We start from the raw sequence: 57,671 nt of genomic DNA on the forward strand, positions 1-57,671 counted from the left end.
GGGCATGCAAGCCTGCCCGTTCGGCTCGTCACTCGCGCAAACTACAACTAAATACGCTCAGGAGAGCCTTCGCGCATAAGTTTCCGTAAATCGTGGATCTCACCTCTGCTAAGGGCGTCCCCCAAATGTCCGCTTAGGGATATATGGCAGGCGCCCCGGCTGTGTGACGGCTGACGCTACGTACCGCGTGTGGCTGCGTGGACTTTTCTGATACATGCCGTGGTAAACGGGACTTCGTATGCGCTTAACCGCGTAATGTGTCGGCCAGACGCATGGTGGTTTTGCATGAGCGGCTTCATGAACTGGCGGCTGTGCAAGACGTCATGGCTCTGTGTACCATCACGTTATTGTATGCAAATGCTGCTTCACCAGTCAGTATCATTAACCGTAGCAGACGGTTCGCGCAAGCCGCATATGCCTGGTGCGTAGAGCGAAACAGTGTAACCATGTTTTACGACATTTGCTGCACACACCGGGAACGCTAACGGGGTTTTCAGCGCGCGCGTTCCGTGCACTGAAAGTCGCCAGCAGTTTTACCACAACCGGAACAGTCCGTGTAGCTGTACAGTCCCGTAACGCCAGCCGTCCGTAGTTTCGCCATAGCCAGAACAGTTCTCACAGCCGTACAGTTCTCACAACGCCAGCCACCGTCCAGCCGGGAAGCCTGCCGCATATCTCTAAGCGGACACTCAGGAGACGTTTTTAGTGGAGGCGAAATCCGACGCTTACGGAGACTTATACGCGAAGGCTCTCCTGAGCGTATTAGTCGGAGTTAGCGGCTAGTTTGCCGCAACGTTGTCTCCGTCCGTGTGGGATATGCGGCAGGCTTCCCGGCGTACGGCGTAAACATGGGAACTTTCGGTTCCGCAGACTTCCGGCGTAAACACAGAACACTATCGGTTCTGTAACTGTCTGGGGTGAGCAGTAAACTCCCCGACAAACCGCAATCTGTGCCCCGCATCTACCCTTTCATCTTGGGCTGGAACACAAGGCTCGCCAGATAACTAAACACCAGCGCCGCGGATATCCCTACTGCGCTTGCAGTAAATCCTCCCATATAGATTCCCATGAAACCGTCTTTATCAATGGCTTCTTTTACACCCTGCCAGAGCACATTCCCAAATCCAAGCAGCGGCACGCTGGCTCCGGCCCCGGCGAACTCTTTGAAGGGTTCATACAGTCCCAGCGCGCCAAGAACCGCTCCGCCGCACACGAGGATCACCATAATTCTCCCCGGCATCAGCTTTGTCTTTTCCATTAAAACCTGCACAAGCGCACAGATTGCACCTCCTACAAGAAACGCATAAATATAATCCATCTTTTTCCTCCTAGCAATGTTCTATCACTACGCCATGAGCGATTCCCGGTACGCTCTGCCCCTCGTTAAAGCTGACCGTAGACAGCAATGCGCCTGTAGGGACAAAAAGCACCCGTTTCCAGCTTCCTTTTTCTATTTTGGGTAATATCATGGATGCCAGCGTTACTGCGGAACATCCGCAGCCGCTCCCTCCGGCATGGGTATCCTGGGTTTCCCGGTCAAAGATTTCGATGCCGCAGTCCATATGGACGCCGCTGATATCAAATCCCTTTTCTTTCAGCAAATCTATGAGTATCCGCTGTCCCACATACCCCAGATCGCCTGTGATGATTTTGTCATAAGCGTCCGGCTGGCGATTGAAATCCATCAGATTCTGGTAAATCGTGTCACAAGCTGCCGGAGCCATACATGCCCCCATGTTCATAGAATCTTTTACTCCATAGTCTACAACTTTTCCCGGAGTGACCCCGGTGATTCTGGCATGTCCGCCTTTTACTGCCAGAACGAACGCCCCGCTCCCTGTGACTGTCCACGTTGCCGCCAGGGGACGCTGATTTCCATAATCCAGAGGAAAACGAAACTGTTTCTCCGCACTGGCAAAATGGCTGGAGGTAACTGCCGCCACATGGTCTGCATATCCGGCATTTACCGCCATAGCCCCAAGCGCCAGGGATTCCCCGCAGGTAGAACACGCCCCGTAAAGCCCGAACATGGGAATGTTTGTATCCATTACTCCAAAAGAAGTGGCGATAAGCTGCCCCAGCAAATCCCCTCCGAACAGATACCGTATTTCCGAAGGCAAAAGTTTCACTTTTCCCAGAGCTGTCTGCAGCGCTTCTTTCTGTAGTGTACTCTCTGCCTTTTCCCACGAATCCTCCCCGAACATAGCGTCCTCACATATCAAATCAAACTTGTGTCCCAGGGGCCCTTCCCCTTCTTTCTTCCCTACCACCGAAGCCGCACTGATGATATGCGGCGCGCGTTCAAACTGTATGCTTTGCTGTCCTGTCATCTGGCTCATTTTCTCCGCACCTTTCTCATTGTGATACTTTTTGTGTAGTATTTCCGTTTTTTTCAAAAAAATACCTCACAGGAAATTGTGAGGTATCTGCCGTTTCCGGCTGGTAACTATTCAAATCTTTTATAAAATGTGCTAATTCAAAGCATTATAAACCATACGTGAAATCTCTGTTATACAGTTGTAAGCCCTGCCCGGATTGTTGGTGTTGCTAAATACACATATGATATATGTTGTCTTTTTTCCATATACGATTGCCACGTCATTTTGGATCGTCCCATCTTCCCCTGTCTTATTTGCTACCTGGATCCCGTATGGAACACCTCGGGGAATTTTCGTCCGTATTGTCTGCCTTTTCAGGTAATTCAGCATTTTCTGCGAAGCAGCTCTGGAAACCATTTTCCCGCGGTATATCTTTTCCAAAAGCATCCCGCAGTCTGCCGCGCTGGTTTTATTTCCTTTTGGCCCGCTTTCGTCCCCCACGCCGCAAGGTCTGTATTGCTGTGTCTTTTTATATCCGTTCGCCTTGCAGAATTTATTAACCGTCCCTTTTCCCAGATATTTATAAAACAAGGTATTAAACGCGTCGTTGCTGCTAACTGTAATCATACTGTTAATCAGGGATTCTATAGATGAGTTCATCGCAAGTTTTCCCTTTTTTGCCTTATCATATGCCGCCGCCATAGCATACAGCTTAATCGTACTGGCAGAGAAAAAGGATTTCTTATTGATAGTGAAGCTCTTCTTCGTTTTTAAATCCTTCACATACACTGACCATGCCGTAGAAGCCTTCTGCCCATTTGCTGAAATCGGGCAGCTGCTCTTTATGTACTTCGACACTTTCTTCTCAAGTCTCTCCATTTTAACCGTGGCACTTGATTTTCTGACTTTTTTCGCCGCCTGGGAAGTCATCGGCGCCTGGAGAGCCAAAATCGCCAGCAGCACAAAAATCAACGTTTTTACTTTCCATTTCATTATCTTCACGCCCCTTTCCTGGTATGATATAGGTTCCAAAGCCATGCTTTTTCATTCAAGCATGAAACGCATGACCTTTGAACCCTGGTATCATGTAAATTATAACATTTTCTATATGATATCTCAATCTTTTTAACAGTTGTCCCTCCCGAAAAATTATGCTATACTTTTTTCATTATTGAATACGAGGAGCTTATCATGTTAGTATCTGTTGTTATCCCCTGCTATAATTCTCAGGATTCCATCCGCAAAGTGGTAGAACTGACCATAGCAGAATTTCAAAAAATGCCGCAGTACACTTATGAATTTATTCTGGTGAATGATTACTCCAAAGACGGCACTTTCATAAAAATTAAAGAGCTTTCCGAACAGTATCCCTGCGTCCGGGGCATCAACCTGGCGCGGAATTTCGGACAGCACAATGCGCTGATGGCAGCGCTGAACTATACAGACGGTGATTTTATTGTGGGAATGGATGACGATCTCCAGACGCACCCTTCCCAGATGTACAAGCTGCTGGACAAAATTCAGGAGGGGTATGACCTTGTTTATGGCAATTATGCCAAACGCAAAAATCCCTTCCTGAAAAATCTTTCCAGCAAGTTCAACAAAGTGACCTCCCGTATCCTGCTGGGACGCCCCAAGAACATCGTATCCAGCAATTACTGGGTAATCACACGTCTGGTGCGGGATGAAGTTGTCAAGTATACCAACTACAATCCTTACATAGACGCTATTTTCTACCGGGTCACCAGCAATATTGCCGATGTAACGATTGAGCATCACCAACGGGAACAAGGTTCTTCCAATTATACATTCCGCAAACTGGTACGGCTCTGGATGGCATACTGGAATTTCTCTGTAATTCCGCTCAGGATTTCTTCTCTGCTTGGCTCTCTTTTTGCATTCGGGGGCTTCATAGGGTTCGTAGCAATCTTAATCCGCCAGCTCATCGCTCCCAGTTCCCAGATGGGATGGGCTTCGATTATGTGCGCCATGCTCTTGTTCTTCGGCTTTGTCCTGCTGGTGCTGGGAATCATCGGCGAATACCTGGGAAAAATTATGCTTTGTATAAACAATACTCCCCAATATATCATACGGGAAACTGTAAATATCACTGATAAAGGCAAGGAGGACACCGATGCGTAAGCTGTTGGTTCTGGGCGCCGGCGTCTACCAGGCTCCCCTGATAAAAAAAGCAAAAGAATTAGGGCTATACACAATTGCCGCCAGCTATGCCGGAAATTACCCGGGACTTGCCCTGGCAGATGAAGTGTGGGCGGTAGATACAACAGATGCGCAGCAACTCACCGCACTGTCCAGAGAAGCGCATATTTCAGGTGTATGTACTTCCGGCACCGACGTGGCAATTATCTCTTTGGGAACCATCTGCGAAGAACTGGGACTCCCAGGCGTTTCTTTAACCTGCGCCCGGACAGTTACGGACAAATCTCTGATGAAACGTACTTTTCTGGACAGCGGGGTTTCTACTCCGGAAGCTTTTCCGGCTGCTTCCCTGGAAGAAGCCCGGGATATTTTCCAAAAGCTTTCTTCACCTGTCGTCGTAAAAGCAGTAGACAGCTCCGGAAGCCGGGGAATTACCCGGGTAAATTCCGAAAAAGAGCTTCCTGCAGCCTGGCAGGCAGCCAAAAATGTTACAAAAAAAGATTATGTGCTGGTAGAGCATTTCATAGAAGCAGAAGAAATTGGCGTAGACGGTTTTATCTCAGACGGAAAAATCCGTTTTTTACTTCCTCATGGGAAATTTACCCACACTGCGGGCGGCGTCACGCTTCCTGAAGGGCACTGCTTCCCTTACTTCTGCACCCCTGAACTGGAATGCGAAATCCTGCTCCAGATGGAACATGCCATTACCGCCGTCGGCATGGATAACTGCGCGGTAAATGCCGATGTCCTGATACGGGACGGACATGCCTATATTCTGGAGGTTGGCGCAAGAGCCGGCGCAACCTGCATCCCGGAATTAATTTCCACTTACTGCGGTTTTGACTATTACAAGCAGATGATTTGCCAGGCTCTTGGCGAACCGCCTGATTTCACCATGAAACGTCCGCGTCCCTGCATGGCAAAACTGCTGTTTTCCCGCTGCGACGGAGTCTTGACAGATATTGATGAATCCCGGCTTGACGAGCTTCGCCGCCGCTGCATCGCGCTCTCCCTTGATTATCCCGTGGGGACGCATGTGGAAAAGGTACAGAATGGAACAAGCCGCATCGGGCATGTCATCTTAGAAACGGCAGATGAACAGGCACTTGACGAAATGATGTCCCACGTACGGCAGACAATAAAAGTGAACGGAGTTGACCTCGAAACCTTATGGAACGAATGAAAAATTACATGCAGCTTCATCTGAATATCCTGCTATTTTCACTGACAGGCATCTTCTCCAAACTTGCCTCCATACAGTACGGCAAATATGGTCTTTCCGGGCGGATGTTTTATCTTTTCCTGTTTCTGATGATAGCAAACTGTGGAGTTTACGCCCTTGCCTGGCAAAAAATCATAAAGAAATTCGAGCTTTCCACAGCATACGCCCACCGCAGCGTATATCTAATCTGGGCGCAGCTCTGGGCCGTGCTGATTTTCAAAGAATCCTTGTCCTGGAATAATCTTTTTGGAATGCTTATAGTTTTAATCGGAGTATTGGTGGTACAGAAAAATGAGTAGAATATTTATGCTATTGATGTTTGTAGGAACCTTCTTTTCCGCATCTTCACAGATTTTACTAAAACAAAGCGCAAACATAGAACATAAAAGTGGAATTTACGAATATCTGAACTGGCGTGTTATCACAGCCTATTTCATCTTTTTTGGAGTGCTGCTTCTGAACACTTATGCCTACACCCAGGTACCGTACAAATACGGCTCCATCATCGACACTTTCACTTACGTGTTCGTACTGCTTCTCTCCCGTTTCCTGTTGGGTGAGAAAATCACGAAGGGAAAACTTGCAGGAAACCTTATTATCATTGCAGGAATCTTAATATACTCCCTGTAATCCCAAACACAGAATACGTGCGTAAAAAGCCCCGCAGAAAACCATGTTCTCCGCGGGACTTTTCTATACCAGAAAATCCTTCAGCCGTTTACTCCTCGAAGGATGCCTCAGTTTTCTCAGGGCTTTCGCCTCTATCTGACGGATACGCTCCCTTGTCACGTTAAACTCTTTCCCCACTTCTTCCAGTGTACGCGCACGCCCATCCTGCAGTCCAAAACGCAGCCGTACCACCTGGCGCTCCCTGTCAGTAAGAGACTCCAGAGCGTTGCCCAGCTCTTCCTTTAACATGGAAAACGCTGCAGAATCTGCCGGTGAAAGCGCAGAATCATCCTCGATGAAATCTCCAAGATGGCTGTCATCTTCCTCACCAATCGGGGTATCCAGAGATACCGGATCCCGGGAAATCTTCAGCACTTCACGCACACGCGATACCGGAACATTTAATCTCGCTGCCACTTCTTCCGGGGTCGGTTCTCTGCCAAGTTCCTGTAAAAGCGTTCTCGTCATACGCAGGGTCTTATTAATCGTTTCCACCATATGTACCGGGACACGGATGGTTCTCCCTGTGTCCGCGATTCCCCTTGTAATCGCCTGGCGAATCCACCAGGTCGCATAGGTGCTGAATTTATAGCCTTTTGTATAGTCGAATTTATCAACCGCTTTCATCAGCCCCATGTTCCCCTCCTGAATCAAATCCAGGAACGGCATACCACGGCCTACATATTTTTTCGCAATACTGACTACAAGGCGCAGATTTGCTTCTGTCAAGGCTTTCTTTGCCTCTTCGCTGCCTTCTTCCACGCGCTTTGCCAAATCTACTTCCTGTTCTGTGGTAAGCAGCGGCACATTTCCTATTTCTTTTAAATACATACGCACAGGGTCTTCGGTACTGACCCCCTCCAGCACATCAACATCATCAATCAGCTCTACTTCTTCTTCCTCTACGAGAAGGACGTCATCATCATTATCAATGAGCAAGTCTTCCCCGCCATTTTCCTTCACGCCATTTTGCATGATATCTATATTGTGCTTTTCCAGAAACTCCAGAATGAGATCCATCTTCTCCTCGTCCAGTTCCATCCCGGCAAAGGCGTCGTTAATCTCACTATACTCCAGTATATTTTTCTTCTGTTTCGCCTTGTCCATTAAGGCCAGCAGTGTTTTAGTAAATTGTTCTTCCTGCATCTGATCCATAAACTTTCTCCTATCAAACCTTCGCTTTCTGCTTCCACACTCTCGGAATTTCACGGTTCTCCGATATGTTACAGTTCAGCTTACCATTTTTGACAAGAGCTGTCAACTTATGTATTCAGAGATTTTTCAAAATACGTCTGGAAAATACAAGAAACGCCCCCAGGAAAATGAAAATGTCCCCAAGATTAAACACGATTCTACGCAATCTTTCATATTTCGCACAAAAACTGAAATAATCCACCACGTAATGACGCTTTATCCTGTCGAATACATTACTTAACGCTCCACCAAGAACAAATGCCAAGGCGGCCTTGTATACATATTCCCCTTTTCTCCTCAGCAGCGCGGCAAATACAACAGCTGTCCCAATCGTAATTCCGACGGAAATCCCAGCCACAAATTGCCGTTTTCCTTCCATAAAGTTCAACATAGCTCCCCGGTTATGGGATTTCTGGAGCAGAATGCGCCCACCCCAGATTTCCTGTCCGTAATCATCCGGTTTCTTCTCTATCCACCATTTTAAAAAGCAATCCGCTGCAAAAATCCCGCCCATGATGAAAAGGTAAATCATCTTATCCCTCCAATGCCGGTACTCCCCGCATTTGAATCCGCGGTGCGCCTTTTCCCTCTATATACTCTTTTGTAATCGTGACGCTCCCTATATTGTCATCCTTTGGAATCTCATACATAATGTCCAGCATAAACTCTTCGATAATCGCCCGTAATGCCCTGGCGCCGGTATCCTTCTCCCGTGCTTTCCTGGCAATTTCTTTTAACGCGCCATCTTCAAAGCTCAATTTCACCTCGTCCAGCTCCAGCAGCTTCTGGTACTGCTTCAAAATGGCATTCCTCGGCTCCCTGAGAATCTTCACCAGCATCTCCTCTGTCAACTCCTGCAGTGTAAAAATAACTGGCAGCCTCCCGATAAACTCCGGAATCATTCCGAACTTCCGAATATCCTCTACAGATACCTTTTCCAAAAGCGCAGGGTCATCGTCATATTTATCTTTCAAATCCGCCTTGAATCCTACGGACGCCTGTTTGTTCAGCCTTTCTTTTATAATATCTTCCAATCCGGGAAATGCTCCGCCGCAGATAAACAATATATTTTTTGTATCCACAGTAGCCATAGGTACCATAGCATTCTTGCTGGCTGCCCCTACAGGCACTTCCACTTCACTTCCCTCCAAAAGCTTCAGCATTCCCTGCTGCACCGACTCGCCGCTCACATCCCTTTGGTTCGCATTTCTTTTCTTTGCAAGCTTATCAATTTCATCAATAAAAATAATTCCCTGCTCTGCTTTCTCCACGTCATTCCCCGCGGCAGCCAGCAATTTGGACACTACGCTCTCAATATCATCGCCAATATACCCGGCCTCCGTCAGAGACGTAGCATCTGCGATCGCCAGTGGCACATCCAAAAGCCGCGCCAGCGTCTTTACCAGATAGGTTTTCCCGCTTCCGGTAGGTCCTATCATCAGCATATTCGACTTCTCAATCTCAATACTGTCCACCGTATCCGTCGCAACTCTTTTATAATGATTGTACACTGCAACAGAAATCACTTTTTTCGCGTGTTCCTGCCCGATGACATAGTCATCCAGGCTTTCTTTAATCCTGTGAGGCGCCGGAATCGCTTTGATATCCAGAACTTTCTTCGGCTCCTCTTCTTCCTTCTTCTTTTTCTTCTTAACCTTCTGCTTTTTGGGAACCTGATTTGCCAAATCCCCTAAATTTATCATGCCAATATTCGGCATATTGGGAATCTTTGACCAGTCAATATTTGCATACGGCGACTGGCCTCCTCCCATAGAATCAAAAGCTTTCTGCATGCATTCCGCACAAATATGAATGTTTTCTGCAATGCGTATCATTCCCCCGGCTCTGCTCTCCGGACGGCGGCACATAAAACAGACGTCCTCGAACTCATCCTGCTCTCCCTCCTCTTCCATATCTGCCACTTCTTCTATAATTTCATCATCTATTTTCTTATCATCCGACATGTCGCTACTCCTTTTCCCCTCTTACGGGCTATGCTCATAAATACAGGATATTCTCTCACTTCATCTTACTATATCCCAGAAGTCCTATTCTATTGGTTCTGCCGGAATAAATATCCGCTCTGCCTCGTGCGGTTCGGGCTTTTTCGCCCGCTCCACTGCCTCCTCGCAGAAGAAATCCTGCGCAGATACCAGCGCTTTTCCCCGCTTATCAATTTTCTCATACCTGCCGTCCGGCTGGAGCACGGAAGCTTTCACATTATCCGCCAGCTGTACATCCAAAATGTGGCGCGCCTCTTTTTTCAGTTTTTCGCACTCTACCGGAAAAAGGATTTCCACGCGCTTGTCCAGATTTCTCGGCATCCAGTCCGCACTTCCCATGTAAATCTCTTCCTGGCCGTCGTTCAGGAAATAAAATATACGGGCATGTTCCAGGAAATTCCCCACAATGGAACGCACGGAAATATTTTCACTGATTCCGGGAATTCCTGTCTTTAAACAACAAATACCGCGTATAATCAACTCAATCTTTACCCCTGCCGCCCCCGCTTCATAAAGCGCCGCAATAATCTCCTTATCGCACAGGGAATTCATCTTCGCAATGATATGCGCCTCTTTTCCCTCCCTGGCATTCTGGGTTTCCCTCTCAATCAGTTTCTGAAAACGCTTCCGCAGCCAGATGGGCGCCACAATCAGCTTATTCCAGCTCTTAGGCTCCGAATATCCCGACAACATGTTAAATACCGCCGTAGCGTCTTCCCCAATCGGCTCTGCACATGTCAGCAGCCCACAGTCTGTATAAAGCTTCGCTGTAGAATCATTGTAGTTTCCCGTTCCCAGGTGAACATAACGGCGTATACCATCCTCTTCCCTCCTGACAACCAGCGTAATCTTGCTGTGTGTTTTCAGCCCTTTCAGCCCGTAAATCACATGACAGCCCGCTTTCTCCAGCATTTTTGCCCAGATAATATTATTTTCTTCGTCAAATCTTGCTTTCAGTTCCACAAGCACCGATACCTGCTTTCCATTTTCAGCCGCTTGTGCCAGAGCTTTAATAATCGGAGAATTCCCGCTGACGCGGTAAAGCGTCTGCTTAATTGCCAGCACATCAGGATCTTTCGCCGACTGTTTCACAAAGTTCACTACCGGGTCAAAAGTCATATACGGATGGTGCAGCAAGATATCTCCTGTACGGATTTGGGTAAAAATGTCATCATCCGTCATCATCGCAGGCACCGGCTGCGGCTGATACTGCGGTGTTTTGTATTTGTCAAATCCCTCCATTCCGTACATTTTCATCAGAAATGTCAAATCCAACGGTCCGTTGATATAGAAAATATCCGGGTCTTTGATGGCAAATTCCTTCTTCAATATTTTTAAAAGGCGTACATCCATTCCCTCTTCTACTTCCAGACGGATCACCTCGCCCCACTGGCGTTTCCTCAACTGCTTCTGGATCTCTTTCAGCAAGTCAGCCGCTTCATCTTCATCAATCGTTAAATCTGCATTCCTCATGATACGGTACGGGTGGGCGCAGATCACATCATAATTCAGGAAAAGCTTCCCGATATTTCTCTCAATAATTTCTTCCAGAAGGATTGCACGGCGCTCTCCCTCCTTGCCCCGGGGCAGCTCTATGATACGCGGCAGCCCGCCCGGCACCTGTACCGTGGCAAAATCATATTCGCCTCCTTCGCCTTTTTCTGAAATCAGCGCTCCGATGTTCAGCGATTTATTTCGGATAAGCGGAAACGGCCGGGAAGAATCCACCGCCATGGGCGTCAGAACCGGATAGATATCTTCCTCAAAATACCTGTCCACAAAAGCTTTTTGCTCCTTTGACAGTTTCTCATGCTCTGTAACTACTTTCATTCCCTGCTGTTTCAGCGCCGGGATCAGCGAACGGTTATATGTGGAATACTGCAGGTTTACCAGTTCATGAGTAGCTGTCAATATAACATCCAGCTGCTCCGATGCAGTCAAACCTGCAATATCTTTTTTTGTATATTTCGCATGAACCATGTCCTTCAGGGAAGCTACACGGATCATGAAAAATTCATCCAGATTAGAGGCAGTGATACTTAAAAATTTCAGCCTCTCAAAAAGTGGGATTGATTTATCCCTGGCCTCATTCAGTACGCGTTCATTAAAACTCAGCCAGCTCAGTTCCCTGTTCCTGTAATGCTCAGATTTCAAAAAATCTGCCTTCTCTAACATAATCCCCTGCCTCCTTATCCTGTTTTTTTCTTCTTAATCACCGGACGTATACTGAACACTTCCCGGAAAAAGTCTGCCTTCTCAGGAAACAGCCCTTGCTCCAGGGAAATATCCTCCGGGGTCTCGACCCGGATAACCAGTTCTTCCTCCCCCAGCACAATCCTGATATTTTTAAGCTTCTGCCGATGGCTCCGATCCAGCGTATTTGCCACCCGCAGGATAGCCGTCAGCTTGGCAATTGTCAAATACTCTTCCTTTGTGATGCCCCCCTCGCCGCACATCTGCTCAAAATCTTCAAATTCCAGCGTGTTGTACCGCACGATATTCGCGATGATTTCCCGCTCTGAGTGGGACAGCCCGATAATTTCCGTCGCCATAATGATACTGTAAGAACACTCTGCCACATTCGCAAGGCTGATATATTTCCCACATCCATGAAGAATTGCCGCAATCTGCAGCAACAGGCGCTTCCTGGCGTCCAGCCCGTGAAGTTTCTTCATTTTATCAAAAATCTCCAGGGAAACTTCCTCCAGCATACGGATATGGTTTTTGTTGCACATATAACGTTTTGCCATATTTCTCGCTGCAGCGATAATGTCCCCTTCAAAGTCATGTCCTGTCTTAATAATCTTATTCTGCGCCGCATACTCATATGCGATACCGTCGCTCAGATGAAATCCCGGCAGCCACACCGTTTCCACGCCGCATTCTTCAATAATCCATTTATGAATAACCAGGGACGGAATCAGCATGTGCACACTCTCTACCGGAACATCCAGCCGTTCTGCCGCCTCGTCAAGCGAATACTCTGTGACGAGTGTATACAGCTCCATAAATGCTTCCCTTGTCATAGACGGTTCCTTTGCCACATCACGCAGGTTGTCCCCCACCACAATCAAGTTCTTAATTTCCCGCTCCTTTAAGTACATTTTCTTAAAGCTCGCCAGGTCACTGTTTACCAGCTCATCAATCACCCGCTCCATGTGCGTGATATTCCTTCCGAATGATTCAACCCGCTCCCGCAGCCGCAGGTTACCGATACGGATATTCTGGGTACTGATCAGCCTGTCTTTATCAAACAGGGAAAACTGAACGCTCCCGCCTCCCACGTCAATAATCGCCGTACCTTTCTGGATAATCTTGTTAAACTCATTTTCACTGGAAGCGATGGATTTGTAGTCCAGGAAGCGCTGTTCCGAGTTGCTGAGCACCTCGATTTTCAGCCCTGTCTTTTTCTCAATATAATCCAGGATAATTACCCGGCCTTTCGTCTCCCTCACCGCACTCGTAGCGCACGCACGATAAGCGTCCGCCTTATATCCTTCCATAATCGTCTTAAAGGACTGGAGCAGGATGCACAGGCTCTCTATTTTCTCCATGCTGATTTTCCCGTCCGCATAGGCTTCCTTTCCCAGCTCCAGAATCTGCCGCACACTGTCAAGTTCCCGCATACCTTTCGATTTCGACAGCTCAAAAATTTTCATCTCTACTTCATACGACCCAATGTTAATCGCCGCAAATATCTTGTACTGCATGAAATCCCTCCTCTTCCTTTTTATTTTTCGCCATCTCCCAGGCATACCGCCCCCATCCGGCTTTCTTCTCCTAACAGATATACGGCTACCGCTGCCCCAGCAAAAAGTCAATAAACTGCTGTGCCGACCTGCCGGAAAGTCCTCCGTGGCTCAGTTCCCAGCGGTTCGCTTCCAGCAGAAGTTCCTCTTCTGGCATAGACACTCCGTGCCTTTCAGCTAATACCTTAACAATATTCTGGTACTCTTTTTTATCCGGCGCGCAGAAGAAAATCTGAACGCCGAACCTTGAAACCAGGGACAGCTTTTCCTGCACCGTATCAGAAGCGTGGAGCAAATCACGCCTTCCTTCTTTATCGGAAAACTCCTCCTTAATCAGATGCCTCCTGTTTGACGTGGCATAAATCAGTATATTTTCCGGCTTTTTCTCCAATCCTCCCTCAATCACTGCTTTCAGGTATTTATATTCTGTTTCAAATTCCTCAAACGACAAATCATCCATGTAAATAATAAAGCGGTAGTTCCTGTTCTTAATCTGGGAAATCACATCATTTAAGTCCCGGAACTGATGCTTGTAGACCTCAATAATCCGGAGTCCCTGTTCATAATATTGATTCAAAATGCCTTTTATGCTGGAAGATTTTCCCGTTCCGGCATCCCCGAACAGCAGACAGTTATTCGCCCGCCTTCCCTGCACAAAAGCCTCAGTATTGGCAATCAGCTTTTCTTTTGCAATCTCGTACCCAACCAAATCGTCCAGATGGACATGGGTGATATTCGTAATCGGCACAATCTCGGCGCCTTCCTCTGTATGGGCAATGCGGAATGCCTTATGCAGCCCCAGTTTCCCTACGCCAAAGTCTTTATAAAAGGACTCAATATACCCCTTAAACTCCCGGATATCTGAAGCCGCCCCCAGCTTCCGGCTCAGCTCACAGATGCGGTCGCGGATTCGGTGGTTGAATACCCTGCTCTCTTCATTGGCATTCTGATAATTGGAAATCACCGGATAAAGCTGAAGTCCAAGCGCATCCTCCAGAGCCGCAAAATCATAGTCATACCATTGCTTAAACAGTTCAAAATCATGCTCAGCCAGTCCATTCACGCTTCCTTCCACCGCGCCCCTGATTTCGCATGCCCTGCTGAATACATTCTCATCATTCACCAGCAAATGGGTAAGGTAAGCATGCCACAGATTTCCATAGAATCCATAGCCGGCCGTGCGCTCAATCAGCTCATAAATGCAGGAACAGTAATCCCCGAGGGCAGTGTTCGTCTCCCAGTAGATCCAGTCATCCTCCTTATTGTACTCGTCATACTGGAGCATTACGCTCTCCATCTTTGCTAAAAGCTTATCTTTTTCCACAGACCTGTACAGGACAAGCTGCTCTCTTTTTGTCATTTTTCTCATATCGACATCATCCTTCGTCTTTCTTAAATAATTGTAACATTTCAAATTCTTTCACCCTCGCTAATAATTCCCCAGGATTTTCATGCTTTTTGCCTCTTCACGAATACCCCGAAGCGCATTCTTCACCGCACTGTCATTGAGATTCCCTTCAAAATCAATGAAAAACCGATATTCCCAGTTCCGCTTCTCTATAGGACGGGATTCTATCTTTGTCATGTTCAGGTTATTATAAATAATGTGCGAAAGCATATTGTAAAGACTTCCGCTCGTGTGGGGCTGCTCGAAGCAGATGCTGATTTTATCCGCATCCTTGCGGAAAATCCTCTGATTTGTGATGATAATAAATCTGGTGGAATTTGCCTCATTCAGATAAATCTTGTCTGCCAGCACCTGCAGGCCGAACTGCTCCCCTGCAAACGCGCTGGCAATAGCCGCCTGGCTCTTGTCCCCTTCCTCTGCCACCCGCTTTGCCGCTACCGCAGTATTTTCCAGCGGAATCTGTTTCCATCCCCTGTGCTCTTCCAGGAACGGCTTGCACTGGGAAAGCCCCTGAGGATGGGAGTAAACCCTTTGAATATCGGAAAGCTGCGCCCCCGGCAGCCCCAGAAGCTTATGCTCGCACCGGATGATCTGCTCTCCGACAATATAATTCTCAAATTCTACCAACAGATCATACATATCGTTGACGCTTCCCGCCGTTGAGTTTTCGATCGGCAAAACCGCAAAATCCGCGGAACCTTCCGCAATCGCCTCCATAGCGTCCCGCCACTGCTCTACATGGAAGGATGTGATATCCTCATTAAAATATTGTTTCATAGCGGCCTGGCTGTAAGCGCCTTCCACGCCCTGGAACACTACCCGCACCTTTGAGCGCTCAATCTCATCTACTGCAATAAAAGGCAGCCGCCCTGCCACGCCGTTTTCCTCCAGAAGCTGGTACTGCAGCTTGCGGCTCATCGCCATAATCTGCTGGAACAGCTCTTCTATCCCATGCCGGTTGAACTCACTGCGGGTCAGCCCTTTCACCGTATCGATTTTCGCCTGCTCCCTCGTCCTGTCAAATACTTTCTTCCCGGTCCGGATTTTATATTCCGCCACTTTCTGGCAAATATCCATACGTTTTTCGAAAAGCTCTACGATTTGCCTGTCAATACTATCTATCTCATCCCGCAATTCCTTTAAATCAACCATGTAATTCTCCTTCCAGCTGTTTTATCGTCTTATTTAAAACCGGATGCCTCATATATGGGGCAATCTGCGCCATCGGTTTCAGCACAAAATCCCGGTTCTGCATATCAATATGAGGAATATGCAGTTCTTCCGTATCCAGCACCAGATTATCGTAAAAAAGAATGTCCAAATCCAGCGTCCGCGGCCCCCAGCGCAGCGTCCGCACCCGCTCCGCTTTCGCTTCAATCTCATGGAGCAGCTCAAGCAGTTCCTCCGGCGTCAGCAGCGTACGCAGTTTAAGCGCGCCATTCAGGAACTCATCCTGCTCCGTAACACCATAGGGCGCCGTTGCGATAAAGTCCGATACTTTCTCCACCCGGCATCCTGCGCTCTCATCCAGTTCCTTCACCGCATTCCGAAGATACGTTTCCTTCTCTCCCATATTCGAACCAAGAGCGATATATGCCGTGTGCCAGCCGCGGGTGATTTCCACAGATACCGTCTCTAAGGGGAGCCCTATCGGAGCCCACGGCTTCTTTACTTCCAGCGTAATTTCTTCTATCTTCTCCCATTTTTGCAGGATTGCTTCCGCCAGATGTTCCAAAACCGCCTCCAGAAGTTTATAGGTATGTTCCTCCATAAACTCCCGGATAAAATGACATAGTTCCCCATAATTCACAGATTTTTCTAAATCATCCGCCTTCCCTGGCGCCCGCGTATCCACAGATAATATGGCAGAAAACAGAAATTTCTGCCCCAGCACATTTTCCTCCGGAAAAACCCCGTGGCGGCAGTACAGTTCTAAATCTTTTATCTTAATCTTGTCCACTCCTGCATCCTCTCTTTCTTCGCGTCCGTCCGTTCCCGTCTATACAAGAACCCTTTTTGTAACAGTTCAGCCCAGGACTTTGCACTTGCTGCAAAGTCCGTGAGAACGCGTAAATTCAGCCGGAGAATCCAGTCCTTTGCGAACAGCAAACTTTAAATGGGCTGGATTCCGTAATAGTGAAGCCGTAGGCTGAACTGTTACCCCTTTTTCCCGTCAATACTTCGGTCATTTTTATCACCCGGAAATTCTCTTTCACATCATGGACGCGCACGAATGCCGCACCTTTCAGCACACCGAACACCGTCGTCACCAGCGTCCCTTCCACTCTCTCAGATGCAGGCAGATCCAGGGTCAGGCCAATTACCGACTTTCTGGACGTCCCCAGCAGGATGGGATAGCCCAGTTTGTGCAGCTCCTCCAAGCGGTTAATCGCCTCCAGATTATTTTCATAAGTTTTTCCGAATCCTACGCCGGGGTCCAGGATAATCTTATCATCTGCAATGCCCGCTGCTGCCGCTATGTTCAGCGTCTCCCGCAAATCTTCCAACATATCCGGCATAAATTCCTTATAGTCCGGCTCCTTCCGGTTGTGCATCAGACAGCAGGGTTTACCGCTCTTTGCGATAACCCCGGCCAGAGCGGCGTCCCATTTCAGCCCCCAGATATCGTTTACCAAATCTGCCCCTGCTGCCAGAGCAGCTTTCGCCACGCCGCCTTTATAAGTATCTACAGAAATCGGAATATCAAAATTCTTTTTCACCATCTCGATATACGGAACTACTCTGGAAATCTCCTCTTCTTCAGCCAGCAGCGTATACCCCGGCCTGGTAGATTCCCCTCCGATATCAATAATATCCGCCCCGTCCTTTATCATCTCTTCCACATGCCGTTTTGCGGCGTCAAAATCATTCCACCTTCCCCCGTCCGAAAAAGAGTCCGGCGTCACATTCAGTATTCCCATAATATATGTTCTGTTTTTTAAATCAAACTCTCTGTTCCCTATCTTCATGCTGCCCTCCATGCGCTTCAATATCTCAAATATAAGTTCTTTTTCTCATCGCTCCAGTCACATTCTGCCTCTGCCCGGCATCCAAAACATCCCCTGGACGCTTTGTCCCCCCGGTAGAGCAGTCCTGCCAGGCTATGCTCGCTTTTTACCGTTCTGTCCCGGTGCCTGGCAACTGCTTCCAGAATATCCGCCCGCTCCTCCTCAGAAAACCCGCAGTCCGTCAATATTTGAGCCGCAATGGGAACTCCGGCTTCCTGATGGGGCGTTCCCTCCATATACTGGATATGCCGTCCTACATCGTGAAGAAGAGCGGCCGCATAGATCCGCTCTTTCTCTATCTGCAGGTTTTCCTCCAGATTAAAAATATAGGCCAAACGTGCCACATCCAGAAAATGTGCCATGTCATGGCCGCAAAAAATACGCCCTGCCTCCAGCCTGTAAATCTGCTGAAGGCAGTCTTGATATGTATGATTCTTTAAAATCCTGTTCACTCTCTCCATTGGTTACCTTACCATTTGATAAAATGTATTCTGCAATTCGGGATTCCCTTCAAAAACTCCCCGTGTGGCCGACGTAACAGTCTTTGACCCGGGTTTCTTAATCCCCCGCATTGTCATACACATATGCTCTGCCTCTACCATTACCATCACGCCCTTTGGATTCAGATGCTCCATAAATGCGTCTGCTACTTGTGCCGTAAGCTGCTCCTGAAGCTGCAACCTCTTTGCATACACCTCCACCGTCCGCGCAATCTTACTCAATCCTACCACTGTCCCATTCGGGATATAAGCCACATGCGCCTTACCGTAAAATGGAAGCATATGGTGCTCGCACATAGAATAAAAGGTAATATCCTTCTCCAGCACAATATCGCTCTTATCCACATGGAAACGCTTGCTCAGATGCTCGCCCGCATCCTCATACATCCCCCCCATCAGTTCCATGTACATCCGCGCAATCCGATCCGGCGTCTCTACCAGACCTTCTCTGTCGGCGTCCTCTCCGATTCCCTCAAGAATCAGTCGGACACCTTTCTTTATTTTCTCCTGATCTATCATAGCTTCCTCTTTCTGACGCATTTCCCGCGCCATCTTGGTTCATTTGAAAATTTACTTCCTGACTTTTCCTTCTAATGCCGCATCCTGCATATTCCCTGCACTTTTTACAGCCTCCAATGCCCTGGCTGTCTCTCCCAGAAAAGAAAGAGAGCCAAAGGCAAGGATAACGTCCTCCCGCCCGGCCATTTCCAGGCTTTTTTTTACCGCTTCCAAAATACTCTCCGCTGCCTCTGACGAAGGCTGATATTTCCGCACTGCCTTCAGAAGTTCTCCTGCCGGAAGAGCTCTGTCATTCCCAGGTGTTTCCACCGTAATCACATGTGCCGACAGCGGTACGGTAGTCCTTACGATTTCCTCATATTCCTTATCCCTGAATACTCCCATTATATAGAATAAACGTTTATTTGTAAAATACAATTCCAATGATTTTCTGAGGATTCTTGCCGCATCACGGTTATGCGCGCCATCAATGATAAATACCGGCTCCCGCCCCACTACAGTAAACCGTCCTCTCCACCGGGTCTTCTGCAGCCCCTGCCGAAGCTGCCCCTCAGTGACAGGATAGCCTACACTATCCAACGCCTTCACGGCTTCCACCGCAAGCGCCGCATTCTCCACCTGGTACATCCCTCCTAAGGAAATTTCCAGGTTTTCATATCCCCCATAAGAAAAATACTGCTTTTCGTATCCATATCGGATATCCGAAAGCCGTGCCTTTTCTTCCATGAACAGACGGCATTCCTTCTCTTTTGCCCTGCGCCTGATGACTTCCATCGCCTCCGGCTCCTGCTCTGCCGTGACGACTACCGTATCCGGCTTTATGATTCCCGCTTTCTTTTCAGCGATTTCTCTGAGCGTATCTCCCAAAATACCTATATGATCCATGCTGATAGGGGTAATCACTTCCAACAGCGTCGTCTTTACCACATTAGTGGCGTCCTCCAGCCCCCCGAGTCCTGTCTCCAGCACCACGATATCGCACGCCTTTTCCCTGAAATACAGAAACCCAAGCGCCGTCTCTATCTCAAATACCGTGGGATGCGCCCGTCCTTCCTGCACCATCCCTGCCGCCGCTTCGGCAATCCTTCCTGTCAGCCTTGCCAGCGGTTCTTTCTCTATGTACTCTTCATTTACCTGTATACGCTCCCGATAAGAAAACAATGTGGGGGAAATATAACGCCCTACCCGATACCCTGCCTCTTTCAGTACCGTAGACAGATACGCCAATACCGAACCTTTTCCGTTTGTCCCTGAAATATGGATAAATTTCAAGTCGTCCTGGGGGTTGCCCAAACGTCGCAGCAACTCCCCCATATTCTCAAGACCAAGTACACTTCCGTATTTAGCCGCATCTGCTAAATATACTCTTGCCTCTCTGTAATCCATGATGTATGCCTCCAAAAATAAGCATGTCCTCTTTATCGTTAAATTATAGTATAGAATACTGTTTTTTTCAAGATACCGACGAAGATTAATCGCTCTTTCCGTAACAGTTCAGCCTTCCGGCTTCACTGTTACCTCTTTACTGACTCATCCTTCCATCAAATCCCCTGCTAATATCCCTTCTTCATTCCTTGTCATCTGGATTGCCTTATGTATAAACGGAGTACGCTCTCCGAAATTCAATCCAAAACGCGCCCCCGCCCATTCGTCTTTCATTCTAACAAGTGTTTCTCCCGACCTTACCCTTCTTGCAGACGGCATCGTATCTGACGGCGCAAACTGCACTTTTTCAAAAGTCGTATACATTACTGTTTCTGTGATTTTCACTTCCAGCATCCCGGCAATTGCCTGAGCCACCAGATAGCTGGCACGGAATTTTCCTTTTATTTCATCCCATTTTCTTTCTCCTACGCTCCCCTTCATTTCAATCAAATGAAGTTTCCATTTATCCTCACACTGCCGTTCAAAAATCATATGGTCTACTCTTTTATACATGGATTTCATTTTTATTGTCTGAAAAAATCAGGGGGGAAATCTCTGTAACAACTGCTGAAACAATCCTGAGTGGAATCCCTTTTTCCTGGCCTGCCGGAACATATAAAACCTCTTTGTTCGGCAATGTACTCATCTCAACTGTGCCTTCTGCCATGTAGTTTTCTAAGTATTCAGCTATCGCTGCGGCTCCTCTATCCCCTTTGCTGTCAAAAGACAGATCATTCACCACATCCAAAAACTGGTTAATCGGCCTGATAAATGGGATCATCTCTTCCTGCTGTACTCCGATATTAAACGCTGCATTCCTGCCTGCTTTATTAATAATGTCCTTTGTAAGCATAAATCCTGTTCTGGCTGCAGGGAGATAAATATTTTCATGTATTCCATTCACTTCTCCAATAGAAATCTCCATTGCCAGGCTCAATATCATACATATTATAAGATTGTTTTGATATCCCCATTCTATTTCCGATAATTTTATAGTATATTCTGTACCAGTGTTATTTTTAATCCTCAGACTGTCTAACTCCTCGCTCCCCCATCTGTCTTTGAGTTTTGTAAATGTTAAGGAGATTTTGTCTAAATCTTTTAATTCTATCTGTAAATCTTTGATTTTAACATCTGAACTGTTAAAAATCTTTTTAACCAAATTGTCTTTATTTTGCCGCAAGCCTTCCTGCAAAAGAGCTTGCAGTTCTTTTTCTATCTCGCATACCTGAGCGATATGTTCCCCCTGTTCGCACGCCAACGCCACCTGCGCCCTGATCCATCCTATCAGTTCATGTTCTAATTTTGTTTCTTCTCTCAATACAGAACTGATTAATTCTGATACTCCCAAATTCTGGATTCCCCATAAGAGCGCCATCAGATAGCTTTTTCCACTGTTATTGTCACCCACAAAAAGAGTGAGAGGCGAAACTTCTATCTCAGCGCTTTTTATCTTTCCATATTCCAATACTTTCAATTTCCATCCCAATGTTCTATACCCTTCCTTTTCCTATATCCTTATCATGAATCTTAAAAGTCAAATTCTTATCTTCTCCATCTATCTTATCAAATTAATTATATGTGCTTTTATATTCTTTTACAAGGCAAATTCTTATAAAGCTTTTTTAAATCCATTAGCAGCCACATGCGGCAATGGAATTTAACAAGCCAGCCGCGCATACCTCCCCATGATACGCTGCAGCTGGCTTGTTTCCGCTGGCTGTTCCCTATTTATCCAGAATCTCTTTCAGTATCTTATTCACCACTCCCGGGTCTGCTTTTCCCTTCATGGCTTTCATCGTCTGCCCCACCAGGAAACCGATGGCTTTCTGCTTTCCGCCTTTGTAGTCGGCCACGGACTGGGGATTCGCCGCCACGATTTCTTCTATCGTGCCGCGCAGCGCCCCCTCGTCTCCAACCATCTTCAGCCCTTTTTCTTCCACATACTGTTCCGGGTCGATATCTTTGTCAAATACAAGTTCAAACACTTCTTTTGCCACCGTATTATTGATGGTTCCCGCTTCTGTCAGTCCTATCAGCTTCGCCAGGTTTTCAGGTGAGAACCGGATGTCCTCCGCATCCATGCCGTGCTCCTTTAAGAGACGCATCGTCTCCACCATCAGCCAGTTCGAAACTTTTTTCGGACTTTTACAGAGTGCAGTCGTCTCCTCAAACATATCCGCCATCCGCTTTGCAGAGGTGAGGATGCCCGCGTCATAGGCCGGAATCCCATATTCTTTCTGGTAACGCTCCTGTTTCTCCTCCCGCATCTCCGGCTGCCTGTCCCGTATTTCCTGAATCCATTCATCACTGATAACCACCGGAGTCAGGTCAGGGTCAGGAAAATATCGGTAATCCTGGGCGTCCTCTTTCGAGCGCATCGCATACGAAGCGCCTTTTGTATCATCCCACCGCCTTGTCTCCTGTACCACCTGTTCCCCGGATTCCAGCAAATCAATCTGGCGGTTTTTCTCCCCCTCAATCGCATGGGTAATGGCGCGGAAAGAGTTCAGGTTCTTCATCTCCGTCCGAGTTCCAAAGGCTTCTGTCCCCACCTCACGCACAGAAAGATTGACGTCCGCGCGCATCGAGCCTTCCTGGAGCTTGCAGTCCGAAGCGCCCAGGTACTGAATCATCATGCGCAGCTTCTCCAGATAGGCAATGACCTCCTCCGCGCTCCGCATATCCGGCTCTGAAACAATCTCAATCAGCGGCACGCCGCTCCGGTTGTAATCCACCAGAGAACAGTCCTCCCATTCATCGTGGATGAGCTTCCCCGCATCCTCTTCCATATGGATTTCATGGATTCGCACTGTCTTTTTCCCTTCCGCCGTCTCAATTTCGATTCCGCCGTCGTGGCAGATTGGCAGATAGAGCTGGGAAATCTGGTAATTCTGCGGATTATCCGGGTAAAAATAGTTCTTTCTATCAAATTTGCAATACTGGTGAATCTGGCAGTTCGCCGCAAGCCCCACCGCCAGGGCATACTCCACCACCTGCTTATTCAGCACCGGAAGCGAACCCGGCATTCCGGTACACACCGGGCAGGTATGAGTATTTGGCGCTCCGCCGAACGCCGTAGAGCAGGAGCAGAAAATCTTCGTTTTCGTGGCAAGCTCAACATGAACTTCCAGTCCAATCACTGTCTCATATTGTTTGCTCATCTATTTTCCCCTCCTTTCCGCCAGTTCCGGCGCTTCGTATTTCCTCGTACACTCAAAGCTGTAGCCTGCACGGATCATCTTCTTCTCCTGAAAGCAGTCCCCGATCATCTGCAAGCCAATCGGCAGCCCCTTCGAATCCTTCCCGCATGGAACCGTCATGCCCGGAAGCCCTGCCAGATTCACGGAAATCGTATAGATATCTCCTAAGTACATCTTCAGCGGGTCGCTTAAGGATTCTCCCAGCTTCGGCGCAGTCGTCGGAGCCGCAGGCCCCAGAATCACATCATATTTTTCAAATGCCTCGTCAAAAGCTTGTTTTATCAAAGCTTTCGTCCGCAGAGCTTTCAGATAATAAGCGTCATAATATCCCGAACTCAGCACAAAAGAGCCAAGCATAATCCTGCGCTTCACTTCCTCTCCAAATCCCTCGGAACGGGACTTTTTGTACATGTTGTGGAGTCCCTCGTATTCTTCCGTGCGATAGCCGTATTTCACTCCGTCAAACCGCGCCAGGTTCGAACTGGCTTCTGCCGCCGCAATCACATAATACGCCGGAATCGCATATTCCACCAGACTCAAATCAAACTCCTCCACGACAGCTCCCTTTGCCGCCAGCGCCTTTGCCGCCGCCAGCACAGCCGCTTTCACTTCCTCATCCAGACCTTCTCCCAGATAGTCCCTGGGGATTCCAATTCTCATACCCTGTACATCATCCACAAGAGCGGAGGTAAAATCACAGTCCTCCCGTTTGAGGGAAGTACTGTCTTTCCTGTCATAAGAAGAAATCGCTTCCAAAACTGCCGCGCAGTCGCTTACATCCTTCGCAACCGGGCCGATCTGATCCAGTGAAGAACCGTAAGCGATCAGCCCATAACGGGAAACCGTGCCATAGGTCGGCTTGATGCCCGTCACCCCACAGAAGGAGCTAGGCTGCCGGATAGAGCCGCCTGTATCGGAGCCCAGGGCATAAAAGCATTCATTCGCCGCCACTGCTGCACAGGAGCCTCCCGAAGATCCCCCTGGCACATGCGCCGTATTCCACGGATTTCTGGTAACGCCAAAGGCTGACGTCTCGGTGGTGCTGCCCATCGCAAACTCATCCATATTCGTCTTTCCGAGAATCACGGCTCCCGCCCTTTCCAGATTCCGCACGGCCTCCGCTGTGTAGGTCGGCTTAAAATTATATAAAATCTTCGAGCTGCACGTAGTCAGCAAATCCTTCGTGCACAGATTATCCTTGATGGCGGCAGGAACTCCAGCCAGGGCTCCTGTCAGACTTCCCTCATCAATCTGCTTCTGTACTTCTTCTGCCCGCCTCAACGCCCCCGCCTCATCCACAGTCACAAAAGCGTTCACCGTTTCGTCCACCGCCTGAATCTGCTCCAGCGCAGCTTTCGTGGCTTCCACAACGCCAATCTCTCCTGTTTTTATCTTCTTGCCCAATTCCAGAGCTGTCAAATTTCTGATATCCACGTATTCTGCCTCCTGTGCTCTCTATTCTACCGTAATCGGAACCACATACGTCCCGTCCTTCTGCTCCGGCGCATTTTTCAGCATATTTTTCCTGTCATCACCGTTTTCCACCACATCCTCCCGGAATACATTGTTCACAGGAAATACATGCGACATCGGCTCTACGCCCGTGGTATCCAGCTCATTGAGCTTATCAATATAATCCAGCATCCTGCCCATATCTTTTTTCGCCTGCTCCCTTTCCTCCCCGGAAAGCTCCAGCTTTGCCAGAATCCCTACATATTCTATCGTTTCATCTGAAATAACATTTGCCATCCCGCTTCCTCCTTAATCACGAACCTTGATATGAACCTCACGAAGCTGCTGCTCCGTCACAAATCCCGGCGCGCCGCACATCAGATCCTGCGCGCTTCCACTCATAGGAAATGCGATGACCTCGCGAATATTTTCTTCCTCACACAGCAGCATAATCATCCGGTCAATGCCAGGTGCCATTCCCGCATGGGGCGGCGCGCCAAACTGAAACGCATTGTAAAGCGCCCCAAACTTCGCCTTCAACGTTTCCTCATCATATCCTGCGATTTCAAAAGCTTTCACCATAATATCGATATCATGGTTCCGCACCGCACCAGAGGAAAGTTCCACGCCGTTACATACAATATCATACTGATACGCCAAAATGTCAAGCGGGTCTTTCGTATTCAGGGCTTCCAGACCTCCCTGCGGCATGGAAAACGGGTTGTGCGTAAATCCAATCTGCTTCGTCTCCTCATCGTACTCATACATTGGAAAATCATTCACGTAACAGAAGCGGTAGGCCTTTTTCTCAATCAAATCCAGCTTTTCCCCAAGCTCTGTACGAATCTGTCCCGCATAAAGGTTCGCCCTGCTCTCCTTATCCGCAATAAAGAAAATCGTGTCGCCTGCTTCCAGACGCGCCAGCTCCCTCATCTCGGTTTTCATCTCCTCCGGGATAAATTTATCAATTGGGCCTTTGTAGGACAGATCCTCCATCACTTCCAGATATCCCAGTCCGCCCATGCCAATCGACTGGGCGAACTTCAGAAGCTTTTCATGGAAACCCTTCGACATCTCCGCATGTACCTTAATCGCGCGGACAGTCTTTTTATGGAAAGGCTTAAAGCTGCATCTCTGGAAAAATTCTGTCACGTCCAGGATGCGCAGCGGATTTCTGAGATCCGGCTTATCCGTGCCAAACTCCAGCATCGCCTGTGTGTAGCTGATGATCGGAAACGGCGCTTTCGTTACCTCATATCCTTCCGGCGCAAACTTCTCAAATGCCGCCGCCAGTACTTCCTCGCCTACGGCAAACACGTCCTCCTGCGTGGCGAAGCTCATCTCGAAGTCAAGCTGGTAAAACTCTCCCGGCGAGCGGTCTGCCCTGGCATCCTCGTCCCGGAAACAGGGGGCAATCTGGAAATACTTATCAAACCCCGACACCATCAGAAGCTGCTTATACTGCTGGGGCGCCTGCGGCAGCGCGTAAAACTGCCCCTTGTATTTTCTGGACGGAACGATATAATCCCTGGCTCCCTCCGGCGAGGACGCGCACAGGATCGGCGTCTGGATTTCCAGAAATCCCAATTCCGTCATCTTCTGTCTCAGGAAGCTGATAACCTTTGAGCGGAACACGATATTATCCTTCACTTTGCTGTTCCGCAAATCCAGAAAACGGTATTTCAGCCTGACGTCCTCCCGGACTTCCTTCGAAGTCATGACCTCAAAAGGTACCTGCTGGTACACCTTTCCCAGAACCTCCACCGTTTCCGCCGCCAGCTCGATCGTCCCCGTTGGAATCCTCGGATTGTAGGTCTCCTCATCCCTCTTTCTGAGCATTCCCTTCACCGTCACACAGGCTTCTCTTCCGATATCCTTAAGCAGTGCATCATCGTGAAGCACCACCTGAAGTTCCCCATACATATCCCGCAGATCCACAAAGGTAATCCCGCCGTGGTCGCGGATATTTTCTACCCATCCGGCAACTCTTATTTCTCTGCCCATATCTGCTTCGCTGAGCTTATCAAATGTCACGTCTCTGTAAATGCCTTCTTTCATCGTCATTCTCCTCCGCTTTCATAAATTTTCTGAAAACAAAACCGCCGCAAAGGTACAGACACAGTATCGTTCCATGTCTTTTCCGCACCTTTGCAGCAGTTTCTATGAATTCCGGGATACATAGAAAAAGCCCCGGAATATTTTACTATTCCGGGACGGATATGATCACATCATCCGCGGTACCACCCGCATTGCAAATGCTCTTGCATTTACCTCTCTATACGCTTAACGCGCGTCCACGTACTGACCTACTTACTCACCTCTGCCCTGCTTCCAACCACACGGCACACTATTCTCTTCGACCAGTCGGCTCCGGAGTGTTCCCTGTCTGCCCCTTCCCTTAAACAGCGCTCTCAGTCAGCGGCGCTGTATTCCTGTCAAGTTCCAAAGCAAGAGTCTCTTTCTTCGCCTTTATTTTATGTCCTGTATCTTAGCACAGTTAAAAAAGGATTGCAAGGGGGTTTTTCAAAAATCACTGATTTCCCCTTTAAAACAGACGGAAACCAACCCGGATTCCCCCCCAGTCCGGCTGGCTCACAGGGTCTATTTTTGAAAATACGCTGATGGACACATGGTGTGAATATTAACGAAACGCTGCCAGCATACTGGCCGCTGCGCCAATGACAATCGCATGCCGCTTCCATGTCAGGCTCAGATATCCGATAAATTCACGGATGAGTGCGTTTAACGTAAAATACCACTTTGTTTTCGCCCCAAATCCCACGCATTTTATCCCCTGCTGTCTTGCCAGTATCAATGCCCGGAACACATGGTAAGCCGTCGTAACAATGATAATTTTGGAGGCTTTTTTATCCATCATGTTTCTTGAAAACAAAAGGTTTTCTTCCGTTGAAACAGACTCCTGCTCCATCAGGATTCGATTCGCGTCCCCTCCATGCTCCGCCGCATACGCCGCCATAGCCCTGCTTTCGGGAATATCCTCCCCAGGTCCCTGACCACCGGACATGATTACTCTCGCCCCTGGGTTGCAGCGCATCAGTTCCATCCCTTTTTCAATCCGCGCCGCAAGCAGCGGCGTTACCTTCTCTCCAAGAATCCCGGCTCCCAGCACAACAATATAGTCCGCATTTCTCCTCTTTTTCAGATGGACAAGATTGACAATAGCAGACAGAGAATACATAGCCATCAGGGACAATACATAGACTGCCGCAAAGCTGATTACCGTATACAGTCTTGTCCCCCATGTATTCCTTTCCAACCCTCTAACCATAGGCCAGACAGCCAAATAGGCAAACAGCAAAACCGAAAACAGCATCGACAGCATATTCGCGGGTTTCATTCCCTCATGCCGGATCATCTTGATCCCCTCAACAAAAAAGATAAGAACCAGAATACCCGGAAATGCGATGATGCAAAGTACCGCCAAAATGAGCAGGATATTCAAAATCCAAATCACCAGTTCATGCGACGCCAGCCATCCGGCATGTTCCGATAAAACGAACAGCGCCAACACAGCCAGGCATATCATCATGACAAAGAAAGATACCCCACTCCATAAAGTCCTGGGTTCACGTATCATGATTCCTGCAAAGATACAAAACGATATCAAAAATATAATAAGTGCAAACTGCCACATAACTACCTCTCTTTATGGTAAATCAGCCTTTCGGCATAAATTATATTGTTTTCAGAGAATCACCATAATACACGGCAACCTCCTTTTCTATCTTCTGAAATTCAGGAATATAACTTTAAATAATCCTCCCTGCCAGTTCCTTCGCGGCATTTCCATCATAAATATGAGCCATATCATTTCTTTCTCTGAGCATTTTCAGCCAAAGCTCCCCATCAAAAAGGGGATATACGGAATAGGCTTCTTTGATAATGCTCCTGGGGAAACCAGTTGCAGATGCGGCGCTCCCCTCATAAGCCAGTAATTCTTTCAGAAGCTTCCATCCCAATTCAAACTGAATACAGAATTTGTCAATGATTCCTCTGATGATAAACTCATTGTCCAGCATCTCTTTGTCGGCACGTTCCAGTACACGAAGATTTGAAACATAATTATCAAATTTCTTCATATAAAACTCTTCCTTCCTCCTGAATGACTCTGCGCAGCTCCTCCTGAATCTTCCCATCCAAATTGATTACATCATATTTCAAAGGTGTCAATGTCTCTTCCTCGACATCCAGAGCAAAACGCAGAATATCCCCACCGCTCACGGCAAGGTCGATATCGCTGGCACGTTTATAATCCCCTCTCGCCCTGGAGCCAAACAAAATCACTTTTTTAACCCCGCAATTATGCGCTACATTACAGATTTCCTTTATTAGCGTTTCTTTCAGCCCTGTTTCTTTTATCATTCTGACCTCTCTATCTGCACACTATTGATTCCTTATTCTTTAGAAGTTTTTTCATATACAATCTCTCCTGGTTTTGCGAATCATCCGCGTATATTTCTGTTCCGAATCCTGAAAGACTTCTATTCTCCCTTCTCTTATCATCTGCTCAATCCTGGACGCATACCACCAATCCCCTACCTGGAGCGGATATTTCCCCAGAATATCCCCTATCAGCCTGGCTTCTTTTACCGGCGTCTCTGTAATCTCCCTTAAAATCAGAAAATCATAAAAATCCTCCGGAACTCCAACTAACTCCCCATTCACTACTGCACGCAGGGGACTGTTACCTTCTGACAGTTCTGTCCATTTACAGCCAAACATTCTCCGCTCAGCCTCTGACAGACGCCTCTGATATTTTAAGAAAGAGCTGAATTTCTCCGCTTCTACATTCCCCCAGCTGTGATGCACAACAATAACACCGTCTGACCGTACTGTATATTCGGGCATTTCGACGGCATATACCTCATTATCCATTCCGTTCATCTGCCTGCACAGCCAATATAGGCCGCAGAGTGAATACGGCGTCCGGCTGTACCAGATGCGTACCTGCTCCCCTTTTTGTATAAAATCCATCAAGCGGCGGTATTCACGGATATTTCTTTTAATTCCTTCTTTCAGTTCTTCCCTGAATTCCTGTGAGTTGTCCCATCCGCTCTGCAGATACATCGATAAAATCAGCTCCTGGCGGTATTCGCTGTCGAAAGTCTCCCGGATATTACCGATATCCAGCATATAGGCAAGGCAGATCACTTCACCCGCATGTCCCGGAATTGGTATCCATGCTTCCCTCGGTGGCAGCAAATCCGCGTTTCCAAAAACGGCCGTCGGCCCGTCCTCACCGCTTATGACTGTCTTCCGGCTTTTCGCACATTTCATAGAACCGGCTTCACTTTCCCCAAACATGACTTCTATCATCTTCTTCTCCTTTAAAACAACTGCAGACACTTTCAGGTCTTCCATTCTTTTTCCTGTATAGAATACCATAAAAAGTTTAACAAATAAAGAAAATATCCTGCATGCCTTTACACGCATTTTACAAAAATACGGTATGAAAGCTTACCATTATGGTGTATTCTATAATAAGAATATCATCTGCCCCACGGACATATCCTGTGGGAGCAAGAGCACAACTGGAGGTTTTTTATGATTTTTTGTGTTGAAGATGACAGCGGCATCCGTGACCTTATGATTTATACATTGCACGCCTCTGGCTTTGAGGCAGAGGGTTTTCCCGATGCAGGCGCGCTGTGGGAAGCCTTACGGCATACTACGCCGCAGCTGATTATGCTGGATATTATGTTGCCCGGCGAAGACGGAATCCACACGCTCAAAAAGCTGCGTTCACAGGCTTCTACCGCCAATATCCCCGTGATTATGGCTACAGCAAAAGGAACCGAATATGACAAAGTCATCGGCCTTGATTTAGGTGCGGACGACTACCTGGCAAAACCTTTCGGAATGATGGAAATGGTATCCCGCATTAAAGCCGTCCTGAGGCGGACAATGCCAAAAGAGCCTGTAAAAACGCTGCTGATCGCCGGGCTTGAAATGAACCTGGACAGACATACTGTCACATCAGACGGAAAGCGGGTAGAACTGACCCTGAAAGAATACGAACTGCTGCATTTGTTTATGGAACACCCCGGCCTTGTTTTTACCCGGGAGCAGCTCATGGAAAAAATCTGGGGAAACAGTTTCGTCGGCGAAACACGGACAGTTGACGTCCATATCGGAACACTCCGCACGAAACTCGGAAGCTGCGGAGAATACATCAAAACTGTCCGCGGCGTCGGTTATCGAATGGAGGCAGGACTATGACAAAACAAATTTTCAAAGCTGTCTGCCTGGCAGCTATTGCTGTATTTGGAGCATCACTTGTTATTATCATGGGCGCACTCTACGGATATTTTTCTGAAATGCAGATGAAACAAATCCGTATACAGTCCGAACTCGCAGCCCGCGGTGTTGAGAATAACGGTCTTGCTTATCTGGATAGTTTAAAAGACGAGGAATACCGCGTCACCTGGATTGCTGCCGATGGCACGGTAAAATACGACAGCAGGACAGATGGCCGGACGATGGAAAATCATCTGGAACGTGAAGAAATCAGGGAAGCGCTCTCAGGCGGTATCGGGGAAAGCGCCCGCTATTCCTCTACCCTGATGGAGCAGCAGCTTTACTGTGCCAGGAAACTCGCAGACGGAACTGTACTCAGGCTTTCCGGCACACAGTATACCTGGTGGACGCTGGCTTTGGGAATGCAGCAGCCGATTCTTCTCATAGCATCTTTCGCGATAGGTTTCTCTCTATTCCTTGCTTTCCGTTTTTCCCGGAAAATCGTAGAGCCTTTGAACAGGCTTGACCTGGATAGTCCCCGGCCGGAAGATATTTACGAGGAACTTTCTCCTCTGGTTTCCCGCATCGGCAGCCAGAAGCGCCAGTTAAAAACACAAGCGGAGGAAAAGGCAAAAGCGGAACAGATGCGCCGCGAATTTACTGCAAACGTATCCCACGAGTTAAAAACACCCCTGCAAAGCATTTCCGGCTGCGCGGAACTGCTTCTTGGCGGTATGGTGAAACCTGAAGACGTCCCCAGATTTTCCCGGCAGATTTTCTCTGAATCCCAGAGGATGATTGTCCTGATAGAAGACATCATCAAACTATCGCATCTGGACGAAGGCGCTTCCGACATGCAATGGGAAAATGCCGACCTCTATGAGCTGGCGGAGCGCACAGCCGCCACCCTCATGCCCGCCGCCGAAAAAGCAGGCGTTTTGCTTCTTCTCACCGGAAAGAAGTCTGTACTGTACGGCATTCCCCAGCTTCTTAGCGGAATCATTTTTAATCTCTGTGATAATGCCATCAAATACAACCATCCCGGCGGAAATGCCGTCATCCATATTTCAGATGATGAAGATACTGTATATCTGTCTGTCAGCGACAATGGCATTGGGATTCCGCACGAACAGCAGTCCCGGATTTTTGAGCGCTTCTACCGGGTAGACAAAAGCCATTCCAAAGAGGTTGGCGGCACAGGGCTGGGGCTTTCCATTGTGAAACATTCCGCAAAGCTCCATCATGCCGAAATCCGCCTCCAAAGTACACTGGGAAAAGGTACGAAAATTACTATTTCTTTTCCCAAAAGACACATTGTGCAGCTTCTTGCCGACAAATAAACCTCTGCCTTTCCAGTTTGCTTTTGGCAAGGGCATTCTTTTTACATTGATTTTACAAAACCTCGATTTCAGATTTGATATTCCTCTGATACACTGTCAATGTACAATCAGATGTCCCGCAGCCGGCATAGCTGCGGGAACGGAATGACATCATCGAAAATTTATGGAGGATTTTGAAAATGGACATTTTTCAGGCACTTACCATGCTGGGAGGGCTTTCCCTATTTCTTTTTGGCATGAATATCATGGGAGAAACCCTGGAACACAGCGCCGGTGACAGATTAAAAGCTACTCTCGGCAAAATGACTTCCGGACGTGCCGCCGGATTCCTGACCGGATGCGGCGTAACTGCCATAATCCAAAGTTCATCGGCAACTACCGTCATGGTCGTAGGCTTTGTGAACTCGGGTCTTATGACTCTCCGCCAGGCAATCAATGTCATCATGGGCGCAAATGTAGGAACCACCATCACAAGCTGGATACTGTCTCTTGGCGGGATAGACAGCAGCAGTTTGTGGGTAAAGCTGTTAAAGCCTTCTTCTTTCACGCCTATTTTAGCCTTTATCGGTATCATCCTGTATATGTCCTGTAAGGAAGGCAGAAAGAAAGACGGCGGAATGATTCTGCTTGGCTTTGCAACCCTGATGTTCGGCATGGACACCATGTCCTCAGCCGTAAGCGGTCTTGCTGACATCCCGGCTTTCCGCCAGCTCTTTCTTATGTTCACAAATCCGCTCCTCGGCGTACTGGCAGGCGCAGCGCTTACTGCAGTGATCCAGTCGAGCTCTGCCTCCGTAGGAATCCTGCAGGCGTTTGCAGTCACCGGGCAGATTTCCTACGGCGCAGCTATCCCCATTATTATGGGACAGAACATCGGCACCTGCATTACCGCAGTTCTCTCGTCCATAGGTGCGACAAAAAATGCAAGAAGAGCCGCCTTTGTCCATCTGGCATTTAATGCCATCGGCTCCGCCATATTACTGGGAGCTTTTGTCCTGGCAAAAACTCTGTTTGCCCCGGCGCTTTTAAACAATGCCGCTTCCGGTTTCGGAATCGCCCTGAGCCATACCGTCTTTAACCTTATGTGTGTGCTGATTCTAATGCCGATGGCGCCCCTGTTGGAAAAAATGGCTATGAAAGCTATCCGTGATTCTCATGTTTCTGACAAAGCAGGGGAACGTTACTGCTCACTCCGTTCCCAGTAACATCTAAATCATATCTTACCCGTCTGAACGATTTTTAGGAAACATCACCGTTACAGTAAATAAATCCGCATCAATTTCCACCCGGAGGCTGCCGCCGCAGACCTCCGTAAAGCTTTTTGCAATGGAAAGCCCCAGGCCGCTCCCTCCGTCTGTACGGCTTGCATCCCCGCGCACAAACCTCTCAGTAAAATCCAGCGTGCGCTCCAGTTCCCTGCCGGAAATATTTTTAATACGCACTGCTGCCTGCCCCTCTTCCTCTTCCACATCCAGATAAATACGGGAACCTGCCAGGGAATATTTTAAGGCATTTTGAATCAAGTTCTGAAATACACGATAAAGTCTCTGTCCATCAGCCTGTATAAATATAGGAAACTCCGGAATAGATACTTTCATAATAAATCCGCTCTGCTCAACCTGCGCATCCATATCTGCCAGCGTCTGCTGCACCAGTTTCCCCAAGTCCAGTTCGTCTATTGTTACCGGGAGCTGCCCTGATGTGGCCTTGCTGATTTCAAACACATCCTGCACAATCGTCCGCAGGCGTTCTGATTTTTCACCCAAAATCCGTATGAACTCCTTCACATGCTCCGGCAAATCCGCTTCCTGTTTCAGCAGTTCTATATAACTTATAATGGAAGTCAGCGGCGTCTTGATATCATGGGACACATTCGCCACCAGGTCCACCTTCATCTGCTCGCTCTTCATCCTCTCACGCAGCGCCGTATCCATCCCCCGCTGTATCTCACTCAGATTTTCAAACACTTCTTTCATTTCTGCATCCTGCGGCAGTATTGGAAAATCTTCTAAATTTCCGTTCCTGACCTCTAAAATCCTGTCAGACAACGCTCCGATATCCTCCGCCAGCTGTCGGTTCTTCTCTAAATATAAGAAACTGACTGCCACATTTAATAAAAGAACAACTGCAATAAAAAGAAGAACTCCGATGTACTTGTCCTGAAAATACCAATTTTCCATATTTCTCATTCCAGCCAATGCCAAACAGCATATAAGGAATGCCAGCCCTCCACTGAGCATCGACAGTCTCCCGCGCCTCACAATCCTCTTCTGCAGCGAATACTTCAACTCACGCGTTCGAACTCCCTCTATAATCGGTTTTCTCTGCTTTCCCCTGTTTTCCCGCCAATCTAAAAACAACAGATAAAGCAGCCAAAAACACAGCGGAAGCATCATCCTCTTTAGGGCAAACAAAATACCGACAAAAAAGAACAGCAGCTTCACTTCCAGGAAAGTTCTTCCCAAAAGCCCGGAAATTTCTTTCTCTGCGCAGCGTTTTTCTTTTCTCCAAATGAAAGCGATAACCAGCAGCAGCGCTGAAACAGCCAGCAGCGCGCAGCCTATCTTAAACTGTCTCTTCGATGATAGAAAGTTCTCACGTATGGAATATAGCCTATCCCCATAGTTGACAGTTCCATTTTTCCCGTAATCTTCCTCTACATAGAGTTTTGGTTCTTTTGCAGCCGCCATAAAAATAATCGCTTGCTTCGACTCCTCATCTATACTGAAGTTTGTATAACCAGGAACAAACCAACGGCTGTCCGGCATATATACGCCATTTCCATAAACATCTTCTTTCTCCCCATCTTTAGAAATCTGCACTTTTCCATCTCTGTTCCTGTTAAACCACAGAGAAAAATTATATTCGTCTGCAGCGAGCGCTCCCTCGATCACATCTCCCTGAAACTGTTTTCCAAGCTTGTCCTCAAATTCTTCAATGTTTGTATACAGCAGCCTATTATTCCAGATTACAGCATAGAGGAGATTTTTATCCCGTTCCATCCTCTCCATATATTCATCCAGGCTTTGCTCCTCAGCCCAGGCTGTATCCGCTTCCTGCTCTTCTTCCTGGATTTTCTGCCGGAACAGATACTCTGCCTCTGCTTCCGCATCTTCTGCCGTTTCTTCCGCTATGGCGTCTGACACTTCATAAGCGCCCTCCCACGGCCATGATTGCTGTGTATCATAGCCTTTTTCCGTCAGGCTTCCGTACTTCCATCGCTCACCGTCATTCGCCACACTCAGCAGTTCCTCCAGCTTCGCTGAAATATAACGGCGGAATTCAGCGCTTTCCTGGTAATCACTTTCCGTTCTCCACACTTCCCCCTTCGTTTCTGCAATTAGTCTCCCCAGCTGCCACACGCTTCCAATCAGAAGCGTCACCCCGAGAAAAAATGCTGCAAAGCTAAGAATGATTTTCAATTTTTTCCATTTTGTATCCAATTCCCCACACCACCTTTAAATATTCAGGCTCTCCCGGATTGAGTTCGATTTTTTCCCGGATATGGCGAATATGCACCATCACCGTATTTTCAGGCGCAAACCCCGGCTCCTCCCAGACCCTCTGATAAATTTCCTCTGCCGGAAAAATCCTTCCACGGTTCCGCATAAACAAATCCATCATTTTCGTTTCCGTCGCTGTAAGCTTTACAGGTTCCCCGTCTACATAGAGCACACGCTCCTGTACCCGATAGCAAAGCCTCCCATTCCAGATTTCGTTTTTCTCGCCACCGGCATGGATATCACCCAAAAGCGTATAGCGGCGCAGATGGCTTTTCACACGTGCTATCAGTTCCTGCGGATTAAAAGGCTTTGACACATAGTCGTCCGCCCCCATAGAAAGCCCCAGCACCTTGTCTGTATCCTCCGTCTTAGCGCTTAAAACAATAATCGGCAAGTTCTTCCGCTCCCGGATTTTCATGATTGCAGACAACCCGTCCAGCTTAGGCATCATGACATCCATAAGGATAAGCTGTATCGGCTGTTCCGCAAGGATACTCAGCGCCTGCATACCGTCATAAGCCTTCCGTACCCGATACCCCTCCTTTTCCAGAAGCAGTTCGAGCGCACGCACAATTTCCCTGTCATCATCCACAACCAGTACACATTCATTCATATCTGTCTCTCCTCTAAACTCACAGGCATCCAGAGCTTTTTCTGCCTTTCCTTCGGCCTGGTACTATTCTAAAAATACTTTCTTATAAGATTCTTGTCGTATTTCTTATAAATATCTTAAAACAACTCTTCAGTATCTTTGTTCTATTATACTTCATATCTTCTGAAAATCAACGCCCCTGAATCACTTTATTTCTTGCAGTCCCGGTACAGGCAGGTATTCATATTACCTGGCTTAATTCATTTTTTAAGTAAATGCTGTTGCCCTGAACCTATTTATATAAAAAACATAAAAAAGGAGACTTTCAGTCCTCCAGACTAAAAATCTCCTCTACCGCCCGCTCATATTCCGCCGCACTCTGGGCTTTCTTAATTTTTTTCCAACATTTTTCCCCGTATTCAAAAGAAAGGTTCAAGTAACTCCAAAATTCCTTCATCTTAAACACAGTATTCTTATCTCCGGACATAATCTCCTGATACGTATGATAAATTTCATCATGAAACGCCCGCAGGGTTTCCCTGTCCGCCGCGCTGCCTTCTACTTCCCCGACAAGCCCCGGATTTTTCAGAATTCCCCTGCCAATCATAACCGCCGGCACTTGAGGAAAAGAGTCATGAAATTTTTGAATATCCTCCTCCATGCACAAATCGCCATTGTAACATAACACATTCCTGCTATTTCTGCACGCATCCTTAAACACTGTCATATTCGGACGGTTTTTATAAAAATCCTGCCGGATGCGAGGATGGATAATCAGCTCTGACAGCGGATATCTGTTGTACACCTCCAGGATTTCCTCAAACTCTCCCGGCTCCTGAATCCCTATCCGTGTCTTTACAGAAATTTTCATCTCCAGACTGGAAAAGACCTCATCAAAAAAACGGTCTAATTTTTCTATGTCCCTTAAAAAGCCTGCTCCTCTTCCTTTTGAAACGACTGTTCCTGAAGGACAGCCTAGGTTCAGGTTTACTTCTTCATAACCGTACCGTTTCAGCGCATTTGCCGTCCGAACAAAATCTTCAGCGTTGTTTGTAAGTATCTGGGGGACAAGATTCTGCCCAGCATTATGTTCAGGCAGAATCTCGTTTTTTTCTTTAAAATTAAAATCTTTATGGGTATGCGGAACAAGGAACGGCGTAAAATATTTATCCATAGGACGAAAATACTTATGATATGCCTTCCGGAATACCCATGTGGTAATCCCCTCCATAGGAGCAAGATAATAATACATATTTAGAACCCCAGATCCTCAAGAATTTCCTTTGCTTTTGCCACACAGTTCTCACATCCGTCCACTGATACGGTTTTGTCAGACAGGTTCACCTCATAAGTAAGCTCTGCCTTGTCAAACGCCTTGCTGATTCTTTCCACACACTTTTCGCAGTGCATATCCTCTACTTTTAATACTGTCATTTTTGCTTCCTCCTACATTAATTTTCTAATTGTTTCACACAGCTCATCGACTGCCGCCTCATTTCCTTCCTGAATATCCTTTACCACACAGCTATGGATATGGTTGGAAAGGAGGACTTTATTAAATCCATTAAGCGCCGACTGGATGGCAGACACCTGATTCAGAATGTCCACGCAGTAACGCTCTTCCTCCACCATGCCTTTAATCCCCCGAATCTGCCCCTCAATGCGATTTAACCGATTCATCAAATCCTTATATTCCTTCGTTTCTCTGTGCTTGTGCTTTTCACAGCAATGTTCACCCATATGCCTTTCCTCCTGCCGTCTCGTCTTTCTCTCCTATCATACACCAAATCCCTCTACAGCTTCAACCTTTTTAATCGAAGTGCATTGCTTACTACAAATACAGAACTAAAAGACATGGCAAGCCCTGCAAGCATCGGATTTAACAGAGGACCTCCAAAAACATAGAGCACGCCCGCCGCCACCGGAATCCCCAGGCTGTTAAAAATAAATGCCCAGAACAGGTTTTCCTTAATGTTCCGAATCGTACACTTGCTTAAGCGGATGGCCTTATATACATCTTTCAAATCGGATTTCATTAGCACAATATCACTAGATTCCATAGCAATATCGCTGCCGTTCCCGATTGCCGTCCCGATATCCGCCTGCGCCAGGGCCGGAGCATCATTGATACCATCCCCTACCATCATGACGCGCCTGCCCTGTTTTTGAAGTTTTTCTACCACTTCTGCCTTATCCCCCGGCAGCACCTCGGCAATCACTTCGTCTACATGCACCTGTTTCCCGATATACTCTGCCGTTCTCCTGTTGTCCCCGGTGAGCATATAAACCCGTACCCCCAGTTTTCGGATAGCGTCAATCGCTTCCGCGCTGGTAGGCTTTACGGTATCTGCCACGCTGATGATTCCGAGAAGCTTTCCTTCTGCCGCCACAAACATAGGCGTCTGCCCCTTTTCGGCAATTTCATCCGCCGCCTGCCCCATGCTGCCGCAGGGGACTCCCAGTTCCTCCAGCATCCTGGCATTTCCGATATGGATTTCTTTCCCTTCCAGAACCGCCCGGATTCCTTTTCCCGTCAGGCTCTCGAACTGCTCCGTTTCCTTTACTTCCAGCCCTTCTTCCCGTGCTGTTTCTACTATCGCCGCCCCCAGCGGATGCTCCGACGGCACTTCACAAGAAGCAGCCAATGCCAGAAGCTCTCTCTCCTGCATCCCCTCTGTGACAATCCGGACAACCCGAGGCTTTCCTTCCGTAACTGTTCCTGTCTTATCTAAAACTACGGTATCTACCAGATGAGTTCTCTCCAGAGCCTCTCCGCTCTTAATCAGAATGCCGTTCCCGGCGCCCACGCCTGTTCCTACCATGATAGCCGTAGGCGTTGCCAGCCCCAGCGCACAGGGACATGCAATGACGAGAACGGAAACAAATGCCCTGAGGACAAATGCCAGCTCCTGTCCTGCTACTGCCCAGGCTGCAGCCGCCAGAAGTGCGATAACGATAACTACCGGTACGAAATATCCTGCCACCTGATCCGCCAGCTTTGAAATCGGGGCTTTCTTTCCCTGGGCGTCCTCCATCAGTTTAATAATCTTTGAAAGAGTCGTATCTGACCCCGTCCGGGTGACTTCTATCTGCATCGCTCCATTATAGTTCATGCTTCCGCCGATAACTTCATCACCGATTTCCTTTTCCACCGGAATGCTTTCTCCTGTCAGCATAGACTCATCCACGCTGCTGCCGCCCTTTACTACGATACCGTCCAGGGGTATCCTTTTCCCGGGACGTATCAAAAGGATATCTCCCTTCTTCACCTGCTCCGACTTTACTTCACGCTCCACGCCATTTTCCACCAGAACCGCCGTATCCGGCGCCAGCTCCATCAGCTTCCGGATAGCTTCGGAAGTCTTTCCTTTGCTGCGTGCTTCCATATATTTCCCAAGCATAACCAGCGTCACGACCACCGCCGCCGACTCATAGTACAGGTTTTCCACATGCATATGATCTGACGGGATCAGAATCGTATTCACCAGGCTGTAAACGAACGCGCTTCCCGTTCCGATTGCTACCAGGGAATCCATATTCGGATGCCCTTTCAGCAGTGTCTTGAATCCTACAACATAAAACTTCCGTCCGCAGATAAGTACCAGCACTGTCAATATCAGCTGTGCCAGGGCATAATTCAGCGGGTTCGTATGCATCCCTAAAAACGCTGGAAGCGGGAGCTTAAAAGGCAGCATATGTCCCATGGAAATATAAAGCAGCGGCACTGCAAATATAACTGCAAATACCAGTCTCCTTTTCATTATATGGAGCGCCTCTTCCTTTTCTTCCTTCTGCTCCGCCGCCCGCTCCTCCACAAAAAGCTCCGCCCCGAACCCGGCTCGATCCACCCTGTCTATAATGGCTTCCGGCGTAAGCTTCGTCTCATCATACTCTATCGTCATCTTATTCGTCGCCAGGTTCACTTCACTGACGGCAACCCCGTCCATCTTCCTCGTCACACGCTCCACTGCGCTGCTGCAGGAAGCGCAGGTCATTCCTTTTATTAAATATACTTCCTTCTTCACAAAGTCCCTCCTCGCTCGTTTTTATATACCCATAGAGGGTATATGTATATATTAAAATCAAAAGAAGAATTTGTCAAGAAAAACTTTTTACCGCGAAAATCCGGCACGTTTCTATTCTATCTGCCATTTATCCGTTACCGGCTGTCAACTTATTCTTCCAATTGCTTTTTCAGATACCTCCCCACTACATTTGCAAAGTTCCCGATATTCCGAATATAAGCGAAATCTTTCCCAAAAATCCTCCTTTCTGCCTGCAGATCCTGCTCTTCCCCCACGAACACGCCAAGCACCGCTGTTCCCTGGCTGCGCAGTTTCCGCACCTCGAAAGCCGTATCTTTCACGGCAAAATCCCCAAAGTACGGCTCGGGGTTCCTGCTATTAGGGCGGTTTACGATGATATCATTCGGCCTTCCGTCGCTAAGCACAATGAGTATCTTATGTTCCTCCGGACGCTCCTCCAGTCCCAGCGCCGCCGCGCGGATAGCCAGCCCGTCCCGGTTATTCGAGGAACCATAAAATTCAAAAATCCGCTCGTCTGCTTCCGCTCCCTCGTCGTATTCCCGAAAACGGCGCATCACTGTATAATCCCAAAAGGTACAGAATCCCATGACCCGGTGGGGAATCAGCACCCCGCTGAGCGCCCTGCTGATAATGAATGCCTGAAGCGCTACCTGGCTCTGCCTGGCTCTCTGAGAACCGCTGGCATCAATCAGCACATCCACCACAAAATCCGCGCTGTCCCGCCGGAACTCCCGTTCAAACAGTTTCCGGCTGTCCGTCCGTCCTATCTTCCAAAGCCTGTTCGGAACAATTTTCCCATATTCCCCCAGGCTCACCTCGCGCTCGCTCCGAAGCAGAAGAGAACGTTTCAGAGTATCCCGCAGCAGATCAATGTTCCGCTTTGCCACCCGGTAATTCTGCCGCCAGGTACGCAGATTGATTTCTTTTGTTTTCCGCGCATACTCTGACTGGGAATTCACCCGAACCATATTTGCCAGAATCCCATCCGTAAAGTACAGGGTACAGTCTCCGTGAAGCCCTCTGCATACTTTATAATTTATCCGTTTCTGTTCCTGCCCGCTCAGATAAGAACGTCCGTAGTTCAGTTCGATATAGGAGTACATCTTCTCTATCGCTTCTTCGTCCAGAAAAACCGCGCCGCCCTGCCCCCGCTGCCTCTCTTCCTTTTCCTCCTCGGAAAACTTCGTCATGGAATCTGCCATACGGTTCAGATAACGCTCAAGCTGCTCCTCCCTCATCTCCTCATCCAGATAGTCCTGCCAGTCAAAGGTCTTTAGCTGCTCATTCGTCACGGCCAGCACGGTTTCGAGATTTCCGTGTTTTCTCTCAAATCCCCTATCGATATGCGTATTGTAAAGCCTGTCCACCACTCGGATCAAATCCATTGTATCCGCTGCTCCCTCCAGCGCCGCAATACTTTCCGCCGCTTCCCGGACACGTTTTTCCGCCAGCCTGTTCCCTGTCACGTACCCACGCAAAACCGCCAGCTTCACGCTCCCCATAAAAGAAGCCGCCAGCTTCTCAAACTCCGTATCCAGGATGTCCTCAAACGCACGTTTTCGGATATCCGGCACACCTATCCGCTCCTTTGCAATCTTTGGAAATACCGCACTGTCTACACAGAGCTGCCCAATCTGTACCAGCGAAGTCTCTTCTGCTCCCAGATACACCTTTTTTGCCATATACAACCCAAACAGGTTCTTATCAAAATATCTGGAAAACGCCCCCTGTTTCACGGCGTCATAGATGGAAATATATTTTGACTTAAAAAAGGAAGATACATCCGGCTCTGTGTCCAGCTCATAATCCCCGCTCACTGTCCACATAAGATTCCTGATTCGGTTCTCCACTTCCATCTTGTAACATTCATCCATATATATCCCTGCCCTTCATCAGCTGTTTCACTTTGTATCACAAATCCTCTGCTTTACGCCCTGTTCCGGCAGTCTCAAAATACATCCCCCGCTGTCCAGGAAGCCGGAATTCTCGTCATAACAATATCTTCTATCATTTCACGTTCAAAAATGTCAAAGCATTTATTCGTGATTCCCATGTTGATGGCTTTCTGTGGGCAGATGCCGCCTTTTATAACTTTTACCGCCGCCAGCAGCCCCCTTAAATCCATAGGCTTTGTAGAAATCTCACTGTTCTGCGCTTTAAGCTGCAAATCCAGAAAAAGCCCTGAAAACTGCTCCAGAGCCCCCGTCTTTATCTCCGGAAACGAAGTCTTTAGAATCCGAGCCAAAAGCTCCTCCGTCAAAGGCGGCATATTGATAACCAAAAACCGGGAAACCAACGCTTCATTCAGCTCTTTTGTCCCCGCATAACCATAATTCATCGTGCCGATAAACCTCGCCGCCGGATGCAGCTCGATTTTGTCATACCCCGGCACGTCAATCACTTTCCGATAGTCCAGCGTAGCATGAAGCACCGAAACCGCGTCATTTTTTGCCATATTAATTTCATCCAGGATACCAAAACCGCCGTAAGACGCACACTGGTACACTGGCCCTTTGCGCAGCTTTACTTCATTGTCCTCAAACGTGTCCGTCCCTATCAGCGCACTGCTGTCCGTATTCACATGAAAAGAAATATTATAGACCGGACGTCCAAACAGATACGCCAGATTCTCTGCCAAAATATTTTTTCCTGTCGCCTTGGATCCGCTCAGCAGAATATTTTCCCCCTGTAAAAGTCCTGCAACCGCCATCTCCAGGATTTCTTTCCCGAAAAACGGCATTTCCGGCTTCGCCAGCCTGCTTTTCACCTTTTCCTGCACCGGATATCTTTCCCGAAATCTCTGAATTTCCTGTATCAAAGAAGGGCTGACGCCCTGTTTCTCTAAAAGTTCCTGTCTGTAATCACTCATCATTTCCGATTCCTTTCTTCCCTATATATATTCATTATAGCACGCATTCTCCGTCAAACCCAGACCAAACACTTTAAAAAATTCCCAACGCAAGCAGGACGCATACCTTTACAAGATACGCGTCCTGCTTGCTTCTTCATTTTTATAGCCTCTTTATCCTCTCAACCGCCGCCGCCGTGTTTTCATAACTGCCAAATGCCGTTAACCGGAAATATCCTTCCCCGCTCGGTCCAAAACCTGAACCCGGCGTTCCTACTACGTTAGCCTTCTCCAGCAGGTAATCAAAGAATTCCCATGAAGTCATCTTATCCGGTGTTTTCAGCCAGATATACGGCGCATTCACGCCGCCAAAGACATCATACCCCGCATCTTTCAGGCCTTCGTAAATAACAGCCGCATTTTTCATATAATATGCTACCTGCTCTTTCAGCTGCGCTTTGCCTTCTTCCGAGTAAACCGCCTCTCCGGCTCTCTGGATGATATACGGCGCGCCATTATATTTTGTCCCGTGGCGTCTCGCCCACAGAGAATGTAACATCACATCCCCGCATTTCAAGTCCTTCGGGACTACCGTAAAGCCAAGACGTGTTCCGGTAAAACCGGCGTTCTTTGAAAAGCTGCGGAGCTCAATCGCACAAGTTCTGGCGCCTTCGCACTCATAAATAGAATGCGGTACGCTTTCTTCCATAATATACGCCTCATAAGCAGCGTCAAAGATAATAACCGCCCCTTCCTTATTTGCGTAGTCTACCCATGCCTGCAGCTGTTCTTTTGTGATGGTCGTCCCTGTAGGATTGTTTGGAAAACACAGATAAATAATCCCTGGTGTTTTCCCTGGCAGCTCCGGCACAAAGTCATTTTCTGCCGTACACGGCATGTAAATCACATTGCTCCATGTTTCCGTCCCTGTATCATAAATCCCGGTACGCCCCGCCATAACGTTCGTGTCTACATAAACCGGATATACCGGGTCGCACACTGCGATTTTATTGTCCACACTGAAAATTTCCTGAATATTTCCCGAATCACATTTTGCTCCATCCGAAACAAAAATTTCATCCGCAGAAATATCGCACCCACGCTCTGCATAATCATTTTTTGCAATTGCAGAACGGAGGAACTCATATCCTAAATCCGGCGCATAGCCACGGAATGTCTCTGCTCTGCCCATCTCATCCACCGCACGGTGCAGGCTGTCAATAATCGCAGGAGCCAGCGGCTGTGTCACATCTCCAATACCCAGACGGATAATTTCTTTGTCAGGATTTGCTTCTGAAAATGCCGCCACCTTTTTTGCAATGTTCGAAAAAAGATAACTTCCTGGTAATTTCAGATAATTTTCATTGATTTTAAACATTTTTCTCCTCCTTTTTCTGCTCTTTTATACCTGAATCTCCCCATCAAATACCACTGCCGCAGGACCTGTCATATACACGATATTCTCCTGCTCGTCCCAAAGAATTTTCAAATCGCCGCCCAAAAGCTTAACTGTTACTTCCCCGCTTACATGGCCATTTAAAATCGAAGCGACCGCCACGGCGCACGCGCCTGTCCCGCAGGCCAGCGTCTCGCCGGAACCGCGCTCCCATACCCTCATCTCCAGCGTATGCCCATCAACCACCCGGACAAACTCTGTATTGACTCTGTCAGGAAAACACGGATGCATTTCGAACATGGGGCCAATCTTCTCTATTTCCAGATTTTTCACATCATTCAAATAGACCACTGCATGAGGATTTCCCATAGATACACAGGTCATCCTATATTCCCTGCCATCCACCATAATCGGCGCGTCCAGCACTTTATCTCCGTCTGCGAGAACCGGTATCCCGGATGGGGACAATTCCGGCGCTCCCATATTGACTCTTACCTGAGATACTTTTCCCTCTTCCACAGTCAAATCGAGATATTTTATCCCGCTTTTTGTTTCTACCCGAATACTTGTCTGCTCCGTCAGCCCATAATCATACACATATTTTCCCACACAGCGGACGCCATTCCCGCACATCGCCCCCTCCGAACCGTCCGCATTGTACATCTCCATGCAAAAATCAGCTCTCTCCGAAGGCTTTATCAAAATCAGCCCGTCCGAACCGATTCCGAAATGCCTGTCGCTAACCCTGACAGCCAGCTCTCCGGGGTTTTCTACCTTTTCTTCAAAACAATTCACATATACATAATCGTTTCCTATTCCCTGCATCTTTGTAAATTTCATCCTGTGCTCCTCTTCTCTTTTATTATAAATCTCTGTATCTCAAACCCGGGGCTGCTTTCTATATAGCCGCCATATATCAAAATTTCATAAGGCTGAACACCATCTGAGCTGTCTCCACCAGCGTATTCCCGCTATCCATACTGCACTTCTGGATATAGCGGTGCGCCTCTTCTTCCGTCAAATGATTCCGTTCCATTAGCAGCTTCTTTGCCTTATCAATCATTTTCTTCTCCTCTTCACTCCTACGCCGAGGCATTGCTTTCCGTTTCTTTCTCTGCCGCAAAATAGAACCCGACATCATTTCCAGTGTATTCACCAAATCGTGGACTTTCAACGGAAGCTCCAGAAACACAATATCCCTGCTCTGACACTCTTCCAGTATCCGCGGGGATGCCGCCAGCAACATCTGCATATTCACTGGAAGGCACTCATAAAGTTCTGAATACAACATATCCTGAAACCGATATCCGCAGAGAACGATTCCATCTGACAGATGCTCTGCAAGCTGAAGCGCCTGGGAGCCGCTGCTGCACACTCCCGTTACTTCATAACCGTGCCGTACCAGCAGATTCCTGATATTTTTCGCATCCTCTAATTTCGGGAAAACCACAATGATACTTATCAAGGAACCACCTCCCTGTTTTTATGTCCAAATATCCGCAGCTTCGGCAAAGCTCCTGCTGAGCTGCCCGTCAGATTCTATATAAATACTGTTCCAGTTCCCATGCCGATACATGCCTGCTGTACTGCGCCCATTCTTCTTTCTTTGCGCGGATATAATGCCCGCACAGATGCTCTCCCAGAACATTTTTAACAAATTCATCTTTCTCCAATTCCTGAATAGCCTCCCAAAGGCTGCTTGGCAGAGATTCTATTCCTGCCGCCTCCTTTTCCTCAGACGTCATCTCAAAAATATTTTTGTCTACGCTTTCCGGGGGCATAATCTGATTCCGGATACCGTCAAGCCCGGCTGCCAGACATACTGCCAGCACCAGATAAGGATTTGCAGACGGATCCGGGCACCGCAGCTCCACACGGGCAGATTCTCCCTGCCTGGACGGAATACGGATAAGCGGACTTCTGTTTGTCGCTGACCAGGCAATCGAAGCAGGGGCCTCGAAGCCTGGCACAAGCCGTTTATAGGAATTCACCAGTGGATTAGTGATAGCTGCCATTCCCTTGATGTGCTTCATAAGCCCTCCGATAAAATAGTATGCTTCTCTGCTTAACCCCAGGCTGTCAGATGGGTCCGCAAAAATATTCCTGCCTTCCCTGGACAGTGACATATTCGTATGCATGCCTGAACCATTTACCCCTTCTTTTGGCTTTGGCATAAAGCTGGCATGAAGGCCGTGACGCTTTGCGATTGTCTTTACCGCCAGTTTGAATGTCATGATATTATCCGCAGTCACCAGCGCTTCATCATACCGGAAATCTATCTCATGCTGCGCCGGCGCTGCTTCATGGTAAGACGCCTCGATTTCGAAGCCCATATCTTCCAGCGTCAGTACCATGTCGCGCCTGGCATTCTCTCCCAAATCTACCGGACCCAAGTCAAAATACCCTGCTTTTTCATGGGTAACGGTAGTCGGCTGCCCTGTATCATCCGTATGATAGAGGAAGAATTCACACTCAGGTCCCACATCAAAAGTATACCCCATATCATCCGCCTCTTTTACCGCTTTTTTCAGAATATAGCGCGGATCTCCCTCAAAAGGCTTTCCATCCGGCCGGAATACATCGCAAATCAGCCTGGCCACTTTCCCTTGCTGGGGACGCCACGGAAAAATAGCAAAAGTATCTAAATCCGGGTGCAGATACATATCTGACTCTTCAATCCTCACAAACCCTTCAATTGAAGAGCCGTCAAACCTGCACTGGTTATCCAGCGCCTTGGCAAGCTGGCTGGAAGTGACCGCTACATTTTTAAATGTGCCGAACATATCGGTGAATTGAAGACGGATAAATTCAACATCCTCTTCCTGTACCAATCGTAAAACATCCTGCTTGGTATACTTCATGATAAATCCCTCCTATAAAAAACGCCCTTAGCCAACGCCTCCACGGCAGCGCCAAAACCACTTTTACATAGTTTCGATTAGCGCCTGCAGAGACAGACTAAGAGCGCCTTTGCTCAAATCTTGTCCATGTACCTATATTTCTAGCCCAGGAATGCTGCTCTCCTTACATATTTAAAACCTGACGACCAGGCCTCGCCTACGACAACCCCATTCTGGCTGGAAGAACAATGTACCACGATAAGGCTTCCATCATCATTTTTCCCAATCACCATGCCTACATGGTTCTGATCTCCCGCTGTCGGCGGCGCGTAAAATACCAGGTCTCCCGGCTTTGCTTCACTGCTGTCTATCATTTCCGTGGCATTCCACTGCGTTGTAGTGTGATTTCCGATTCCTCCGTCTGTCCCGCCCAGACCATTATAATACGCCCAGCATACAAACCCGCTGCAGTCCAGTCCGTACCCACGGGTAGTCCCCGTAGACCTGCTTCCGCCTGCCGTAACCGTAGCATCATCGCCCCATCTGGGATCCCAGCCAATCGCATAGGACTTTCCGCCCCAGAAATAGCCTACCTTTCCCACCAGGCTGCATGCCGCTACGGCAATTGCCGCTCTCGCATCTGACACATCGCCGCTCACTTCACTTACTTCGCCTCTTACGAATCCCTTTGCTGCTGTCGCAACCGTACACAGCTTCTTACATTCCTCATCTGTATATTTTGTAAGGACAGCCTTCTCCTCATCGCCTAAATTCTTCAGCTCCGCGTAATCATTTATATCCAGGGAACAGATCTCTGCTTCCAAATCTACTTCCTTAGACAGCTTCTTTGTGATAATCGAACCGCTTCGGACATTCATAAAGAAAAATATCTTTTCCAATTCCTCTTTTGCCCCGGCATTTAGAACCACTTCCTGCTTTCCTGTCTGCTCACGCATCCGGAGAATATAGACCGCCAGCACATCCTGCCAGTTCTCTCCCCGGAACTCTTCCGGCTTATCCAGCCATTGGCAGAAATCCTCCTCAATCTCCTCCATCACCTCTGAAAAGCCTTCCTCAAACGTAAGATGGTAAACCGTGGACAGCTCCTCTAAATAAATCGCATTTCCTGCAATGACATTTGTAGTTAAATCCGCATTTGCATCTGAATGATCTTCCGGCTCCTCCACGTCCTCCGATGGAGAAATGGTCTTGATTTCATTCTTCCTGTCTCTGTCCTGTTTTTCCCTGGCGGCGTCATCCAATTCATTCTCTGTCCCAGGCTCCGTACTGCTGTCAGTTTCCGTTACCGGAGTGGTCTCCGGTTCTGTAACAGATATGTCAGAGTTACTTTGCACCTGTGTCTGCGGTTCCGTCTGCATACGTGTCTCCGACTCACTCGCGGATTCGGTCTGCGGTTCCGTCAGTTCTTCGGTATCGCTTTCTGTCAAATGCTCCGTACCCGATTCTGAATTCACTTCCTGGGCTTTCTCCGTGGCATCCGTCCTTTCCTCAGCGGCAAATGCCACCTGAGGCAGCGTCATAATCATAGCGCCTGCCAGTGCCAAACACCCCATCGTCTTCCTCAATCTCTTTAAATTCATATGTACTCCTTATTTCTGTACGTCCTGAAAGCTAATCTAATCCAAACAAAACTTCTTATCCATTATAGCATTTTTTTCCCAGAATGCAAGGGAATCGTAAAAATTTCACGGCGGCTTTTCTTTGGTAACTTTTCACAAATTTCTGCTTTCCGCAAAATAACACTTGAAGGTTACCTTAGGTCACCTTTTATACTATGTTTATAGAACCCGAAAACAGCCAATACTGTAACCATACAGGTTTACAGGCTCTTCGGAAAGGAGATTTTACAAATGAAAGGAATTATTTTAGCAGGTGGTTCCGGGACGCGGCTTTACCCGCTTACCATGGTGACTTCCAAACAGCTTCTGCCGATTTACGACAAGCCTATGATTTATTATCCCATGTCCGTACTGATGAATGCGGGAATCCGGGATATCCTGATTATTTCTACACCGCAGGATACGCCCCGTTTTCAGGAACTTCTGGGCGATGGCTGCCAGTTCGGCGTCCATCTGTCCTATGCGGTACAGCCCAGTCCCGACGGTCTGGCACAGGCATTTGTCATTGGCTCTGACTTCATTGGGGATGATACCGCAGCTATGATACTGGGCGATAATATTTTTGCCGGGCACGGACTGACGAAACGCCTGAAAGCTGCCGTAAAAAATGCTGATTCCGGAAAGGGCGCTACCGTGTTTGGTTACTATGTGGATGACCCGGAGCGTTTTGGAATCGTAGAATTTGATACCGACGGAAAAGCAGTATCCATTGAGGAAAAACCGGAAAACCCCAAGAGCAACTACTGCGTTACCGGCCTGTATTTCTACGATAACCGGGTTGTGGAATATGCGAAAAACTTAAAGCCCAGCGCCAGGGGGGAACTGGAGATTACCGATTTGAACCGCATCTATCTGGAAAACGGAAATCTGAATGTAGAACTTCTGGGACAGGGCTTTACCTGGCTGGACACCGGAACCCACGAAAGCCTGGTGGACGCCACCAATTTTGTCAAGACTGTGGAAACACACCAGCACCGCAAGATTGCCTGCCTGGAGGAAATCGCATATCTGAACAAATGGATTACAAAAGAAGATGTACTGAACGTGTACGAAGTGCTGAAAAAGAACCAGTACGGCCAATATTTAAAGGATGTCCTGGACGGAAAATATGTGGATATCCTGCGCTAATCAGAAAGGAGACTTTATTATGACTATTATCGTAACCGGCGGAGCCGGATTTATTGGAAGCAACTTTATTTTTCACATGCTGGACAAGTATCCAAGCTACCGGATAATTTGCCTGGACTGTCTGACTTATGCCGGAAATTTATCAACTCTTGAGCCTGTTATGGACAATCCGAATTTCCGTTTTGCAAAGATAAGCATTACAGACCGGAACGCCGTATATAAATTATTTGAGGAAGAACATCCTGACATCGTAGTAAACTTCGCTGCTGAAAGCCATGTAGACCGTTCCATTGAAAATCCTGAAGTTTTTCTCGACACTAACATCAAAGGAACCGCCGTTTTGATGGATGCCTGCCGCAAATATGGCATCCAGCGCTATCACCAGGTTTCTACCGATGAGGTATACGGCGATTTGCCGCTTGACCGCCCGGATTTATTCTTTACCGAAGAGACGCCGATTCATACCAGCAGCCCTTACAGTTCCTCCAAGGCGGCCGCCGACCTTCTGGTTCTGGCATACTACAGGACTTACGGGCTTCCGGTATCTATCAGCCGCTGCTCCAACAATTACGGTCCTTATCATTTCCCGGAGAAACTGATTCCGCTGATGATTGCCAATGCACTGAACGACAAACCCCTTCCTGTATACGGCAAGGGTGAAAATGTGCGTGACTGGCTCTATGTGGAAGACCACTGTAAAGCCATTGATTTGATTATCCACAAAGGACGCGTAGGTGAAGTCTATAACGTCGGCGGGCACAATGAAATGCAGAATATTGATATCGTAAAATTAATCTGCAAAGAGCTTGGCAAGCCCGAAAGCCTGATTACCTATGTGGCGGACCGGAAAGGACACGATATGCGCTACGCTATCGACCCCACAAAAATCCACAGTGAACTCGGCTGGCTCCCGGAAACAAAGTTTGCAGACGGTATCAAAAAAACCATCCAGTGGTATCTGGACAATAAGGAATGGTGGGAAACTATCATTTCCGGCGAATACCAGAATTATTACGAAAAAATGTACGGTAACCGTTAAGGAAGGAGGCATCTGTTAAAATGAAAGTATTTGTAACAGGCGTCAAAGGACAGCTTGGATATGACGTAGTAAATGAACTTCGAAAAAGAAACCATGAAGCCATCGGCGTGGATATTGAGGAAATGGACATCACCGACGCCGCATCCGTAGATACCGTAATCCACAGGGCAGCTCCGGATGCAGTCATCCACTGCGCGGCCTGGACTGCCGTAGATGCAGCGGAAGATACAGAAAATCAGGAGAAAGTACGCCTGGTAAATGCCGTGGGGACAGAAAATATCGCTAAAGTCTGTAAAGAATTGGATATCAAAATGATATATATTTCCACAGACTATGTATTTGACGGTCAGGGAACTGCCCCCTGGCTGCCGGACTGTAAAGACTACAGCCCCCTAAACGTCTACGGAAAGACAAAACTTGCGGGTGAACTGGCTGTGTCGGAATCCCTGTCAAAATATTTCATTGTCCGAATCGCATGGGTATTTGGCAAGAATGGCAAAAACTTTATCCGCACCATGCTGAGCCTGGGTAAAAAATACGAACAGCTCCGGGTTGTCAGCGACCAGATTGGAACCCCCACCTATACTTACGATTTGGCGCGGCTGTTGGTAGACATGGTTGAAACAGAAAAATATGGGTATTACCATGCAACGAATGAAGGCGGCTACATCAGCTGGCATGATTTCACTGCTGAAATCTTCCGACAGGCCGCAGCTATGGGGCACAAGGAATATGAACGCGTCGCCGTAACCCCGGTAACTACCAAAGAATACGGCGTTTCCAAAGCGGCAAGGCCATTCAACAGCCGCCTGGACAAGAGCAAGCTTACAGAAAATGGTTTTACGCCCCTTCCTGATTGGAAGGACGCCCTGCACCGTTATTTAAAGGATTTTAATTTTGAGGAAATATAAGTGTAACGCGGCAATTGCGTTAGAAAAGAGGAAAAAATGGGACAGATTACAGTAGAAAAAAATGTGGGCGGCATCGAAGGACTGTGCGTCATCACTCCCACAGTCCACGGAGATGCCCGTGGGTATTTTGTAGAGACATATAACCGGAAAGATATGGAAGAGGCAGGGCTTACCACGGAGTTTGTACAGGATAACCAGTCCTGCTCCACCAAAGGCGTGCTCCGGGGACTTCATTTCCAGAAAAACTTCCCACAGGGAAAACTGGTTCGCGTTATCAAAGGCTCTGTCTTTGATGTAGCAGTGGATTTGCGCAGCGGCAGCAAAAGCTACGGAAAGTGGTTCGGCATTGAGCTTACAGAAGAAAACAAAAAGCAGTTCTACATTCCGGAAGGCTTTGCACACGGATTCCTGGTGCTTTCCGATATCGCCGAATTCTGTTACAAATGTACAGACTTTTATCACCCCAATGATGAGGGCGGCCTCGCCTGGAATGATCCGGAAATCGGTATTCGCTGGCCGCAGCTTACCGGGACTTATCCGGGTTGCGCTTCTGCCGAAGGCTATCATCTGGAGGACGGAACCTCCCTAAATCTCAGCGCAAAAGACCAGCTTTGGGCCTGCCTGAAAGATACTTTTAAATTTTAATTTTTCGTGCGCAGCCATAACTGCGCACTTTTTTCATTGGAGGAATATCATGGAACTTGAATTGAGGAATATTCATAAAAGCTTCGGGGACAAAAAAGTCCTGGAAGGAATTTCTTTTCACACTACCGCAGGCACGGCATTCGGCCTGCTAGGAAGAAACGGCGCCGGAAAAACCACTACGATACGGATTTTGATGGATGTTTTTCCCTCAAACAGCGGCGAAGTACTTATAGACGGAAAACCCATTGACTATCATGCCGTTGGCATCGGATATCTGCCGGAAGAAAGAGGGCTGTATCCAAAAAAGAAAATCTTTGACCAGCTTATTTATTTCGCACAGCTTAAAGGCATGAACCATTCAAACGCCGCGAAAGCTGTGGACTACTGGCTGAACCGCCTTGGCATGGCAGAATACCGAAACAAACGCCTGGACACGCTTTCAAAGGGCAACCAGCAGAAAATCCAGCTTATCACGGCGCTTGCGCACAACCCTCAAATCGTTATTTTAGATGAACCATTCTCCGGACTCGATCCGGTCAACGCCATGCTTTTAAAGGATGTTGTAAAAGAAGAAATCGCTAAAGGGAAAATCGTACTCTTCTCCAGCCATCAGATGAATTACATTGAAGAATTCTGTGATAAAATCGCAATCTTAAACAGCGGCAGGATTGTCCTGCAGGGCGACCTCCACGAGATAAAAAGGAACTACTCCCGTGACCGCCTTCTTGTCTGCTCTGAAAATAAAGCACAGATTCTCGCAGACCTCGGCTCCTGCTGCACAGAGAATTCCGATGGAAGCCTGATGGTTCAGATGGCCTCGGCAGATGCCAAACAGGATATGATGAAAAAACTGACAGAAACTTATGACATTGACAGCATCCAGGTATTTGAGCCGTCTCTAAACGATATTTTCGTGGAATATGCCGGAACGCAAGAGTAGGAGGAACGATTATGAAACAATTTGGCACAATCTTAAAATTTGAACTGAAAAGCTACTTTAAAAATAAGATTTTCGTGGGCGTCACTGTCTTTCTTATGCTGCTCATTGCGGGTGTAATGTTTTTCCCACGGATTTCCGCTATGCTGGAGAAGCGGGATTCAGAAATTGCTTCTGAACAGGAAAACAGCGCTGCGGAAATTGCTGACGGGCAGGAGACAGACAATTCCTCCGGAGATTCTGTCATATTCGTGCTCACAGATATACCGGAATATGAGGATATGATTCATCAGGCTTTTACAGAAGCGTTTCCGGACTGCAGCGTCGTAACCGCCGAGGAAGACTTTGCCTGGATAAAAGAAAAGGTCGCAGAAGGATTGGCGGAATGTGCTTTTGTTATCCATGACCTGACTTCTTATACTTACTATGTAGACAACCTTTCCATGTATGATTTCAACACGGAAACCGCAGATGAAATTCTAAAGAATCTCTACAGTATCAATGCCATGTCCGCACGCGGCATTTCCCCGGAAGAAGCCGCAGAGATACTTACTTCCCCGGTTTCCCACGAGACGGAAAGCCTCGGGAAAAACCAGGCGGAAAATTTCTTCTATACTTACATTATGATTTTTTCGCTGTATATCGTTATCCTGCTCTATGGGCAGATGGTGGCAACTAATGTGGCGACAGAAAAAAGTTCCCGTGCTATGGAGCTTCTTATCACCAGCGCAAAACCCGCCAGTATGATGTTCGGCAAGGTCATCGCATCCTGCCTGGCCGGCCTTATCCAGCTGACTGCAGTTTTCGGCTCCGCTTTCCTGTTCTTTAACCTGAACAAATCCTTCTGGGCTGATAATACAATCATTACTTCCATTTTTGATATGCCCCTTGAACTGCTGGCGTACATGCTGATTTTCTTTGTCCTGGGCTTTTTCATCTATGCGTTCCTGTTCGGGGCTATCGGTTCAACAGCGTCGAAAGTAGAAGATATCAATACCTCCGTGATGCCGCTGACCATCCTGTTCGTCATCGCCTTTATCGTTGTAATGTCCTCTATGTCCAGCGGATCCGTAGATAACACCCTCATGCTTATCTGCTCCTATATACCGTTCACCTCGCCTATGGCCATGTTTACCCGGATTGCCATGAGCACCGTGCCTTTCTACCAGATTGCCCTGTCCATCGGAGTTCTTGTGGTTTCCGTTTTTGGCATAGGCATATTCTCGGCAAAAATCTACCGGGTAGGTGTCCTGCTCTATGGGACGACGCCAAAAATCGGCTCAATCCTAAAGGCGCTAAAAAAAGCCTGACACTGTTTTCACGTATTTACAGAGCAGGCATACAATACAGAGACGACACTGAGAAAGGAGTCTCTCATGGAAGAAAGAAATGCGTCTTATTCACCTGAGTGTAAAGAACAGAAACATGTCCATGAAATCGTTGGCAGTACCTCCACGGTAGGCGACTGCCGCGATTGCCATAACCATCGTTTCTGCACGGTATCCGGCGAGGCAATCCGTGAAGGAAAAAGCCATGTTCATGAAGTAACGTTCCGCACAGATTTTGCAGATGGCCATTTTCATGAATTCTGCGGCAAATCCTCATGTGCTATCGAAGTGGGCGGCGGAAAACATGTTCATTTCGCAAAAGCCTACACGGACTGCGAAGACGGACACAGACATGAATTCCAGGCGGCGTCACTGATTGACAGCCCGCTTGATTTCAAGTGCATGGATTAACTTAAAAAAGCAGGCGGACAAATCCCGCCTGCACAGGCTATAAACAAAGTTCCTTCAAACGATAGCAAAACGCATCGTAATCTCAAATCCTTTCTGCCATTCTGTCCGGATATGCAGGGTAATCTTCAAATCATCCGCAATTTCTTTTGCAAGATACAGCCCCATGCCCGTTGCCTTTTTCCGCATCATCCCGGTGTCTCCGGTAAAACCTTTCTCAAACAAAAACGGCACCTCGCAATCCCTGACGCCAATTCCATTATCTTCGATGCGGAAAAAAATCCCCTCTTCTTCCTTTCTGGCTTTTATCCAAATTTTAGGCGTCCCTGCAGCTCTGCAATATTTAATAGAATTGCTGATGAACTGGCTCACAAGAAAGTCCAGCCCTCTTCTGTCAGATAACACAAAAATTTCTCCCACATCCTTCTCTACCTGAAATCCTCTTTCCTGCAAAAGAGGATGGTAGTCCTCAAGCACTTCTTCACAACACTCTCTCAAGGAAAGTTGTTCAAACAAATAGTCTTTCCCTACACTTTTCAAGCGGGCATAATACAACATCTGATTCACATGCTCCTGCATCTGATTCCTAACATAATCCAGTTTTCGGCTAACTCTCTCCGGAATCTCCTCCCGGTGGTTATCCATTAGAAATGTCAATAGTGAAATCGGCGTTTTGATTTCATGCGCCCATGCTTCTGTATATTCTTCATAGTCTTTAATCCGCCCTAACAGCTCTTTCTCCCGCGCCTGATTCTCTTTCAAAACTGAAGCAATGCTTCGTATCATTTCCCCTTCCTGAGCGCTGACCTGCCGCAGAACTGCTTGTTCCGCAAAACTGTCTCCATTTTCCAGAAACTCAAGAAACGCCTGCTCTTTCCGCCTCTCAGCCCGGCCAAGTATCCACAAAATGACCAGAAACAACAGGACGCTTCCTAAAACTATTGCAGTTGCCAGAATCCGGAACGCCCTCACATCCGCAAGCCAGAGAAACAGCGCCGATATAACGTCTGTCCCCAGCAGCAGTCCCAGCCATAGGGCATACTTTCGAAAATATTTTATAAAATGCTTCACTTTTCTCCAGTACTCACCTGAAAATCTTTGCATTTCCTGCTCTCCACTCTTATCCATCTTTTTACAAAAACAGCTTATACACCTATTCCAGCTTGAAAGCTTTACTCTTCCACATCTGTCATCATACGGTAACCAATTCCCCTCACCGGCTCTATCCTCTGACCGACGCCCAGATTTTTCATGGTCTTTTTCAGGCGGGTAAGATTCACCTGCAAAGCATTTTCATCAATATACTCTGCTGTTCCCCACAGCGCGTCGCACAACATCTCTCTCGTAACCGTCTCATCCCTGTGCCGCAAAAACATTTCCAGCAGCTTTCCCTGATTTTTCGGCAGAATAACCGATTTATCATAAATATACAACGTATATGTCTGTTCGTCCAGCAAAAATCCCGGTCCTTCCAACAGATTTGCCCGCCCTTCATAACGGCGCAGCAGGTTGGACACTCTTGCCAGAAGCCGTTCTTTCCGGCATGGCTTTGTCAAGTATTCATCCGCTCCCAAATCAAGCGCGTGAAGCTCGTCCTTCATCTGATCTCTGGATGTCAGCACCAATACCGGAAAAGTACTCTTCTGTTTCAGTTCCCGGCAGATCTGAAAGCCGCTGATTCCCGGCAGGTTCAAGTCCAGAAGCACAAGGTTTGGAACTGCCTGCATAATTTCCTGTGGCGCATGAGAAAAGTCCGTCACTGACATCACCGAATATCCGGCTTTTTGAAAGATTTGTTCCAGCTCTTCGCGCATAAACGGCTCATCTTCTACAATCACAATCTTTTTCACAGACAGTCCCCCCTTCTATTCTTCCCGTTCCGGCTCCATCAGCGTAAGAATATACCGGCTGCTGGCTCTGGAAACCGCCTTCAGATAACACCATTCTATCACACAAAGCAGGAAAATCATAGCCAGTGCAAT

At 47.7% G+C, this 57,671-nt stretch carries 55 protein-coding genes (1 of these 55 running past the window's edge); 14 read left to right on the forward strand and 41 right to left on the reverse strand.

Translation table 11 applies throughout. The features are described from left to right. Positions 1–961: 961 nt before the first annotated feature. From spoVAE to NFR99_RS07860, 3 genes are all read right to left on the reverse strand, one after another. Positions 962–1,318 carry a stage V sporulation protein AE gene (gene spoVAE / locus NFR99_RS07850; RefSeq protein WP_120481113.1) on the reverse strand — a complete coding sequence of 119 codons (357 nt, stop codon included), beginning with the start codon at positions 1,316–1,318 and terminating at the stop codon, positions 962–964. A gap of 10 nt (positions 1,319–1,328) precedes the next feature. Next, positions 1,329–2,339, reverse strand: coding sequence for a stage V sporulation protein AD (spoVAD, locus tag NFR99_RS07855; RefSeq protein WP_120481174.1), 1,011 nt, complete (start codon positions 2,337–2,339; stop codon positions 1,329–1,331). A 132-nt stretch (positions 2,340–2,471) separates the two neighbouring features. Then, a complete protein-coding gene (locus NFR99_RS07860) occupies positions 2,472–3,311 on the reverse strand; it encodes a serine hydrolase (protein WP_251353360.1) in 840 nt (279 codons plus the stop codon). A 198-nt stretch (positions 3,312–3,509) separates the two neighbouring features. On the opposite strand from NFR99_RS07860, the gene NFR99_RS07865 reads away from it, so the two are divergent. The 4 genes from NFR99_RS07865 to NFR99_RS07880 are packed head-to-tail and all read left to right on the forward strand — an operon-like array spanning position 3,510 to position 6,330. Continuing rightward, a complete protein-coding gene (locus tag NFR99_RS07865; RefSeq protein ID WP_120481115.1) occupies positions 3,510–4,460 on the forward strand; it encodes a glycosyltransferase family 2 protein in 951 nt (316 codons plus the stop codon). Then, positions 4,453–5,661 carry an ATP-grasp domain-containing protein gene (locus tag NFR99_RS07870; RefSeq protein ID WP_251353361.1) on the forward strand — a complete coding sequence of 403 codons (1,209 nt, stop codon included), beginning with the start codon at positions 4,453–4,455 and terminating at the stop codon, positions 5,659–5,661. The genes NFR99_RS07865 and NFR99_RS07870 overlap by 8 nt, the downstream gene beginning before the upstream one ends. Then, on the forward strand, positions 5,649–5,999 hold the full coding sequence (locus NFR99_RS07875) for an EamA family transporter (protein ID WP_120481117.1): 351 nt from the start codon (positions 5,649–5,651) through the stop codon (positions 5,997–5,999). The genes NFR99_RS07870 and NFR99_RS07875 overlap by 13 nt, the downstream gene beginning before the upstream one ends. Next, on the forward strand, positions 5,992–6,330 hold the full coding sequence (locus NFR99_RS07880; protein WP_120481118.1) for an EamA family transporter: 339 nt from the start codon (positions 5,992–5,994) through the stop codon (positions 6,328–6,330). Before NFR99_RS07875 ends, NFR99_RS07880 begins: the two co-directional genes overlap by 8 nt. A 63-nt stretch (positions 6,331–6,393) precedes the next feature. Here NFR99_RS07880 and rpoD read toward each other — a convergent pair whose 3' ends face one another. The 22 genes from rpoD to NFR99_RS07990 all read right to left on the reverse strand — a co-directional run bounded on the left by rpoD (position 6,394) and on the right by NFR99_RS07990 (position 30,212). Beyond that, positions 6,394–7,524, reverse strand: a complete 1,131-nt coding sequence (gene rpoD / locus NFR99_RS07885; RefSeq protein WP_120481119.1) for an RNA polymerase sigma factor RpoD — start codon at positions 7,522–7,524, stop codon at positions 6,394–6,396. Between the two features lie 115 nt (positions 7,525–7,639). Beyond that, positions 7,640–8,095, reverse strand: coding sequence for a signal peptidase II (locus tag NFR99_RS07890; RefSeq protein WP_135976001.1), 456 nt, complete (start codon positions 8,093–8,095; stop codon positions 7,640–7,642). Between the two features lies 1 nt (position 8,096). Further along, positions 8,097–9,527 carry an ATP-dependent Clp protease ATP-binding subunit ClpX gene (gene clpX, locus NFR99_RS07895; RefSeq protein ID WP_120481121.1) on the reverse strand — a complete coding sequence of 477 codons (1,431 nt, stop codon included), beginning with the start codon at positions 9,525–9,527 and terminating at the stop codon, positions 8,097–8,099. Positions 9,528–9,611: 84 nt separating this feature from the next. Further along, the gene (locus NFR99_RS07900) at positions 9,612–11,741 is read right to left on the reverse strand and encodes an RNA degradosome polyphosphate kinase (protein ID WP_251353362.1); all 2,130 of its coding nucleotides are present in this window, start codon (positions 11,739–11,741) and stop codon (positions 9,612–9,614) included. A gap of 14 nt (positions 11,742–11,755) precedes the next feature. Continuing rightward, positions 11,756–13,276 carry a Ppx/GppA phosphatase family protein gene (locus NFR99_RS07905; RefSeq protein WP_120481123.1) on the reverse strand — a complete coding sequence of 507 codons (1,521 nt, stop codon included), beginning with the start codon at positions 13,274–13,276 and terminating at the stop codon, positions 11,756–11,758. Between the two features lie 85 nt (positions 13,277–13,361). Beyond that, on the reverse strand, positions 13,362–14,675 hold the full coding sequence (locus tag NFR99_RS07910; protein ID WP_416388332.1) for an ATP-binding protein: 1,314 nt from the start codon (positions 14,673–14,675) through the stop codon (positions 13,362–13,364). Between the two features lie 69 nt (positions 14,676–14,744). Beyond that, entirely contained in the window at positions 14,745–15,875 is a 1,131-nt protein-coding gene (pheA, locus tag NFR99_RS07915; protein WP_251353364.1) for a prephenate dehydratase, read from the reverse strand. Further along, complete coding sequence (gene folK, locus NFR99_RS07920; RefSeq protein ID WP_135975998.1) at positions 15,868–16,683, reverse strand: 2-amino-4-hydroxy-6-hydroxymethyldihydropteridine diphosphokinase; 816 nt, start codon at positions 16,681–16,683, stop codon at positions 15,868–15,870. The genes pheA and folK overlap by 8 nt, the downstream gene beginning before the upstream one ends. A gap of 115 nt (positions 16,684–16,798) precedes the next feature. Continuing rightward, positions 16,799–17,692: a dihydropteroate synthase gene (gene folP / locus NFR99_RS07925; RefSeq protein ID WP_251353365.1), complete on the reverse strand. Its 894-nt coding sequence runs from the start codon at positions 17,690–17,692 to the stop codon at positions 16,799–16,801. A gap of 17 nt (positions 17,693–17,709) precedes the next feature. Further along, the gene (locus NFR99_RS07930; RefSeq protein ID WP_120481128.1) at positions 17,710–18,192 is read right to left on the reverse strand and encodes an HD domain-containing protein; all 483 of its coding nucleotides are present in this window, start codon (positions 18,190–18,192) and stop codon (positions 17,710–17,712) included. A gap of 3 nt (positions 18,193–18,195) precedes the next feature. Next, positions 18,196–18,750, reverse strand: a complete 555-nt coding sequence (gene folE / locus NFR99_RS07935) for a GTP cyclohydrolase I FolE (RefSeq protein WP_251353386.1) — start codon at positions 18,748–18,750, stop codon at positions 18,196–18,198. A 51-nt stretch (positions 18,751–18,801) separates the two neighbouring features. Beyond that, positions 18,802–20,136: a bifunctional folylpolyglutamate synthase/dihydrofolate synthase gene (locus NFR99_RS07940; RefSeq protein WP_251353366.1), complete on the reverse strand. Its 1,335-nt coding sequence runs from the start codon at positions 20,134–20,136 to the stop codon at positions 18,802–18,804. Positions 20,137–20,280: 144 nt separating this feature from the next. Beyond that, entirely contained in the window at positions 20,281–20,667 is a 387-nt protein-coding gene (locus NFR99_RS07945; RefSeq protein ID WP_251353367.1) for a hypothetical protein, read from the reverse strand. A 13-nt stretch (positions 20,668–20,680) separates the two neighbouring features. Beyond that, positions 20,681–21,664, reverse strand: a complete 984-nt coding sequence (locus NFR99_RS07950) for an AAA family ATPase (protein WP_251353368.1) — start codon at positions 21,662–21,664, stop codon at positions 20,681–20,683. 238 nt (positions 21,665–21,902) lie between these two features. After that, on the reverse strand, positions 21,903–23,339 hold the full coding sequence (gene gatB, locus NFR99_RS07955; RefSeq protein ID WP_251353369.1) for an Asp-tRNA(Asn)/Glu-tRNA(Gln) amidotransferase subunit GatB: 1,437 nt from the start codon (positions 23,337–23,339) through the stop codon (positions 21,903–21,905). Beyond that, a complete protein-coding gene (gene gatA / locus NFR99_RS07960) occupies positions 23,340–24,812 on the reverse strand; it encodes an Asp-tRNA(Asn)/Glu-tRNA(Gln) amidotransferase subunit GatA (RefSeq protein WP_251353370.1) in 1,473 nt (490 codons plus the stop codon). Positions 24,813–24,833: 21 nt separating this feature from the next. Then, the gene (gene gatC / locus NFR99_RS07965; RefSeq protein WP_251353371.1) at positions 24,834–25,127 is read right to left on the reverse strand and encodes an Asp-tRNA(Asn)/Glu-tRNA(Gln) amidotransferase subunit GatC; all 294 of its coding nucleotides are present in this window, start codon (positions 25,125–25,127) and stop codon (positions 24,834–24,836) included. 12 nt (positions 25,128–25,139) lie between these two features. Continuing rightward, a complete protein-coding gene (gene aspS, locus NFR99_RS07970) occupies positions 25,140–26,888 on the reverse strand; it encodes an aspartate--tRNA ligase (RefSeq protein WP_330571606.1) in 1,749 nt (582 codons plus the stop codon). A gap of 583 nt (positions 26,889–27,471) precedes the next feature. Next, complete coding sequence (locus NFR99_RS07975) at positions 27,472–28,428, reverse strand: YdcF family protein (protein ID WP_251353372.1); 957 nt, start codon at positions 28,426–28,428, stop codon at positions 27,472–27,474. Positions 28,429–28,600: 172 nt separating this feature from the next. After that, complete coding sequence (locus NFR99_RS07980; protein ID WP_251353373.1) at positions 28,601–28,930, reverse strand: HI0074 family nucleotidyltransferase substrate-binding subunit; 330 nt, start codon at positions 28,928–28,930, stop codon at positions 28,601–28,603. Beyond that, positions 28,917–29,213 carry a nucleotidyltransferase family protein gene (locus NFR99_RS07985; RefSeq protein WP_251353374.1) on the reverse strand — a complete coding sequence of 99 codons (297 nt, stop codon included), beginning with the start codon at positions 29,211–29,213 and terminating at the stop codon, positions 28,917–28,919. The genes NFR99_RS07980 and NFR99_RS07985 overlap by 14 nt, the downstream gene beginning before the upstream one ends. 51 nt (positions 29,214–29,264) lie before the next feature. Beyond that, the gene (locus NFR99_RS07990) at positions 29,265–30,212 is read right to left on the reverse strand and encodes a DUF3658 domain-containing protein (RefSeq protein ID WP_251353375.1); all 948 of its coding nucleotides are present in this window, start codon (positions 30,210–30,212) and stop codon (positions 29,265–29,267) included. A gap of 183 nt (positions 30,213–30,395) precedes the next feature. On the opposite strand from NFR99_RS07990, the gene NFR99_RS07995 reads away from it, so the two are divergent. The 3 genes from NFR99_RS07995 (at position 30,396) to NFR99_RS08005 (ending at position 33,633) form a co-directional block, all read left to right on the forward strand. Further along, positions 30,396–31,070 carry a winged helix-turn-helix domain-containing protein gene (locus tag NFR99_RS07995; RefSeq protein WP_135975985.1) on the forward strand — a complete coding sequence of 225 codons (675 nt, stop codon included), beginning with the start codon at positions 30,396–30,398 and terminating at the stop codon, positions 31,068–31,070. Then, entirely contained in the window at positions 31,067–32,428 is a 1,362-nt protein-coding gene (locus NFR99_RS08000; protein ID WP_251353376.1) for a sensor histidine kinase, read from the forward strand. Before NFR99_RS07995 ends, NFR99_RS08000 begins: the two co-directional genes overlap by 4 nt. A 179-nt stretch (positions 32,429–32,607) precedes the next feature. Continuing rightward, positions 32,608–33,633 carry a Na/Pi cotransporter family protein gene (locus tag NFR99_RS08005; RefSeq protein WP_120481140.1) on the forward strand — a complete coding sequence of 342 codons (1,026 nt, stop codon included), beginning with the start codon at positions 32,608–32,610 and terminating at the stop codon, positions 33,631–33,633. A 15-nt stretch (positions 33,634–33,648) separates the two neighbouring features. Here NFR99_RS08005 and NFR99_RS08010 read toward each other — a convergent pair whose 3' ends face one another. The 13 genes from NFR99_RS08010 to NFR99_RS08070 form a co-directional block, all read right to left on the reverse strand. Next, the gene (locus NFR99_RS08010; RefSeq protein WP_251353377.1) at positions 33,649–35,871 is read right to left on the reverse strand and encodes a histidine kinase dimerization/phospho-acceptor domain-containing protein; all 2,223 of its coding nucleotides are present in this window, start codon (positions 35,869–35,871) and stop codon (positions 33,649–33,651) included. Continuing rightward, positions 35,834–36,544, reverse strand: a complete 711-nt coding sequence (locus tag NFR99_RS08015) for a response regulator transcription factor (protein WP_120481142.1) — start codon at positions 36,542–36,544, stop codon at positions 35,834–35,836. The genes NFR99_RS08010 and NFR99_RS08015 overlap by 38 nt, the downstream gene beginning before the upstream one ends. 304 nt (positions 36,545–36,848) lie before the next feature. Continuing rightward, entirely contained in the window at positions 36,849–37,775 is a 927-nt protein-coding gene (locus NFR99_RS08020; protein ID WP_135975982.1) for a tRNA dihydrouridine synthase, read from the reverse strand. A 2-nt stretch (positions 37,776–37,777) separates the two neighbouring features. Further along, entirely contained in the window at positions 37,778–37,957 is a 180-nt protein-coding gene (locus NFR99_RS08025; protein WP_120481144.1) for a heavy-metal-associated domain-containing protein, read from the reverse strand. Between the two features lie 12 nt (positions 37,958–37,969). Continuing rightward, complete coding sequence (locus NFR99_RS08030; RefSeq protein WP_120481145.1) at positions 37,970–38,263, reverse strand: metal-sensing transcriptional repressor; 294 nt, start codon at positions 38,261–38,263, stop codon at positions 37,970–37,972. A gap of 53 nt (positions 38,264–38,316) precedes the next feature. Further along, complete coding sequence (locus NFR99_RS08035) at positions 38,317–40,548, reverse strand: heavy metal translocating P-type ATPase (protein ID WP_251353378.1); 2,232 nt, start codon at positions 40,546–40,548, stop codon at positions 38,317–38,319. 149 nt (positions 40,549–40,697) lie between these two features. Further along, a complete protein-coding gene (locus NFR99_RS08040) occupies positions 40,698–42,443 on the reverse strand; it encodes a cobaltochelatase CobT-related protein (RefSeq protein WP_120481147.1) in 1,746 nt (581 codons plus the stop codon). Positions 42,444–42,517: 74 nt separating this feature from the next. Continuing rightward, a complete protein-coding gene (locus NFR99_RS08045; RefSeq protein ID WP_330642172.1) occupies positions 42,518–43,441 on the reverse strand; it encodes a MoxR family ATPase in 924 nt (307 codons plus the stop codon). Positions 43,442–43,580: 139 nt separating this feature from the next. Further along, the gene (locus tag NFR99_RS08050; RefSeq protein ID WP_251353379.1) at positions 43,581–44,795 is read right to left on the reverse strand and encodes an LL-diaminopimelate aminotransferase; all 1,215 of its coding nucleotides are present in this window, start codon (positions 44,793–44,795) and stop codon (positions 43,581–43,583) included. Positions 44,796–44,819: 24 nt separating this feature from the next. Continuing rightward, complete coding sequence (gene dapF, locus NFR99_RS08055; protein ID WP_251353380.1) at positions 44,820–45,653, reverse strand: diaminopimelate epimerase; 834 nt, start codon at positions 45,651–45,653, stop codon at positions 44,820–44,822. A 76-nt stretch (positions 45,654–45,729) separates the two neighbouring features. Beyond that, positions 45,730–46,278, reverse strand: a complete 549-nt coding sequence (locus NFR99_RS08060; RefSeq protein ID WP_251353381.1) for an ANTAR domain-containing response regulator — start codon at positions 46,276–46,278, stop codon at positions 45,730–45,732. A 67-nt stretch (positions 46,279–46,345) separates the two neighbouring features. Further along, entirely contained in the window at positions 46,346–47,677 is a 1,332-nt protein-coding gene (gene glnA, locus NFR99_RS08065) for a type I glutamate--ammonia ligase (RefSeq protein ID WP_251353388.1), read from the reverse strand. A gap of 137 nt (positions 47,678–47,814) precedes the next feature. After that, the gene (locus tag NFR99_RS08070) at positions 47,815–49,254 is read right to left on the reverse strand and encodes an NlpC/P60 family protein (RefSeq protein ID WP_120481153.1); all 1,440 of its coding nucleotides are present in this window, start codon (positions 49,252–49,254) and stop codon (positions 47,815–47,817) included. Between the two features lie 270 nt (positions 49,255–49,524). On the opposite strand from NFR99_RS08070, the gene rfbA reads away from it, so the two are divergent. The 7 genes from rfbA to NFR99_RS08105 all read left to right on the forward strand — a co-directional run bounded on the left by rfbA (position 49,525) and on the right by NFR99_RS08105 (position 55,692). After that, a complete protein-coding gene (rfbA, locus tag NFR99_RS08075) occupies positions 49,525–50,421 on the forward strand; it encodes a glucose-1-phosphate thymidylyltransferase RfbA (RefSeq protein WP_251353382.1) in 897 nt (298 codons plus the stop codon). A 19-nt stretch (positions 50,422–50,440) separates the two neighbouring features. Then, on the forward strand, positions 50,441–51,460 hold the full coding sequence (rfbB, locus tag NFR99_RS08080) for a dTDP-glucose 4,6-dehydratase (RefSeq protein WP_135975975.1): 1,020 nt from the start codon (positions 50,441–50,443) through the stop codon (positions 51,458–51,460). Positions 51,461–51,480: 20 nt separating this feature from the next. Next, positions 51,481–52,371 carry a dTDP-4-dehydrorhamnose reductase gene (rfbD, locus tag NFR99_RS08085; RefSeq protein ID WP_120481156.1) on the forward strand — a complete coding sequence of 297 codons (891 nt, stop codon included), beginning with the start codon at positions 51,481–51,483 and terminating at the stop codon, positions 52,369–52,371. A gap of 36 nt (positions 52,372–52,407) precedes the next feature. Continuing rightward, positions 52,408–53,016 carry a dTDP-4-dehydrorhamnose 3,5-epimerase gene (rfbC, locus tag NFR99_RS08090; RefSeq protein WP_120481157.1) on the forward strand — a complete coding sequence of 203 codons (609 nt, stop codon included), beginning with the start codon at positions 52,408–52,410 and terminating at the stop codon, positions 53,014–53,016. 49 nt (positions 53,017–53,065) lie between these two features. Then, on the forward strand, positions 53,066–53,956 hold the full coding sequence (locus NFR99_RS08095; RefSeq protein ID WP_120481158.1) for an ABC transporter ATP-binding protein: 891 nt from the start codon (positions 53,066–53,068) through the stop codon (positions 53,954–53,956). 11 nt (positions 53,957–53,967) lie between these two features. After that, on the forward strand, positions 53,968–55,263 hold the full coding sequence (locus NFR99_RS08100; protein ID WP_251353383.1) for an ABC transporter permease: 1,296 nt from the start codon (positions 53,968–53,970) through the stop codon (positions 55,261–55,263). A gap of 66 nt (positions 55,264–55,329) precedes the next feature. After that, positions 55,330–55,692: a YmaF family protein gene (locus tag NFR99_RS08105; protein ID WP_120481160.1), complete on the forward strand. Its 363-nt coding sequence runs from the start codon at positions 55,330–55,332 to the stop codon at positions 55,690–55,692. A 54-nt stretch (positions 55,693–55,746) separates the two neighbouring features. On the opposite strand, the gene NFR99_RS08110 is transcribed toward NFR99_RS08105, so the two are convergent. From NFR99_RS08110 to NFR99_RS08120, 3 genes are all read right to left on the reverse strand, one after another. Continuing rightward, positions 55,747–56,793 carry a sensor histidine kinase gene (locus NFR99_RS08110; protein ID WP_243126497.1) on the reverse strand — a complete coding sequence of 349 codons (1,047 nt, stop codon included), beginning with the start codon at positions 56,791–56,793 and terminating at the stop codon, positions 55,747–55,749. Positions 56,794–56,861: 68 nt separating this feature from the next. Then, positions 56,862–57,539: a response regulator transcription factor gene (locus NFR99_RS08115; RefSeq protein ID WP_120481161.1), complete on the reverse strand. Its 678-nt coding sequence runs from the start codon at positions 57,537–57,539 to the stop codon at positions 56,862–56,864. A gap of 15 nt (positions 57,540–57,554) precedes the next feature. Next, a protein-coding gene (locus tag NFR99_RS08120) for an FtsX-like permease family protein (protein ID WP_251353384.1) crosses the window boundary here: on the reverse strand, positions 57,555–57,671 show its final stretch. The gene runs 1,929 nt beyond the window's last position; only the last 117 of its 2,046 coding nucleotides appear in the window; the start codon falls outside the window, past its right edge; the stop codon is at positions 57,555–57,557.

Origin of the sequence: Hominisplanchenecus murintestinalis, assembly GCF_943193015.1 — a bacterium.
GTDB classification, from domain to species: Bacteria; Bacillota; Clostridia; order Lachnospirales; family Lachnospiraceae; genus Hominisplanchenecus_A; species Hominisplanchenecus_A murintestinalis.

Coding starts and splice junctions, on each gene's coding strand:
- NFR99_RS07905 (WP_120481123.1), bottom strand. CDS start 13,276: ATGCAGTACAAGATATTTGCGGCGATTAACATTGGGTCGTATGAAGTA.
- rfbC (WP_120481157.1), top strand. CDS start 52,408: ATGGGACAGATTACAGTAGAAAAAAATGTGGGCGGCATCGAAGGACTG.
- gatC (WP_251353371.1), bottom strand. CDS start 25,127: ATGGCAAATGTTATTTCAGATGAAACGATAGAATATGTAGGGATTCTG.
- NFR99_RS07870 (WP_251353361.1), top strand. CDS start 4,453: ATGCGTAAGCTGTTGGTTCTGGGCGCCGGCGTCTACCAGGCTCCCCTG.
- rpoD (WP_120481119.1), bottom strand. CDS start 7,524: ATGGATCAGATGCAGGAAGAACAATTTACTAAAACACTGCTGGCCTTA.
- NFR99_RS07985 (WP_251353374.1), bottom strand. CDS start 29,213: ATGATAAAAGAAACAGGGCTGAAAGAAACGCTAATAAAGGAAATCTGT.
- NFR99_RS08105 (WP_120481160.1), top strand. CDS start 55,330: ATGGAAGAAAGAAATGCGTCTTATTCACCTGAGTGTAAAGAACAGAAA.
- NFR99_RS08045 (WP_330642172.1), bottom strand. CDS start 43,441: ATGATGAGTGATTACAGACAGGAACTTTTAGAGAAACAGGGCGTCAGC.
- NFR99_RS08015 (WP_120481142.1), bottom strand. CDS start 36,544: ATGAATGAATGTGTACTGGTTGTGGATGATGACAGGGAAATTGTGCGT.
- NFR99_RS08100 (WP_251353383.1), top strand. CDS start 53,968: ATGAAACAATTTGGCACAATCTTAAAATTTGAACTGAAAAGCTACTTT.
- NFR99_RS08070 (WP_120481153.1), bottom strand. CDS start 49,254: ATGAATTTAAAGAGATTGAGGAAGACGATGGGGTGTTTGGCACTGGCA.
- rfbA (WP_251353382.1), top strand. CDS start 49,525: ATGAAAGGAATTATTTTAGCAGGTGGTTCCGGGACGCGGCTTTACCCG.
- NFR99_RS07875 (WP_120481117.1), top strand. CDS start 5,649: ATGGAACGAATGAAAAATTACATGCAGCTTCATCTGAATATCCTGCTA.
- NFR99_RS07890 (WP_135976001.1), bottom strand. CDS start 8,095: ATGATTTACCTTTTCATCATGGGCGGGATTTTTGCAGCGGATTGCTTT.
- NFR99_RS07865 (WP_120481115.1), top strand. CDS start 3,510: ATGTTAGTATCTGTTGTTATCCCCTGCTATAATTCTCAGGATTCCATC.
- NFR99_RS07900 (WP_251353362.1), bottom strand. CDS start 11,741: ATGTTAGAGAAGGCAGATTTTTTGAAATCTGAGCATTACAGGAACAGG.
- gatB (WP_251353369.1), bottom strand. CDS start 23,339: ATGAGCAAACAATATGAGACAGTGATTGGACTGGAAGTTCATGTTGAG.
- NFR99_RS08005 (WP_120481140.1), top strand. CDS start 32,608: ATGGACATTTTTCAGGCACTTACCATGCTGGGAGGGCTTTCCCTATTT.
- NFR99_RS07910 (WP_416388332.1), bottom strand. CDS start 14,675: ATGACAAAAAGAGAGCAGCTTGTCCTGTACAGGTCTGTGGAAAAAGAT.
- NFR99_RS07940 (WP_251353366.1), bottom strand. CDS start 20,136: ATGGATTACAGAGAGGCAAGAGTATATTTAGCAGATGCGGCTAAATAC.
- NFR99_RS08040 (WP_120481147.1), bottom strand. CDS start 42,443: ATGGATGAATGTTACAAGATGGAAGTGGAGAACCGAATCAGGAATCTT.
- NFR99_RS08000 (WP_251353376.1), top strand. CDS start 31,067: ATGACAAAACAAATTTTCAAAGCTGTCTGCCTGGCAGCTATTGCTGTA.
- NFR99_RS07975 (WP_251353372.1), bottom strand. CDS start 28,428: ATGATACGTGAACCCAGGACTTTATGGAGTGGGGTATCTTTCTTTGTC.
- spoVAD (WP_120481174.1), bottom strand. CDS start 2,339: ATGAGCCAGATGACAGGACAGCAAAGCATACAGTTTGAACGCGCGCCG.
- NFR99_RS07980 (WP_251353373.1), bottom strand. CDS start 28,930: ATGAAGAAATTTGATAATTATGTTTCAAATCTTCGTGTACTGGAACGT.
- dapF (WP_251353380.1), bottom strand. CDS start 45,653: ATGAAATTTACAAAGATGCAGGGAATAGGAAACGATTATGTATATGTG.
- folE (WP_251353386.1), bottom strand. CDS start 18,750: ATGATAGATCAGGAGAAAATAAAGAAAGGTGTCCGACTGATTCTTGAG.
- NFR99_RS07990 (WP_251353375.1), bottom strand. CDS start 30,212: ATGGAAGACCTGAAAGTGTCTGCAGTTGTTTTAAAGGAGAAGAAGATG.
- NFR99_RS07945 (WP_251353367.1), bottom strand. CDS start 20,667: ATGATTTTTGAACGGCAGTGTGAGGATAAATGGAAACTTCATTTGATT.
- pheA (WP_251353364.1), bottom strand. CDS start 15,875: ATGGTTGATTTAAAGGAATTGCGGGATGAGATAGATAGTATTGACAGG.
- aspS (WP_330571606.1), bottom strand. CDS start 26,888: ATGAAAGAAGGCATTTACAGAGACGTGACATTTGATAAGCTCAGCGAA.
- rfbB (WP_135975975.1), top strand. CDS start 50,441: ATGACTATTATCGTAACCGGCGGAGCCGGATTTATTGGAAGCAACTTT.
- NFR99_RS08110 (WP_243126497.1), bottom strand. CDS start 56,793: ATGCAAAGATTTTCAGGTGAGTACTGGAGAAAAGTGAAGCATTTTATA.
- rfbD (WP_120481156.1), top strand. CDS start 51,481: ATGAAAGTATTTGTAACAGGCGTCAAAGGACAGCTTGGATATGACGTA.
- NFR99_RS08030 (WP_120481145.1), bottom strand. CDS start 38,263: ATGGGTGAACATTGCTGTGAAAAGCACAAGCACAGAGAAACGAAGGAA.
- NFR99_RS08020 (WP_135975982.1), bottom strand. CDS start 37,775: ATGTATTATTATCTTGCTCCTATGGAGGGGATTACCACATGGGTATTC.
- NFR99_RS08025 (WP_120481144.1), bottom strand. CDS start 37,957: ATGACAGTATTAAAAGTAGAGGATATGCACTGCGAAAAGTGTGTGGAA.
- NFR99_RS07930 (WP_120481128.1), bottom strand. CDS start 18,192: ATGGAGAGAGTGAACAGGATTTTAAAGAATCATACATATCAAGACTGC.
- NFR99_RS07880 (WP_120481118.1), top strand. CDS start 5,992: ATGAGTAGAATATTTATGCTATTGATGTTTGTAGGAACCTTCTTTTCC.
- spoVAE (WP_120481113.1), bottom strand. CDS start 1,318: ATGGATTATATTTATGCGTTTCTTGTAGGAGGTGCAATCTGTGCGCTT.
- NFR99_RS07860 (WP_251353360.1), bottom strand. CDS start 3,311: ATGAAATGGAAAGTAAAAACGTTGATTTTTGTGCTGCTGGCGATTTTG.
- clpX (WP_120481121.1), bottom strand. CDS start 9,527: ATGTCGGATGATAAGAAAATAGATGATGAAATTATAGAAGAAGTGGCA.
- NFR99_RS07995 (WP_135975985.1), top strand. CDS start 30,396: ATGATTTTTTGTGTTGAAGATGACAGCGGCATCCGTGACCTTATGATT.
- folP (WP_251353365.1), bottom strand. CDS start 17,692: ATGAAGATAGGGAACAGAGAGTTTGATTTAAAAAACAGAACATATATT.
- NFR99_RS08095 (WP_120481158.1), top strand. CDS start 53,066: ATGGAACTTGAATTGAGGAATATTCATAAAAGCTTCGGGGACAAAAAA.
- NFR99_RS08050 (WP_251353379.1), bottom strand. CDS start 44,795: ATGTTTAAAATCAATGAAAATTATCTGAAATTACCAGGAAGTTATCTT.